Source organism: Mycobacterium shunyiense (assembly GCF_058270035.1).
Genome location: NZ_JBZDPT010000004.1, coordinates 169,217 through 226,887, shown reverse-complemented (window position 1 = coordinate 226,887; position 57,671 = coordinate 169,217). Strand labels below are relative to the sequence as shown.

Annotated in this window: 52 protein-coding genes (1 of these 52 cut by a window edge); 28 read left to right on the top strand and 24 right to left on the bottom strand. The window is 67.5% G+C overall.

Annotation, left to right across the window (positions count from 1 at the left end; genetic code table 11):
• From AC4ELS_RS05015 to AC4ELS_RS04990, 6 genes are all read right to left on the bottom strand, one after another.
• Positions 1–447, bottom strand: the 5' end (the start) of a protein-coding gene (locus AC4ELS_RS05015; RefSeq protein ID WP_499046194.1) for an ABC transporter ATP-binding protein. The gene continues 1,038 nt to the left of window position 1, outside the view; 447 of the gene's 1,485 nt are visible here — the first part of the coding sequence; its start codon is at positions 445–447; its stop codon lies beyond the left edge, outside the window.
• A complete protein-coding gene (locus AC4ELS_RS05010; protein ID WP_064883622.1) occupies positions 444–1,061 on the bottom strand; it encodes an ECF transporter S component in 618 nt (205 codons plus the stop codon). The genes AC4ELS_RS05015 and AC4ELS_RS05010 overlap by 4 nt, the downstream gene beginning before the upstream one ends.
• A gap of 105 nt (positions 1,062–1,166) precedes the next feature.
• Positions 1,167–1,709, bottom strand: a complete 543-nt coding sequence (locus AC4ELS_RS05005; protein ID WP_499046190.1) for a GNAT family N-acetyltransferase — start codon at positions 1,707–1,709, stop codon at positions 1,167–1,169.
• A gap of 132 nt (positions 1,710–1,841) precedes the next feature.
• Entirely contained in the window at positions 1,842–2,294 is a 453-nt protein-coding gene (locus AC4ELS_RS05000) for a VOC family protein (RefSeq protein ID WP_499046186.1), read from the bottom strand.
• Between the two features lie 141 nt (positions 2,295–2,435).
• Entirely contained in the window at positions 2,436–3,065 is a 630-nt protein-coding gene (locus tag AC4ELS_RS04995) for a maleylpyruvate isomerase N-terminal domain-containing protein (protein ID WP_499046183.1), read from the bottom strand.
• Complete coding sequence (locus tag AC4ELS_RS04990; protein ID WP_448448330.1) at positions 3,041–4,159, bottom strand: citrate synthase 2; 1,119 nt, start codon at positions 4,157–4,159, stop codon at positions 3,041–3,043. The genes AC4ELS_RS04995 and AC4ELS_RS04990 overlap by 25 nt, the downstream gene beginning before the upstream one ends.
• A 41-nt stretch (positions 4,160–4,200) precedes the next feature.
• On the opposite strand from AC4ELS_RS04990, the gene pdxH reads away from it, so the two are divergent.
• From pdxH to AC4ELS_RS04925, 13 genes are all read left to right on the top strand, one after another.
• Complete coding sequence (gene pdxH, locus AC4ELS_RS04985; protein ID WP_499046181.1) at positions 4,201–4,914, top strand: pyridoxamine 5'-phosphate oxidase; 714 nt, start codon at positions 4,201–4,203, stop codon at positions 4,912–4,914.
• Between the two features lie 63 nt (positions 4,915–4,977).
• The gene (locus tag AC4ELS_RS04980) at positions 4,978–6,294 is read left to right on the top strand and encodes an MFS transporter (RefSeq protein WP_448448332.1); all 1,317 of its coding nucleotides are present in this window, start codon (positions 4,978–4,980) and stop codon (positions 6,292–6,294) included.
• A gap of 81 nt (positions 6,295–6,375) precedes the next feature.
• Positions 6,376–7,014 (top strand): TetR/AcrR family transcriptional regulator, encoded by a 639-nt coding sequence (locus AC4ELS_RS04975; protein ID WP_110777385.1) that lies wholly within the window; start codon positions 6,376–6,378, stop codon positions 7,012–7,014.
• Positions 7,015–7,481: 467 nt separating this feature from the next.
• On the top strand, positions 7,482–8,066 hold the full coding sequence (locus AC4ELS_RS04970; RefSeq protein WP_448448333.1) for a hypothetical protein: 585 nt from the start codon (positions 7,482–7,484) through the stop codon (positions 8,064–8,066).
• A gap of 4 nt (positions 8,067–8,070) precedes the next feature.
• On the top strand, positions 8,071–10,914 hold the full coding sequence (locus AC4ELS_RS04965; protein ID WP_064878439.1) for a VWA domain-containing protein: 2,844 nt from the start codon (positions 8,071–8,073) through the stop codon (positions 10,912–10,914).
• Positions 10,914–14,462 (top strand): tubulin-like doman-containing protein, encoded by a 3,549-nt coding sequence (locus AC4ELS_RS04960; RefSeq protein ID WP_498888856.1) that lies wholly within the window; start codon positions 10,914–10,916, stop codon positions 14,460–14,462. The genes AC4ELS_RS04965 and AC4ELS_RS04960 overlap by 1 nt, the downstream gene beginning before the upstream one ends.
• Before the next feature lie 2 nt (positions 14,463–14,464).
• The gene (locus tag AC4ELS_RS04955) at positions 14,465–17,131 is read left to right on the top strand and encodes a hypothetical protein (protein WP_499046177.1); all 2,667 of its coding nucleotides are present in this window, start codon (positions 14,465–14,467) and stop codon (positions 17,129–17,131) included.
• A 2-nt stretch (positions 17,132–17,133) separates the two neighbouring features.
• Positions 17,134–19,236: a SaeA-related protein gene (locus AC4ELS_RS04950; protein ID WP_064958973.1), complete on the top strand. Its 2,103-nt coding sequence runs from the start codon at positions 17,134–17,136 to the stop codon at positions 19,234–19,236.
• A complete protein-coding gene (locus tag AC4ELS_RS04945; RefSeq protein ID WP_499046174.1) occupies positions 19,233–21,719 on the top strand; it encodes a GAP1-N2 domain-containing protein in 2,487 nt (828 codons plus the stop codon). Before AC4ELS_RS04950 ends, AC4ELS_RS04945 begins: the two co-directional genes overlap by 4 nt.
• Positions 21,719–22,645: a hypothetical protein gene (locus AC4ELS_RS04940; RefSeq protein WP_499046172.1), complete on the top strand. Its 927-nt coding sequence runs from the start codon at positions 21,719–21,721 to the stop codon at positions 22,643–22,645. Before AC4ELS_RS04945 ends, AC4ELS_RS04940 begins: the two co-directional genes overlap by 1 nt.
• Positions 22,642–23,796, top strand: coding sequence for a TRAFAC clade GTPase domain-containing protein (locus AC4ELS_RS04935; protein ID WP_499046170.1), 1,155 nt, complete (start codon positions 22,642–22,644; stop codon positions 23,794–23,796). The genes AC4ELS_RS04940 and AC4ELS_RS04935 overlap by 4 nt, the downstream gene beginning before the upstream one ends.
• Entirely contained in the window at positions 23,797–24,789 is a 993-nt protein-coding gene (locus AC4ELS_RS04930; RefSeq protein ID WP_498888863.1) for a sensor domain-containing protein, read from the top strand.
• A 1-nt stretch (position 24,790) separates the two neighbouring features.
• On the top strand, positions 24,791–25,870 hold the full coding sequence (locus tag AC4ELS_RS04925; protein WP_498888865.1) for a sensor domain-containing protein: 1,080 nt from the start codon (positions 24,791–24,793) through the stop codon (positions 25,868–25,870).
• 6 nt (positions 25,871–25,876) lie between these two features.
• Here the strand turns inward: AC4ELS_RS04925 and AC4ELS_RS04920 are convergent, their stop codons facing one another.
• Together AC4ELS_RS04920 and AC4ELS_RS04915 are read right to left on the bottom strand one after the other, a co-directional pair.
• Positions 25,877–26,857 (bottom strand): DUF8017 domain-containing protein, encoded by a 981-nt coding sequence (locus AC4ELS_RS04920; protein WP_498888867.1) that lies wholly within the window; start codon positions 26,855–26,857, stop codon positions 25,877–25,879.
• A gap of 27 nt (positions 26,858–26,884) precedes the next feature.
• A complete protein-coding gene (locus AC4ELS_RS04915; protein ID WP_499046168.1) occupies positions 26,885–28,000 on the bottom strand; it encodes a hypothetical protein in 1,116 nt (371 codons plus the stop codon).
• Between the two features lie 287 nt (positions 28,001–28,287).
• On the opposite strand from AC4ELS_RS04915, the gene AC4ELS_RS04910 reads away from it, so the two are divergent.
• A complete protein-coding gene (locus AC4ELS_RS04910) occupies positions 28,288–29,592 on the top strand; it encodes a citrate synthase (protein ID WP_064878460.1) in 1,305 nt (434 codons plus the stop codon).
• Between the two features lie 79 nt (positions 29,593–29,671).
• Here the strand turns inward: AC4ELS_RS04910 and AC4ELS_RS04905 are convergent, their stop codons facing one another.
• The gene (locus AC4ELS_RS04905) at positions 29,672–30,136 is read right to left on the bottom strand and encodes a YbaK/EbsC family protein (RefSeq protein WP_499046165.1); all 465 of its coding nucleotides are present in this window, start codon (positions 30,134–30,136) and stop codon (positions 29,672–29,674) included.
• A 170-nt stretch (positions 30,137–30,306) separates the two neighbouring features.
• Between AC4ELS_RS04905 and AC4ELS_RS04900 the strand changes: the two genes are divergently transcribed.
• Positions 30,307–31,761: an MFS transporter gene (locus AC4ELS_RS04900; RefSeq protein WP_498888873.1), complete on the top strand. Its 1,455-nt coding sequence runs from the start codon at positions 30,307–30,309 to the stop codon at positions 31,759–31,761.
• On the top strand, positions 31,751–32,179 hold the full coding sequence (locus tag AC4ELS_RS04895) for a MarR family winged helix-turn-helix transcriptional regulator (protein WP_498888875.1): 429 nt from the start codon (positions 31,751–31,753) through the stop codon (positions 32,177–32,179). Before AC4ELS_RS04900 ends, AC4ELS_RS04895 begins: the two co-directional genes overlap by 11 nt.
• Positions 32,180–32,191: 12 nt before the next feature.
• On the opposite strand, the gene AC4ELS_RS04890 is transcribed toward AC4ELS_RS04895, so the two are convergent.
• The gene (locus tag AC4ELS_RS04890) at positions 32,192–32,602 is read right to left on the bottom strand and encodes a hypothetical protein (protein ID WP_064878467.1); all 411 of its coding nucleotides are present in this window, start codon (positions 32,600–32,602) and stop codon (positions 32,192–32,194) included.
• A gap of 79 nt (positions 32,603–32,681) precedes the next feature.
• Between AC4ELS_RS04890 and AC4ELS_RS04885 the strand changes: the two genes are divergently transcribed.
• Positions 32,682–33,458 carry a TetR/AcrR family transcriptional regulator C-terminal domain-containing protein gene (locus AC4ELS_RS04885; protein WP_064878469.1) on the top strand — a complete coding sequence of 259 codons (777 nt, stop codon included), beginning with the start codon at positions 32,682–32,684 and terminating at the stop codon, positions 33,456–33,458.
• Between the two features lie 10 nt (positions 33,459–33,468).
• On the opposite strand, the gene AC4ELS_RS04880 is transcribed toward AC4ELS_RS04885, so the two are convergent.
• The gene (locus AC4ELS_RS04880; protein ID WP_499046162.1) at positions 33,469–35,025 is read right to left on the bottom strand and encodes a phytoene desaturase family protein; all 1,557 of its coding nucleotides are present in this window, start codon (positions 35,023–35,025) and stop codon (positions 33,469–33,471) included.
• Between the two features lie 15 nt (positions 35,026–35,040).
• Positions 35,041–35,289 (bottom strand): DUF2630 family protein, encoded by a 249-nt coding sequence (locus AC4ELS_RS04875; RefSeq protein ID WP_064936130.1) that lies wholly within the window; start codon positions 35,287–35,289, stop codon positions 35,041–35,043.
• Positions 35,290–35,320: 31 nt separating this feature from the next.
• On the opposite strand from AC4ELS_RS04875, the gene AC4ELS_RS04870 reads away from it, so the two are divergent.
• The 4 genes from AC4ELS_RS04870 (at position 35,321) to arfC (ending at position 37,630) form a co-directional block, all read left to right on the top strand.
• Complete coding sequence (locus AC4ELS_RS04870; protein ID WP_064878474.1) at positions 35,321–35,683, top strand: FKBP-type peptidyl-prolyl cis-trans isomerase; 363 nt, start codon at positions 35,321–35,323, stop codon at positions 35,681–35,683.
• Positions 35,684–35,799: 116 nt separating this feature from the next.
• A complete protein-coding gene (gene arfA, locus AC4ELS_RS04865; RefSeq protein ID WP_448441683.1) occupies positions 35,800–36,855 on the top strand; it encodes a channel-forming protein ArfA/OmpATb in 1,056 nt (351 codons plus the stop codon).
• An 11-nt stretch (positions 36,856–36,866) separates the two neighbouring features.
• Positions 36,867–37,016 (top strand): channel accessory protein ArfB, encoded by a 150-nt coding sequence (arfB, locus tag AC4ELS_RS04860; RefSeq protein ID WP_003884620.1) that lies wholly within the window; start codon positions 36,867–36,869, stop codon positions 37,014–37,016.
• Complete coding sequence (gene arfC / locus AC4ELS_RS04855) at positions 37,013–37,630, top strand: channel accessory protein ArfC, sunset domain variant (RefSeq protein ID WP_499046159.1); 618 nt, start codon at positions 37,013–37,015, stop codon at positions 37,628–37,630. Before arfB ends, arfC begins: the two co-directional genes overlap by 4 nt.
• Before the next feature lie 87 nt (positions 37,631–37,717).
• Here arfC and AC4ELS_RS04850 read toward each other — a convergent pair whose 3' ends face one another.
• Together AC4ELS_RS04850 and prrA are read right to left on the bottom strand one after the other, a co-directional pair.
• Positions 37,718–39,058 (bottom strand): sensor histidine kinase, encoded by a 1,341-nt coding sequence (locus AC4ELS_RS04850; protein WP_064958987.1) that lies wholly within the window; start codon positions 39,056–39,058, stop codon positions 37,718–37,720.
• 12 nt (positions 39,059–39,070) lie between these two features.
• Complete coding sequence (gene prrA, locus AC4ELS_RS04845; protein WP_448441688.1) at positions 39,071–39,790, bottom strand: two-component system response regulator PrrA; 720 nt, start codon at positions 39,788–39,790, stop codon at positions 39,071–39,073.
• 96 nt (positions 39,791–39,886) lie between these two features.
• Between prrA and AC4ELS_RS04840 the strand changes: the two genes are divergently transcribed.
• Genes AC4ELS_RS04840 through AC4ELS_RS04830 form a run of 3 tightly spaced genes read left to right on the top strand, consistent with a single transcriptional unit; the run spans position 39,887 to position 45,543 of the window.
• Positions 39,887–41,767, top strand: coding sequence for an ABC transporter ATP-binding protein (locus AC4ELS_RS04840; RefSeq protein ID WP_499046157.1), 1,881 nt, complete (start codon positions 39,887–39,889; stop codon positions 41,765–41,767).
• A gap of 36 nt (positions 41,768–41,803) precedes the next feature.
• The gene (locus AC4ELS_RS04835) at positions 41,804–43,702 is read left to right on the top strand and encodes an ABC transporter ATP-binding protein (protein WP_499046154.1); all 1,899 of its coding nucleotides are present in this window, start codon (positions 41,804–41,806) and stop codon (positions 43,700–43,702) included.
• Positions 43,699–45,543 carry an ABC transporter ATP-binding protein gene (locus AC4ELS_RS04830; RefSeq protein ID WP_064878487.1) on the top strand — a complete coding sequence of 615 codons (1,845 nt, stop codon included), beginning with the start codon at positions 43,699–43,701 and terminating at the stop codon, positions 45,541–45,543. Before AC4ELS_RS04835 ends, AC4ELS_RS04830 begins: the two co-directional genes overlap by 4 nt.
• An 89-nt stretch (positions 45,544–45,632) precedes the next feature.
• On the opposite strand, the gene AC4ELS_RS04825 is transcribed toward AC4ELS_RS04830, so the two are convergent.
• From AC4ELS_RS04825 to AC4ELS_RS04810, 4 genes are all read right to left on the bottom strand, one after another.
• Entirely contained in the window at positions 45,633–46,040 is a 408-nt protein-coding gene (locus AC4ELS_RS04825) for a FixH family protein (protein WP_499046151.1), read from the bottom strand.
• Positions 46,041–46,046: 6 nt separating this feature from the next.
• Positions 46,047–47,357, bottom strand: a complete 1,311-nt coding sequence (locus tag AC4ELS_RS04820; RefSeq protein WP_499046148.1) for a DUF1214 domain-containing protein — start codon at positions 47,355–47,357, stop codon at positions 46,047–46,049.
• A 17-nt stretch (positions 47,358–47,374) separates the two neighbouring features.
• Complete coding sequence (locus AC4ELS_RS04815) at positions 47,375–48,493, bottom strand: epoxide hydrolase family protein (protein ID WP_463795222.1); 1,119 nt, start codon at positions 48,491–48,493, stop codon at positions 47,375–47,377.
• Positions 48,494–48,605: 112 nt separating this feature from the next.
• Positions 48,606–49,445: a LuxR C-terminal-related transcriptional regulator gene (locus AC4ELS_RS04810; protein WP_499046146.1), complete on the bottom strand. Its 840-nt coding sequence runs from the start codon at positions 49,443–49,445 to the stop codon at positions 48,606–48,608.
• Positions 49,446–49,504: 59 nt separating this feature from the next.
• On the opposite strand from AC4ELS_RS04810, the gene AC4ELS_RS04805 reads away from it, so the two are divergent.
• Together AC4ELS_RS04805 and AC4ELS_RS04800 are read left to right on the top strand one after the other, a co-directional pair.
• Complete coding sequence (locus tag AC4ELS_RS04805) at positions 49,505–51,202, top strand: AMP-binding protein (protein ID WP_499046144.1); 1,698 nt, start codon at positions 49,505–49,507, stop codon at positions 51,200–51,202.
• Between the two features lie 8 nt (positions 51,203–51,210).
• Positions 51,211–52,836 (top strand): AMP-binding protein, encoded by a 1,626-nt coding sequence (locus AC4ELS_RS04800; RefSeq protein ID WP_499046142.1) that lies wholly within the window; start codon positions 51,211–51,213, stop codon positions 52,834–52,836.
• A gap of 1 nt (position 52,837) precedes the next feature.
• Here the strand turns inward: AC4ELS_RS04800 and AC4ELS_RS04795 are convergent, their stop codons facing one another.
• Positions 52,838–53,914 (bottom strand): asparaginase, encoded by a 1,077-nt coding sequence (locus AC4ELS_RS04795; protein WP_498888900.1) that lies wholly within the window; start codon positions 53,912–53,914, stop codon positions 52,838–52,840.
• A gap of 100 nt (positions 53,915–54,014) precedes the next feature.
• Here AC4ELS_RS04795 and AC4ELS_RS04790 point away from each other — a divergent pair, with 100 nt between their 5' ends.
• Entirely contained in the window at positions 54,015–54,413 is a 399-nt protein-coding gene (locus AC4ELS_RS04790; protein ID WP_448441707.1) for a hypothetical protein, read from the top strand.
• Here AC4ELS_RS04790 and AC4ELS_RS04785 read toward each other — a convergent pair.
• The 3 genes from AC4ELS_RS04785 to AC4ELS_RS04775 form a co-directional block, all read right to left on the bottom strand.
• Positions 54,394–54,621, bottom strand: coding sequence for a hypothetical protein (locus AC4ELS_RS04785; protein ID WP_064878499.1), 228 nt, complete (start codon positions 54,619–54,621; stop codon positions 54,394–54,396). The two genes, AC4ELS_RS04790 and AC4ELS_RS04785, sit on opposite strands and share 20 nt — an antisense overlap.
• A 34-nt stretch (positions 54,622–54,655) precedes the next feature.
• Positions 54,656–55,027, bottom strand: a complete 372-nt coding sequence (locus tag AC4ELS_RS04780; protein ID WP_064878500.1) for a J domain-containing protein — start codon at positions 55,025–55,027, stop codon at positions 54,656–54,658.
• Between the two features lie 694 nt (positions 55,028–55,721).
• A complete protein-coding gene (locus AC4ELS_RS04775) occupies positions 55,722–56,141 on the bottom strand; it encodes an Hsp20/alpha crystallin family protein (RefSeq protein ID WP_064887408.1) in 420 nt (139 codons plus the stop codon).
• A 133-nt stretch (positions 56,142–56,274) separates the two neighbouring features.
• On the opposite strand from AC4ELS_RS04775, the gene AC4ELS_RS04770 reads away from it, so the two are divergent.
• Complete coding sequence (locus tag AC4ELS_RS04770; protein WP_064887410.1) at positions 56,275–56,613, top strand: MerR family transcriptional regulator; 339 nt, start codon at positions 56,275–56,277, stop codon at positions 56,611–56,613.
• 87 nt (positions 56,614–56,700) lie between these two features.
• On the opposite strand, the gene AC4ELS_RS04765 is transcribed toward AC4ELS_RS04770, so the two are convergent.
• Both AC4ELS_RS04765 and AC4ELS_RS04760 read right to left on the bottom strand, forming a co-directional pair.
• On the bottom strand, positions 56,701–57,030 hold the full coding sequence (locus AC4ELS_RS04765; protein ID WP_448441710.1) for a hypothetical protein: 330 nt from the start codon (positions 57,028–57,030) through the stop codon (positions 56,701–56,703).
• A gap of 34 nt (positions 57,031–57,064) precedes the next feature.
• Positions 57,065–57,544, bottom strand: a complete 480-nt coding sequence (locus tag AC4ELS_RS04760) for a MerR family transcriptional regulator (protein WP_498888904.1) — start codon at positions 57,542–57,544, stop codon at positions 57,065–57,067.
• Positions 57,545–57,671: the final 127 nt, after the last annotated feature.

Genomic DNA, 57,671 nt, shown 5'->3' with positions numbered 1-57,671 from the left:
TCCGCCGGACAGTTCCGACGTGGATTGGGACAGAGCCAGTTTCAGGCCGACCGCGTCCAGGGCCGTTCGGACCCGGGGCCAGATCTGTTCGCGCGCGACGCCGAGGTTCTCCATGCCGAAGGCCACGTCGTCACCGACCCGGGACAGGATCACCTGGGCGTCGGGATCCTGCAGCACCATCCCGATCCGGTGACGTTGTTCGTTCGGCGCGGCACCGTCGACCCGCAGCGTGCCCGCCTGCCTGCCTTCCTCGGCACCGCCGAGCAATCCCGCAATGCCATGCAGCAGAGTCGATTTCCCGGCACCGGACGGCCCCAACAGCAACACCCGCTCGCCGGGCTCGATCCGCAGATCGAGATCCCGCACGGCCCAGGCGGCGCGTCCGGCGTGGCACCAACCCCAGGCGTGTGCCGTGACCGTGGCACCGGCGCCGTGCGGTGAGCTCATCGAGCCTCGGGGCCGATCCGTCCCGACGCGAACCGGCTCAGCGCTCCGGTCTTCGCCAGACCCCTGACCGCGAACCACGACAGCAGCCCGGCGACGAGCGCGCCGGACACGATCGCCGAAACCGTGTAGATCGCGGCGAACGTGTTGGCCGAACCGGGATACCAGAGGATGAGGTCGTTGATCGCCAGGGCCAGCCCGGCGACCGCCCCGGCGATCAGCGCGACCGGCAATCCCCAGCGGCGGTAGAGGAACACCGCGAAAACCAGTTCCGCGCCGAGCCCCTGCACCAGTCCGGATTCGAGCGTGAGCACGCCCCACTGGTTGCCGACCAACGCCGACACCGTGGCCGCGACGAGCTCGCCGTACAGGGCCGCGCCGGGCTTGCGGATCACCAGGGCGGTGAGCACGCCGGCGAACAACCATCCGCCGGCGAGCAACGCCTGCAGACCTGGAAGCGCCGCCGTCAACGGTGCACCGATCGGGTTGGACGCGATGTTCCACACGACGAACACCAGCCCGGCCGCCGTTGCGAGGACGCTGGCGACGACGATGTCCACGACCCGCCAGCGCAGGGCGCGGGCAGCCGGTGTGGTGTCGGTGGGCTGGGTGTTCATCGATCTCCTTCGTGCACGTCGCGATGTCATGCGCGGAAACCAGTATGAGCTGCGCCGGACCGCCCGAACGCCGCCCACTCCTGCGCGGGATCGATCCGTTGTCGCCTACCAGAGGTCGCCGATGCGCCAATCGCAGATCAAGGGCACCGACTTCGCGAAACCGCAGACCGGAGTGCGAATCGGGAGCAGGAAGATCCGGTCGGCTGCATCGTAGGTGTCGATCACCCCACTCGGGGTTTCAGCCTGGGTTGGGCCGTCCCAGGGATGCCAGCCGCGGCCGGCATAGAACGGAGCCGCGCTTTCGACGGCGTTGAGGGCCCCGATGTCGTACCGTTCGGCGAGGATGGCCTCCGTGTCCTCCATCAGCAAGCGGCCCAGGCCCCGGCCCTGTCGGTCGCTGCGTACGGCAACAGCCTCGACGTAGCCGGCCTGAAACACGTCACGGTCGTGGCGCAGCGTCCGGGTCACTACCGCCGCGTGAGCCAGCAACACGTCGTCCTCGGTGACCATGACGTGTACTCCGTCGACACCATGGAGCCAGTCATGCTCGCGGAAGCCGTCGCCGAAAGCGGAGCGGACCAATGTCTCGGCGGAGCGTAGGTCGCCCTCGCTCAGTTGCCCCGGCTCGGCGATCACCACGTCGATCACCGACTCAGAATGTCATGCTGGCACCGCTGTTCCTGGGCGCCGCGCCGTCCTTCCGGTCGCGCCTACCACCTCCCCGGAGCCTGCCTCACCGACACCAACGGTCGCGGTGGGCAGGGCCCGGTTGACGGTGGCCTACTGCCCGGACTGCATGGCCTGTGCGATCTCCTCGGGGCTGACCTCGCGCACCGGCTGTCCGAGTGACCACAGGTGGCCGAACGGGTCGCGTACGACGCCGTAGCGGTCGCCCCAGAACTGATCTTCCAGCGACATGACGACCTCTGCGCCGGCGTCGACGGCCTTGGCGAACTTGTCCTCGACATCGGTCACGGTGAGGTGGATGGTGACCGGGCTGCCGCCCAGCGCCTTGGGCGTCGACGGCTTGCCGTCGTTGTACTCGGGAAAGTCGTCGTTCAGCATGACCGTCGACCCGTTGATGTTGAGTGCGGCGTGGATGAGTTTGCCGTCGGGCCCGGGCACCCGGCCCAGCTCGGTGGCACCGAATGCCTTGACGTAGAAGTCAATTGCCGCGGCAGCGTCGTCGACAACCAGATGCGGAAGGACTGCGGGGGTTACTTCGATCGCCATGATTCTCTCCTGGTGTTGGTGAGCGGGTTCAATGCAGACCCGCGCGGCAGGCGGATCTCATCGGCGGACACATCCATGCAACCACCGCCCACCGACAAAAGCTCGGCCGCGAACCCGTCGTTTCGGCGCAAGGGCGAGAAGTCAGACGACCGAGAAACCGGGAGGCAGATCGGCCCGTCCGGTCAGGGTCATCAGCACCGCCTCACCCGTGCCCAGCTCGACCGCGATCCGCGCGGCCAGGACGGTGGCTGCCGTCATCACCTCGGCCGGCAGATCCGCCGAAACACCAGTGGCCCGCGCGATGTCCAGGCTGTGCACAGCGAGTTCGAAGATGCGGGTCGGCAGGTAGTCGCTCAATCGGATGCCGAACCCGCCGATCACGGTGATCAACGGATCGCCTGCCTTGTCGACATCGGCCAGGGCCTGGCTGACCAGCGCATCCACCGCGGCGGCCGGATCGGAGCCCAGGTCGCGGCCGGCCTGCCTACCGCGTTCGACGACGGCGTCGCCGTCGGACAGGAACGCACGAATCGCGGCGTAGTACTCGACCGGTCCTGCCAGGTCGGCCGCCGACGCCGGGTCCTGTAGGTACGTGCTGACGGTGATCAGCGAGCGCGACGCGTGACCCACAAGGGCGCGCAGATCCCACTCGCCCAGGCCGGGCCCGTCGAAGGAATCCGCCGGCAACGCCCGAACCAGCCGGGCGAAAGCGTGTGCCGCCGAGGCGAATTCGTCGCGAGGACCGCTCACGACGTGGCGATTTTGTCCCATCCGGCGACCGACTGCACGCTGCGCGGTTCGGGGCCGACGTAGATGGCGGCGGGGCGGACCAGCTTGCCCAGCCGTTTCTGTTCCATGATGTGCGCGCACCAGCCGGCGGTCCGGCCACAGGTGAACATCGCGGGCATCATCGAGGCGGGCACCTCGGCGAAGTCCAGGATCACCGCCGCCCAGAACTCGACATTGGTCTCGATGGCCCGGTCCGGGCGCCGTTCGCGAAGCTCGGCCAGCGCGGCTTGCTCCAGGGCCGCGGCCACCTCGTAGCGGGGCGCCTCAAGGCGTTTCGCCGTGGCCCGCAGCACCCGGGCCCGCGGATCCTCGGCCCGGTACACGCGATGGCCGAAGCCCATCAGCTTGTCGCCGCGATCCAGGATGGATTTCACCACCGCGCGGGCGTCACCGGACTTCTCGACCTCTTCGATCATCGGCAGCACCCGGGCCGGGGCACCGCCGTGCAGCGGCCCGCTCATCGCGCCCACCGCGCCCGACAGGGAGGCCGCGACGTCGGCGCCCGTGGAGGCGATCACCCGGGCCGTGAACGTCGAGGCATTCATCCCGTGTTCGGCGGCGGTGACCCAGTAGGCGTCGATCGCCTCGACGTGCCTGGGATCTGGGTCGCCCTGCCAACGCGTCATGAAACGTGCTGTGACCGTGTCACATTCGTCGATCCGGCGTTGCGGCACGGCGGGCTGATAGATGCCGCGGGCGGACTGGGCGACGTAGGACAGTGCCATCACCGAGGCCCGGGCCAACTGGTCACGGGCAGTGGTGTCGTCGATGTCCAACAGTGGCGCGTAGCCCCAGATCGGAGCCAGCATCGCCAGTCCGGCCTGGACGTCGACGCGGACATCGCCGCTGTGGATGGGCAGCGGGAAGGGCTCGGCCGGGGGCAGGCCCGTGCCGAAACTGCCGTCGACCAGAAGTCCCCACACGTCGCCGAAGGTGACCCGGCGTTCGACGAGTTCCTCGATGTCCACGCCCCGGTAGCGCAGCGCGCCGCCGTCCTTGTCCGGCTCGGCGATCTCGGTGGTGAAGGCGACGACGCCTTCGAGGCCGGCAACGAAGTCTTCCGGTACAGCTGGCATGGCCAGATTGTTGCACCACGTCCAGGCGTAGCGTTACCGCGGTGGCCATACCTTCCGGACCAGCCCCTGAACACGACCAACACGACCTGGCTGCCATGCGTGTGGACTACGTGGAGAAGGACGGCTGCGGCGACCTGGACGTCGACTGGCTCGGCGATGACCCGGCAACCGGTTGGCTGACGCTGTTGCGGACCTGGCTGGCCGATGCGTACCGCGCCGGAGTGGCGGAGGCCAATGCCATGGTCGTGGCCACCACCGACAGCGAGGGAAGACCCGTCAGCCGAACCGTGTTGTGCAAGAGCATGGACGAGGCAGGCATCACGTTCTACACCAACTATGACTCCGCCAAGGGGGCACAGCTGGCCGCGCATCCGTACGCGTCGGCGACCTTCCCCTGGTACCGGCTGGGGCGTCAGGTCCATGTGCGCGGTCCGGTCACCAAGGTGAGCCGTGAGGCCACCCGGGAGTACTGGTCCAAGCGGCCTCGCGGTTCGCAGCTGGGGGCGTGGGCGTCGCAGCAGTCGAGCCCGATCGCATCGCGCCCGGCGCTGCTCGGCCAGCTCGCCGAGGTGACGGCGCGGTTCGCCGACCTCGAAACGGTTCCGGTGCCGCCGAACTGGGGCGGCTACCTGATCGCACCCGAGAGCGTGGAGTTCTGGCAGGGCCGGGAGAACCGGGTACACAACCGAATTCGCGTGATCTTCGCCGCCGGGTCGGCATCGGGTGAGGCGCACGCCGAACGCCTCCAGCCATGAATTTCCCCCGTCGCTTCGCTCGCCACAGGGCGACATCCCCCGTCGCTTCGCTCGCCCGCCGTCGTGCGTAGGTTCTTCGCCGACACCACACCGCTGCGCACCCCGGACTTCCGGCGGCTGTGGGTGGCCGGGATCCCCACGGTCATCGGTGCCAACCTGACCATCTTTGCGGTGCCGGTGCAGTTGTACGTGCTCACCGAGAACTCCGCCTACGTCGGATTGTCCGGCCTGTTCGCGCTCGTCCCGCTGGTGGTCTTCGGCCTGTGGGGCGGAGCCTGGGCCGACGCGATGGACCGCAGGCTGCTGCTGATCATCGCCTCGATCGGCCTGGCCGTGTCGTCGGTGCTGTTGTGGCTGCAGGCCGCGCTGGCGCTGAACAACGTCTGGGTGGTGCTGTGCCTGCTGTCGGTGCAGCAGGCGTTCTTCGCGATCAACAGCCCGACCCGGTCAGCGGCGATTCCACGGATGCTGCCGGGCGAGCAGTTGCCCGCGGCGAACGCGCTGAACATGACGGTCTTCCAGTTCGGGGCGATCGTCGGACCCCTGTTGGCCGGGGTGATGTTGCACTGGGTGGATTTGTCGACGCTCTATCTCATCGACGCCATCTGCTGCCTGGTACCGATCTGGGCCACGTTCCGGCTGGCGCCGATGCCGCCGGCGACCACCGAGGAGGGCGGCTCGCGGTGGGGCCTCACGGCGGTGCTGGACGGTTTCCGCTACCTCGCCGGTAACCGGGTGGTGTTGATGTCGTTCGTCGTCGATCTGGTGGCGATGATCTTCGGGATGCCGCGGGCACTGTTCCCCCAGATGGCACATGAGAGCTTCGGCGGTCCGGTGGAGGGCGGCACGGCCATGGCGTTGCTGGCGGCGGCGATGTCGGTGGGTGCGGTGGCCGGTGGCGTCTTCTCTGGCTGGCTGCCGCGGATTCGTAGGCAGGGGCTGGCCGTGGTCGTGGCGATCGTGGTGTGGGGCGCGGCGATGGCCGGGTTCGGTATCGCCGGTGGTGCGGCAGGCGGCAGCGCCGGGGTGGTGCTGTGGATTGCGTTGGCGTTCTTGGCCGTTGGAGGTGCGGCCGACATGGTGTCGGCCGCGTTCCGGTCGACGATCCTGCAGCAGGCGGCCTCTGACGAGCTGCGCGGCCGGCTACAGGGCGTCTTCACCGTCGTGGTCGCCGGCGGCCCGCGGTTGGCGGACACATTGCACGGCGCGGCAGCGGCGGCGGTGGGCACCACGGTCGCCGCTGCGGGCGGCGGGGCGCTGGTGATCGTCGGTGTGCTGATCGCCGCGCTCGCGGTGCCGGCGTTCGTGCGCTACCGGGTGGGCGCGGCCGGCGCGCAGACGACCGTCCCGCAGGAACAGTCCGAGGCTGACAAAGTATGACGACCGGCGAATGGCACTGAGCGCCACATAGTTGCCGAAATGGACCGAAAAGCAGGCCTTTGAGGGCTAACATCCGATCTCGTGGTTGACGGGATGCGCCAGGCCGAGACCGGACTGCGCGAACGCAAGAAGCAGCGCACCCGGGCGATGCTGATCGAGGCCGCGATAGACCTGTGCGACCGCCAGGGATTCGAGAGCACCACCGTCGAGCAGATCGCGGCGGTCGCAGATGTCTCGCCACGCACCTTCAGCCGCTACTTCGCCACCAAAGATGCAGTGGTGCTGGCGTTCGTCGACGAGGTGATCGAGAGTGTGGCGGTCGAGTTGACGGCGCAACCGGCCGACATCGGCCATCTCGAGGCGGTATACCGCGCTCACGTGCAAGCCTTCCTCAAGACCAAGACCGCGCCGCCGACCCAGCTCACGGCCGATCGGCTGTTGGCCTCGGCGCGCATCGTCACCTCGTCGCCGGCGCTGATGCACACCGCGTCGCAGTTCCGGGCGGATGCGGTCAACGTCGCGTTGACCCGGCGGATGGGCGTGCCCGGTGACGATCGCCGGCTCAAGCTGACGGCCGTGGTGTGGGGCTCGATCATCATGACGGCCATCGCTGAGCTGGGATCTCGGGCCGACTGGGCTTCGGTGAGCGTGGACGACATCGTCGACAAGATCAAGGCGACGTACGCCGATTTCCTCGCGGTCGTCGAGGGCGCGGGATAGCTCGCGGGAGCAATACATCCGGGAATCTTGGCGCACAGCCGAGCCCGCAGATGCGGTTAGGCTCAATCGGCCGCGTACGAATGCGAAGTATCGGCAGTATTCGACGGTTCGGTGGCGCAGGTCAGCGAACGCCGCTGCGCACGGCGGCGCCGGGCCCGATTACCATCGAATCTTCGGATCGTCGACGGCTGGCGATCGCTGTTCGGCGGGGTCAACGAGCAATGGGTGGGGAAAAGCAGATGACAGACGGCTGGCACGGGGACGGCCCGGCTGATCCATTCGGCAACAACCCATTCGGCGGCCCACGACGGGCGATCGCTTCGCCCAACCATGGGGTCGCCGTACAGCCTGCTTCGATAGCATCACGTGGTGCGGTTCGGGGGTCTGGCTTCGCTTTCAGTGGTGGGCATCCCACGCTGCGCCGACCTGGCTCGACCGAGAACTGAAGACGGAAGGATTGGTGGCGTTTGAGCACCCCGAGTCCATTCGATTTCAGCGACTTCGGTCCCCCGGCCCGGCCCGGGCCCTCCGGCCCGCCCGCCGGCCCCGGCGGGCATCCCGCACCAGGTCCGGGTGGGCCCTCGTCGGGTTTCGACCCGTGGGCCGGCGCACCTGCGGCCCAGGCCCAGCCCCAGCGTGCGTCGCACGAGGTCTTCGGGGGGCCGCCTGCCGGCCAACCGATGGGGACGCAGGACGCATTCGGCCAACCCATCACGGTCGGGCCCGGAGCCGCCGCGCTGCGGACCACCGGACCACCGTTGATCTGGTTTGCGGTGGCGCTCGCACTGGCACTGGCCGGAGTGATCATCGCGGTGATCGGCGCGATCATGGGACCGATGATCGTCACGGCGGTCGCGGGTTGGCTGTTGGCCGGGCCGGTGGCCATCGGCGCGCTGGCGGTCTACACACGGGTGGACACCCGGCGCCGCACGGATGCCATCTACTCGGCGCCGAATTGGACGTCGACGCTGTACTGGGCGGTGTTGGCGGTCTGCCTGGTCGGTATCGCCGTCGGGGCCTGGCAGATCGCACTGTGGGCGGGCAGGCTCTAGAGCGATGACGAGGGGATTGCACAGGGGATTTGTGCGCGTCGTCGCCGCGATGGTGCTGGTCGCGCTGACCGGCCTGCTGGGCTTGAGCCTCCCGACGGCGTCGGCGCAGGAATCGGCCGGCGGGGCAAAGCGGTTTGGCGCGTGCCTGGCCGCACAGAAGACCGGTGACCTGCTGTTGCTGTTCGACGAGTCGAGCAGCCTGCAGCAAAGCGACCCACAGGGCGCTCGGGTGCAGGCAGCCCGCTACCTGCTGCAGACCCTGGGACGCTATGTCGGACGGGTGGATGCGGACCTTGAGGTGGCCTCGGCCGGCTTCTCCGACACCTACACCCCGGAACACGACTGGACCCGCCTCACCGACGCCAACGCCGGGGAACTGGCGCAGCAACTGGGCAGCCTGGAGTCCAAGAACACCGGCATCGACACCGACTACTGGACAGCTCTGGACGGGGCGCGTCAGGCGTTGGCGGCCCGCGCCAAGAACACCGAGGGCGGTCAACGCTGCCAGGCGATCGCGTGGTTCTCCGACGGCAAGATCGACTTCACCGCACGCGACGTGGCGAAGCCGTACGCCGAAGGCGTCGATCTGAGCAGCCAGGAAGGGGTCGACCAGGCGCGGCAGCGCGCGATCGAGTCGATCTGCCGGTCCGGCGGCGTGGCCGATCAGGTGCGGTCGTCGGGGATCGTGATGCTCGGCATCGGCCTGGGGGCCACCACGGCGCCTGCGGACTTCGACGTGATGAGTGCGATCAGCACCGGGAAGGGTCTCGCGGGGAAAACCTGTGGGGACAAGACCGATCCGGTGCCGGGTGACTTCTATTCGGTGGCCGACATCGACGACATGCTGTTCGCGTTCGACGCGCTCAACCCGGACCCGGGTATCGAGGGCCAGGGTGCAGTGTGTCAGCTGCAGGTGTGCCCGGAGGCCAAGCACAACTTCGTGCTGGACCGCTCGATCAAGTCGGTGACAATCCTCGGCTCCGGCGACGTGCCCGGCGTGGTGCCCTACCTGGTGTCACCATCGGGGCAGACGGTCGAGTTGCCGCGCAAAGACGGCTCGACCGACATCGACGTCGCGGGCGTCAAAGTGACTTACGAGTGGCTGTCCGAGACCGGGCAGAACATCGTCATGCAGAACACCGGCGGCGGCGAGTGGATCGGCCAGTGGGGCATCGTCTACGTCGACACTGCCGGTAAGCACCCCGACGCGGTGTCGAAGGTCAGCATCCACATCTCCACCGACATCTTCCCGGCACTGGTCAGCAGCGACGGGAAGAAGGGGCCTGACGTCACGTGGCACAGCGGTCAGACCCTGGACGGGGTGACCTTCGGCCTCGTCGACGGGCAGAACAAGCCGATGACGCCCACCGATCTCGTTGGTTCGGCCACGCTGTCGGCGCAGCTGGTGCCCGCCGGGGCCGCACCCATCGAACTGCTCGCCAATGTCCCGAAAGAGGACATCGGCAAACCCGTGAAGGTCGATCTGAGCCAGGTCGAACCCGGCCCGGCCACGTTGAAGATGTCCTTGGTGGTCACCACCGCACCAGCAGTGGACCTGACGGGTGTGCAGGTCGCGCCCGGTACCCAGTTGTCGCCGCAGAACGTCGACGTCAATCTGCAGATCCTGCCGAAGCTGGGCCTGCCGTCGCCGGGCGAGCGGATCGACTTCGGCAGCGTCCAGGCCACGGAGGGAGCAACGGCGTCGCTGAACATCACCGGCCCGGGCTGCGTGTGGATCGCCGATTCCGATGCCGTCACGGTGGAGGCCGGCCCGGAGGGTATCGGCACACCGAAGGTGACCTCGGCGGCGAACTCGCCGGGCAACTGTTTGAAGCTGCAGGAGGGGCAGACCGGGAAGCTGGAGGTCACCCTGCGCACCGAGCAGGACGGGCACGGCGGCCTCAACGGCACGGTCCCGCTGCACGTCGCGGCGCTGGAGAACCCGGACGACTCGCAGACGGTCCAGGTGCCGTTCACGGCATCGCTGATCAAGCCGTTGAGCACCGTCAACTTCGTGCTGGTGCTCATCGCCGCGCTCCTGCTCGGCCCGGGCATCCCGCTGGGGTTGCTGTACCTCTCGAAGTGGTGGGTGAGCAAGATCCCCGACATCCCGCTGTTGGCCGAACGGATCCGGGCCGAGGTGCGCTCGGACATCGCGCTGCGGGACGGTGAACCGTTCGCGATGGTCGACACCGATCTGGTCAACCCGGTACCCGGGCTGGCCGGCGGTACGCGTCGACTCTCGGTGCTGGGAACGACGCTGACCGTGGTGCTGGGCCGCAGCCCGTTCGGCGCGGGCCACGTCAGCGTCGACGCCGGCCACCTGGTCACGACCGGTTCCGAATTGCCGGCCACCGACGCAACGGGCCTGCACGCGGTGCTGCCTCTGGCGGTGCACAACACCTGGGTGGTGTTGCACGACCCCCGTGGGCCGTCCACCGAGGCCGAAGTGCTGTTGCTGGTCAGCGGCAACACGGATATCGCGGCGCGGGAAAAGCTCTACGAAGAGGTGGCGCGCCGGCTGCCCGAGGTCCTCAACGGCCTGCGGTTGCGGGCCGTCCAGGCCGGGCTGGCGTCACCGCACGACGATGCCGGTCCGGGCGCATCCCCGTTCGGTGACACCGCCGTGGGAGCGCCGGTCGGCTATGACCCGTTCGCCGACGGTGCACAACCGTCGGGACCGCCGTCGATGGGCCCGCCTCCGATGGGACCGCCCTCGGGTCCGCCGCCTTCGGGACCCCCGCCGATGGGCCCGCCGCCGTCCGGGCCCGGACCCGGTCGGCCTGGGCCGGCCCAGCCACAGCGGTATGACAGCGATCCGTTCAATCCGTTTGGAGAAGGAGCCTGATGCGACGATTCCTGGTAGTGGGATGCGGCGGTTCGGGTGGCGCCACGTTGGCGTTCATGATGGACCAGCTTCGCTCCGAGCTGCACGCCGCCGGCGTCGACAAGGTGCTGTCGGGTTGGCAGTTCGTGCACATCGACGTGCCCAGCGCCGCCGAATCGGGGCCTGAGGGTCTCGCCAACGTGCCCGCGCAGGGCGGCAGCTACATCGGTTGTGGTCCGCAGGGCAGCAGCTACGCGATCCTCGACGGCGCACTGTCGCAGCGGCTGGCCGCCGACGGTGCGCTGGACGCCATCGCCACCTGGGCGCCGCGCAATCCGCAAGAGGTGACCAACCCGATCTCGGCAGGCGCGGGGCAGTACCGCGCCATCGGCCGGATGATCACGCTGAGCAAGGCCAGTGAGATCCATGCCCGGCTGCAGGCGGCCTGGGACGCCTTGTTCCGGGTCGAGACCATCTCGGAGATGTCGACGGTCAGCGTGCCCGGCATGGGCCGGTTCGACCCCAACGAGCCGCCGCTGGTGCTCGTGGTGTCGTCGATGGCCGGCGGTGCGGGCGCGTCGATGGCGCTGGACATCTGCCGACTGCTGACCCTCGTCACCGGCCTGGACCCGAAGCTGATGGGCGTCTTCATGGTGACCCCCGACATCTTCGAGTCACTGCCGGAGAGCGCGCGGATCGGTGTCCGGGCCAACGCGTTGGCCATGCTGGGCGAGATCGTCGCCAGCCAGACCGGCGCGGCCCGTGAACACGACGTGCGCATCCTGCGGGCGTTGGGCCAGCATCACGGTGACGGCGAGCCGATCCCGTTCGCCCGCGTCTTCCCGGTGGGCCGCTACATCGGCGCCGACCGCACGCTGTTCGGCGACGGCTCCCAGTACGCGGTGTACCGCGGTCTGGCCCGCGGCTTGGCCGGCCTGATGATGAGCGGTAAGGCCAGCGACCAGTTCGTGTCCTACGACCTCGGCAACACCGCGTCCCCGACCGGGGACCGCGACGTGCTCGGTTGGGGTATCTCGTCGTGGGATGTGTTGCCGTGGGGCACCTACGGTTTCTCCAGCCTGAGCATGGGACGGGACCGCTACGCCGAGTACGCCGCGCAGCGACTCGCCCGCAGCTGTGCCGACAAGCTGTCGTTCGGGCACCTGCAGGCAGGCAATCCGGCGTCCAGCAACGAACAGCTGGACACGCTGCTGAGCAGCCAGTGGCAGGCGCACTGCAACGAGCTGCGGATGCCGGCCGCGGCCGGCGACGAGCAGGCACGCGTCGGCATCCTGGGCAACTGGATCGCCAACGGCGCCTTCCCGCCCGAGGCGGTGTCCTCCACCGTCAACGGGCTGATCGAGCGGCAACTGCGCGGCTACCTGCCCAACCCCCAGGGCATGTCCGCCGAGCAGTGGGTGCCGGTGTTCCGTCAGGCCGTGATGAACCGACGCGCCGACCTGGCCCGGGCCTGCTCCGAGACCGCGTACGCGATGGTGTTCTCCTGGCACCGGGAGTTCGCCGACCAGGTCGAGCAGATGGTCGGTACCGCGGCTGCCTCGCTCGGCCTGCCCTACGCTCGCGAGCTGATCGACCGGCTGCGCCTGCACCTCGACAGCGTGCTGGCGCCCGGCATCGCGCAACTCGGCGCCATGGGCCCGCCCGATATCGTCGCGATCCCTCCGCAGGTCGACGCGGCCCTGCGGTCGCTGCGCGGCGTGATGACCAACGCCGACCAGGTGCTGGGCATCGCACTGGACGGTTTCCGGTCGACGGTGCGCCGACAGCTCTACGCCGACGCCGCGGCCCGGATGGCCGACGTGCTGCGGGTGATGGGCGCCGAATTGCTGGCGCCGCTGCGCGATGCGCTGGGCGAGGCGATGATCCTGCTGGAGAAGGCCCGGTCCGAGCCGCCGTCAGACGTCGGCCTGGCCCGCCTGTCCACCGACCAGTACGTGGCGTGGCCGTCCGACGCCGATGAGCTCGTGCCCTCACGGTTCGCCGAAGCCAACAACGAGGTGCTGCTGATCAGCTCCTCGGCGTTCAAGCAGCGCTACGAAACCGATCTGCCCAAGGCGGTGGGCGGTTCGAACGCGATGATTCCGTTGCGCACCGCCGTCGACGACGCCACCACCCGGGTGATCCTCGGACTGTGGCAGACCACCGGCGGCACGGCAGCGCCGGGCGGGCTCATCGAACGCACCGCGACGTGGGTGACCCGGGCACTGGGGACCGATCCGGAGAACGGGCGGCCGCGGGTGCCGTCGATGGCGCAGTTCGACGTGCACACCCGGCCCGCCGAACTGCTCGCGCGGGCCCGGCTCTACGTGGGGCGGCCCGGCGAGTCGTTCGAGGAGTTCTGCAAGGTCTCGTTGCGTGACTACGTGCAGGGCGCGGGCGCCTCGGAATCGGAGCTGGTCAATCGGCGTCGCGACATCGACACCAAGTTCGCCGAGGCCCTGTCGCTGGCGCGGCCGCTGGCCAGTGTCAACGATCAGGCGTTGCAGCGGGTGCACCCCGGCCAGCAGGTCGAGTACCGGTACAAGTTCTCCGAGATCCCGTTCGCCGGCCAGCCTGTGGCCGAAACGTTGGCCGAGGTGCTGCGCGCCAACCCGCGCATCGACCAGGCCACCAAGGACAACTACGGCCGGTCCCTGTCCGACGAGGACAGCGTCACCCGTATCGACATCTTCGGGTCCTACCCGAACTACTCGCCGCTGGTGTTCGATTCGGTGCTCAAGCCGGCCGCGCAGCAATGGGCGCAGACCGCCGGTCCGGGCCGGGGGGCGTTCTGGCGGTACCGCCGTTCGCGGCCGTTGTCGGCGTCGCTGCCGATGACCGACGCCGAACGGCGCACCATGACCGCGGGGTGGTTCCTCGGGCAGATGCTCGGACGGATCCAGATCCCGGCGTCGCCGTTCACCGATCCGGTGCGCATCTACGACGGCGACGACAACCAGTGGCTCGGCTTCCCGAACCCGCTGCTGACTCCGCCGTCGGCGTTCACCGCGTCCTACGATTGGCTGCCCGCCGTGCTGGAGTCGAGCCTGCTGGCCATCGCCACTTCACATGAACCGCCGGTGATGCGATCGCTGCGGCCGTACACGGTGCTGCGTGCGCTCTATGACTCGCACAGCCAGGACCCGGCCAGCGGCATCGTCGAACTGTCGGCGGCGGCACTGGTGCGGGAGTTCCTCAAGTCCGGAACGTCCGGTCCGGGGATCACTTCCCGGGTCGGGCCGATCGCGGCCGCGCAGACCGCCGAGGATCGGCAGGCAGCCGCCGAAACGTGGTTGGGCAACGTCCGCGACGTCGCGGCCCAGTACCTGCCGGCCGACACCCCCGGGGCTACTCCCGATGGTGCGTTCACGACCGTCGCCACCCGGTCCAAGGCGGCCAAGACGCCGATCTTCCGTGACCTGGCGCCCGATGTCTTCTGGGCGACCGAGGCGCTGATCAAGCTGTTGCAGCGCGAGGGTGCGGCGTTGGCTCAGGGGGAGACGGCCGGTGCGGGCGCGTTCTTCGATGACGGCGGCTCGGTCGTCATCCCCGACGGGGGGACGTTCTGACGATGTCGCTGCCCGGGACAACTCCGACCGCCGCGCCGCAGCGGGCGTTGACGGTGCTGCTGGCACCCCGCCCACAGACCGAGGAGATCCTGTCCGTCCTGGTGGATTACTCCGCGGTCGGTCTGATCGGGCCGTTCGTGTGGGTCGACGCCGCCGAGGTCGGCGACAGCTCCACGCACGGAACGCTGGTTCGCGACGGACAGGGCGAGCCGGTGGTGTTGCAGCAGATGCTGACCGGTGAGCGCTATGACCGGATCCGGATCGCAGTGCTCGTCCCGGTCGACGTGCCGGCGACCGATCGGGTCCCGCTGGCGGTCGAGCAGGCGGTGGAGCAGACCGTCCGCAGCAGTTCGATGGGTGCCCCGATCAACCTGCTGCGGCTGTTGTTCACCCGCGGCGACGCGATCCCCACCACTCCCGATCTGGCATTGGTGCTCGAAGGCTGGCACAACCTGTTGATCGCGCCGGAAGATTCGGCGGCGCCCGGTCTGGGTGCGGTGGCCTGGGGCCGGCTCACCGATCCGTTGGATGTGGCGCAGTTCGCCGCTCCGGTGGTGGCCGGCGTGACGGGGTTGTGGGCCGGCGTGGACCAGGGTCCCTTCGACACGTTGGAGATCCTGCCCGGGCAGACGGTACGCGCGGTGCGGGCGTTCTATCGGTGGCTCGACACCGATGGCGTGGAGGAAGGCCTGCGGGCGCACCTGTTCGACCCGACGGGCCGGCTGCCGCTGCCCCGCGGCGGCCAGGTGCCGGTGGTCTACGTCGAGGATGTCCCGACCGCCGCCCAGTCGATGGCGCGCGCGTTGTGGACGAAACACCGTGACGTGCTGCGCGGTCCGAGGATCGCGGCGACCGCAGGCCCGGAGCAGGCCATCTCGATCTGGGCCGCGATGAAGATGTTCCTCAAGTTCATGGGTGCGGCCGTTCGCAGTGCGCCCGCGGCGTGGTGGTCGGCCGTGATGGGGACGGTCACCTCGGCGGTGGTCACCACGGTGCAGAGCACCGTCTTCGGCCGTACCGACTCTGCGTTCGCCGTGGTCGCCGACACCACCCAGTCAGACTGGCAGGACCTGGGGCGCAGCGCGGAAACCCTGAGCAACGCCCTGGGCGGGCAGCCGGAACATTTCGCCCAGCAGGACATGAGCGGGTTGTGGACCGACTTCGTCAACGGCGCACTGACTTTGGCCGATGGAGGCCGCCGCGCCGGCGGGCTGGAGCCTGTCCAGGTCGGTGCGGCCATCGGGGTGGTCTACAATGCCGCCGACGTGGTGCCGAGTGCGGCTGAGCGTTTCCAGGGCATTCCGACGTCGCTGGCGGCGGTGATCGGCGTCAGCTCGGTGGAGGGCGCCGACGTGCTCGGTGCGGCCAACCTTCGGGATCGGCTGCAGCGCGCGTACTCCGACCCGGCTGCCGGTGTGGAAGCCCGGAACACCGGCACCGAGCTCGATCGCTGGCAGGCGTCCGTCACGAAAAGCTATGCCTGGCAGGTCAGCTCGATCCTGGCCGATTTCATGCACCGGGGCCGTGCCGAAGTGGCGGATCTGGTGTCCCAGATTCAGACTCTGGCGAACCGCGGGGCGGTCGACGAGCGGCTGAAGGCGCGGCAGCAGGCCATCAGCACCATCCTCAAGACGTTCACCTGGGCGTTGCTGGCCGTGCTGGTGATCCTGATCGGTGTGGCCGCCATGGACTGGGTGCGTTGGAAGTTCGCCCTGGCCACCGGCGGAGCCCTGATCGGCCTGTACATCGTCGTGTCGATGGCGTTGTTCCTGCTCGGTCAGAGAGACCTGTTCGCCGAGATGAACATGCGCAAATCGCAGGCGGCCGAACTGGACGCCCTGCAGGCGAACCTACGTACCGCATTGCAGGACGTGGGCCGGTTGTCGACGGCTTACGGCCAGCTGCTGGCCTGGTGCAGGACCTTGGGCACGGTCCTGCGGGCGCCCTTCGGTGCGCCACCGCCGGCACGCCCGCCGGTCGGTCAACTCGCCGCGGGGCTGCCGCGGTCCACCCAGGTCGGGGTGGCGATGGCGTCAACGGAGCAGGCCGACAACGCCATTCACGGCATCCAGAGCCGGCTCTATGCGTTGGGCTGGCTGAGCAAACCGTGGGAGGACATGGTGGGCGAGGCGGCCGCGCGGCTGCGTGAGGAGCCGACGGCGTTGTTCAAGCAGCCAGGTGTCGGCTCGTCCTCGGGTCTCGACCAGTGGTCTCAGGCGGTGATCGGCGGCCGGGTGAAACCCACTGGCGCCGACGCGCTGTGGGCCCGGGTGGAGCACATGTTCAACGACAGCGGGACTGGGGTGAGCGACACGCTGACCCGAAACGTCCTGGTGCCCACCATCGGTCGGCAGGTGCCCGCCCAGCAGTTCAGCGCCGGCATCACCGATCACCGGCCCGGTCATGCGGCCCCGTTCGACGCGTCGCTGTTCACGCATGCCGCTGTGACGGCGGGCCGTTCGGCGGTCGCGGTGGACAAGGTGACCGTCAACCGGCGCGGGCTGGGCTACCGGGCGGTTGTGGTGCAGGCCAGCGACGGTCTGCCGCCGTATGACTTCGCGTTGTTCGAGACTCCGGTGGCGGTCATGCCCGGCGTCGAGGACGAGCCGACAACGATGATCAGCCGGGCCGACCTTGGTGTGCCGCCCGGGGAGGACATGGTGTTCTAGCGATGAATGATCCACGTCCCGCTCCCGACAACGACGACGATCCGCGGTTGGCGCCGCTGCTGGCCTGGCGTCAGCAGTTGCTCGACTCCGGGGTCGTGGCTGCCCGCAGCTTCAAGGAAGCCCATGTGCGCCTGGTGCTGCGGTCGGGTTGCACCGATGTCGAACGGATCCGGGCCATGCTGCCGGGGTCGGTGGCCGAGCACGCCGAGGACATGGCCCGGGTGCTGGCCGAGTTGGGTGATGCAGGCCGTGGGCCCGACGCCGCTTCGGGGCGGCACCGCTCCGGCGAATCCGTAACCGAGTCCGTGACCGAAACCGTCGAGACGCCGGCCCCGCCGGCTTCGTCGCCCGCCCCGCCGGTGTCTCCCGCGCCGGCTCCGTCGGCCGAAACCGTGCCACCGCCTCCTGCGCCGGTCGAAATGCCCTTGAGCGCAGCCGATTTCGCGCCGTTCGCGTTCGGTGCCCAGCAGCCGCCGAGTCACAACATCGCGTTGCGGCGACGCCCGGATGGCGCCGCGCTGGACCTGAGCTGGCCGCCGTACGAGTCGGCTGAACCGGTGGTGCTGTACCGCCTGGTCAGCGCCGAGGGTGACGCACCGTATGCGCCGGACCGGGCTGACCTGGTGGCCGCCACCGCAACCCCGTACGCCGAGGACGCCCGGCCCGCCACTTCTGCAGCCAGGCATTTCCAGGTGTGGGTCAATGTCGGGTCGTCGCGTGCCGATGCGCTCGCCGCCCAACCGGTGCTGTACGCCGCAGGGGTACTGGTCAGCCCGCTCACCGCCTTCGACATCCGGGAGGATTCCGGACGGGTCATCGGGCAGTGGGCGGTGCCGACCGGGGTGAGCGCGGTGTTCGTCTACCGCATCCCGGCCGAAGAAGCGGGCCGCGACGGCCCTCAGTACCGGATCCTGGCCGACAGCGCCAACCTCTCCGGGTTCATCGACACCGACACCGTTCGCGGGCAACGCTATCTGTACCGGGCCCGGTGCGCGGCCACCGTGGACGGCGTGCTGCGACTGTCCGAAGCGGTCGAGGTCGACGTCGCGGTCTCTGCGGTGTTGGAGCCCGTCACCGACCTGGCGGTGGTGGCCGGTGGCGACGGCTCGGTGTTCGACCTGACCTGGACGCCTCCGCCCGCCGGGCGTGTGGTGATCTACCGCAGCGAGAACGGGCCCAACGCCGGCGCCGATTCCGCCGAACTGTCCGAGGACGCCCTCGAACAGGTGGGGCTCACGCCCGAGCTGCAGCTGACGCAACCGGTGGTCACGCGGCACACCCCGGACGGCAGGCCGGAGTCGGTGTTGGTCGCGGTGTCGTGGCCGGCCGACTGGAGCCGTGCCTACCTGACCCCGGTGACGTTGCTCGGCGGGCGTGCACTGCTGGGCAAGACGCTGTCCTCGGTGCGCACCGGCACCATCACCGACATCGAGCTGGCCGAGTACTGCAACAAACAGGTGCTGACCTTCGACTGGCCTGACGGCGCCGCCGGCGTCGTGATGTACCTGGCTCCCAAGGGCCACGATCCGCGTGACGGGCTCACCGGCAAGTCGTTCGAGATCTCGCTACAGGAGTACGAGAAGTACGGCGGCATGCAGTTGACCGGGCAACTGCCTGTGGGCGGCTGCTCGCTGCACCTGGCACCGGTGGCGTTCTCCGGCGGCCGGCGTGTCACCGGCACGGTCACCAGCACCGAGTACGCCGGGCTGCTCCGGCTGCAGTACGCCGTGCAGGTTGTCCGTGACCCCAACGGTTTTCCGGTTTCCGCCACGATCGCGATGCGCTCCGAACATGACCTGCCGGGATCTCCGGCTTTCGTGTTGGTCAACAATCCGCAGCGGATTCCGCTCGGCGTACATGACGGCCAGGCCGTCGACGTGGCGCCGCTCACCGAGCAGGGCCAGATCGGCGACCGGCCCTCCAAGGAGTTGCGCTGGACAGCTCTCACGACGACCGGCACGGGCGAGCTGTGGGCCGCTGACGTGCGTGGCTTGCAAGGATGGATCAGGTTGTTCGTGAACACCCCCACGCCCGCGCGGCTCCGCGTCATCGCTCTGCTCGACCCGCCGGTGGAGACCCTGCGACTCACCCCGCCGGCGCGATGACCACTCGCTACGGCCAGTTGGCCTACACGTCGTTCGACAAGGTCGGGTCCGCCGGGGGCTGGCAGGTCAAGGAGTCCACCGGAGCGTTGACCGCCGACGAGACACAGCAGTTGATCGCCGGTGTGCGCACGGTGTTCCATCCGGTGGAGCCGTTACCCGCGTACCCGACACCCGAGCAGTTGGAGAGCGGTCCGCGCCGGCTGGCCTACCGCCCGCTAGACAGCGGCGCGGTCGGCTACTGGCATTCGATTCCGGCCGGGTCCGACAGCACCGGCCGGCCGGGCAACGTGTTCGCGCACGTGTTGCTGGACCGTCACCCCGATGCCGCGCGCCGGCCGATCGAATGGTGGCGGTCGGCCCAATGGCTGCGGCCGTACGGACCTGCGGCGGTTTCCCGCGCGGTCCTGCCGCCGCGCGCCCCGGAGCCGGGTGCGGTGGTGACGAAGGACAGCGTGATCGCGTTCGCGCTCGATCCGGCCACGTGGCGCCTGACCACCTTGTTCGGGCTGCTGGATGCCGTCGTCGCCGCGCTCGCCGGTGGTCCGGCGGTGGTGTTCGGGGCTGAGTCACCCGAATCGGCCGCGCAGTGGATCGGGTTGGTCAGCTTCCTGATGTCGTCGGGGACCGCAGCGGACTTGAGTTTCTCCACCTTCGACCGAGCCGATCAGCTGGCCCTGGCGCTGCAGAGCGGCCAGCATCTGACCGCGGTGCCGATCGGGGACCTGGGCGCGGTTCCGCCGGGAGTCGTCGGTATCGGGGAGACCGAGCTGATCTCGCTGGGTGAACTGGGCGGGGAGCCGCACCGCACCGCGGCCGGGCAGACCATCGAGGTCACCCCGTGGTCGGCCATGGCACAGGTTGTGTTGCTGGATCCGGCGTCGGCGCGGACCCTGCTCGACGACATCGACCGGTTCGCCGCGGAGGTGTCCGATGCCGGATTGCATCCGGCGTGGCCGATGGCGATGGCGGTGACGGCCAACGCGGAGTTCGCCGACGCGATCGACGAGGCACACGACGTCATCACCACGTATTCGCCGCCGGGGGTGCCCGCGGGATCTGCCGCGGCCCGGACCATCGCCGGGGTCCTGGGCGAGGTGGTGGGCACGACGACCGCCGAGGCCTGGCAGGCGGTGCAGAACCTCGCAGGTGGTGCCGCCGCAGACTTCGCCGACGTCAGCTATCTGTGCCGGGCGCTCGGTGACGACGCCTGGCTGGCGCAGCCCGGACCGATTCCGCTGGGGCCGAGGGTGTTTCACGGAAAGGTGACGCCGGTCGAGGTGCAGGGGGCGATCGGGCAGGCGCTGCAGCGGGCCCGCGACACCGGACCCGAGCGCGTGCTGAAAGTGGTGGACATGCTGCTGCGGGCCGGTGTGCGGGACGACCGGCTGGTGCCGGCGTTGCGTGGTGACGTGGTGGCGCAGCTCGATGATCCGTCGCGCGCCGCCGACCTGACCCGACGCCTCGGCGCCGAGGGCAAGCTGACATTGGCCGCCGCGCTGCTTCGCACCTCGGGCGGCGACGTGGCGGCCGGGGCCATCGGCGACGGCCTGCTGGACTGGCTGGTCGAGGGAGTCGATTTTCCCACCGCCGCAGAGCTTTCCCGGGCGCAGCCGTGGGATTTGGGCTGGACCCGCGCGGCGGTGCGCGGAGTGCGTGCGGTGCGGCGTGGCCCGTCCGCCCCGGGTGATCGTGTGGCCGAGCTCTGGTGGCTGGGTGTGTCGGGCTCGCCCCGGTTCGTCCAGGTGGCGGGCGACACCGTCTGGGATCCAGCAGATCTGCTGGCCGTCGTGGGCGACGGCGCACTGCCCGGCGCAGCGGCGGTCCGCACGCTGCTGGGTGCCCCCGACTCTCCCGAGCTGAACCAGTTGGCCGCCAAGGTGATCGACGGCAATGACGACAGTGCTGCCGTCGCGCATGCCGCGGTCCGGCACATCACCCCGCAGCAGTGGATGCAGCAGCGCTATGTGGACACCCATCAGCGGGCCTACCTCCCGTTCTGGGAGCAGACACTGACCACGGCCCGGCCGGGTGAGGTACACCGTGATTTCCTGGCTGGTCTGCTGACCTTCGCGGTGTTGGGAACCATTGCCGGCCAGCCCTTCCCGGACAGCTGCCACACGCTGGCTGCCGATCCGGACCTCGCCGCCGACGCGGTACGCCGAGTGCTCCCGCTGGTGGACGGATACGAGATCGCGCCGCACGTGGTGCTGGCCGTCAGCCTGCTGCACACCGTGGCTGCCGAGGACACCGAGATTCCGGTCAGCGGTGTCGAGGCGGTGCTGGCGCAACTGGCCGAGCAGGTGGCAGCACCGCTGCAGAATGACGACCACGAGGTCGAAGGGGTGGCGGCGCTGATGGCGCAGATGTCCGGAGACATGTCCGACGGCGCGCTGCGCCGATACCGAAAAATGGTGAGCAGGCTGTTGACGCGCCGCGCTGATGCACAACCGTCGCTGGCAGCCCGACTGCGGGGGAGCCGCTGATGCCGATCTATGTAGTGGGTGCACGCAACCAGCGTGTCCAGATTCCGAATCAGGCACTAACAGTGTCGATTACCGGCGCGGTCGGAGGTGCCGCGCTGGAAGTGCAGGGTGGGCCGGACCAGCCGGTGGTGCGTTCGACGGCTCACCAGGCGGTGCTGCCGAGCCTGACCGGGCCGGTCACGATCGTGGTGCGCCCGGTCGGCGCGGACCGATTCAATTCCGGCACGCTCATCCACCTGGCGATCGCACATGACAACCCCGGTGATGTCGACCCGGTGCAGGTGATGTTCGATCCTGTCGATGTCGGCGGCGACACGGTCGTCACCTTCGCTGCGCTCACCCCGAACGGCACCCAGATCGAGGTGGCCGTGAGCGCGGTGGCCGATACGCCGATGAGCCCGTTGGCATCCGCGGCCCGGACGTCTGCACGCAAGGTCACCGGCCGGGGCCCGGGGAACTCCGGCGGCTCGGTGGTGCTGGCTCTCGACACGTCGGCGTCGATGCGGCGATGGTTCGCCGACGGCAGTACGTTCGCGGCGGCCGACATCGTGGTCGGGGTGGCCGATGCGCTCGGGCTACGGGACGTATCGGCGGTGTTGGTCGGCGCCGAGGTGACCCCGGTACCGGCCGGCGATGCCGCCGCTTTGGTGGAGGCCCTGCGCGAGGCCGAACCTCGATGGTCGGCGGGTGCCCGGTGGTCGCGGTTGCCTGCCGGCTCGGCGCGCACCGTCATCTGTTCCGACTTCCCCACTCTTGCTGTGCGACAGCAGTTTCCGGTACTGGCGCTGTCCAACGACCGGCGCCTCGACGCGGACGGTGCGCGGCTGCCATCGCCCCGCTCGGGTAACGAGGCCGGGGCCGAGCTGCTGGCGCATCCGCCGGTGCTGGACCGGATCACAGCGGCGTTGGTGCGGGCGCTGAAGTGACGAAATGCCCGCGCTGCTTCTCGGTGCTGAATCCGAACCACTTCCTGTGGACGTTGATTCCGCAGCCGGGCGCGCCTCGCTACCGTGATGACGTGGCGTCGGCCTTTCTCGGCGCGCCCGCCGAGTGCGGTCCGCTCTACACCTGGACCAATCAGGGCCACGGCGGTCCGCCACCGACGACAGCGGACGCCAGCCGCGCATTGCAAGGGCCGGCGGTCGAGATCTGCACGGTGTGCCACTACACGCTGCCCGAGGGGTGGCGGCACGGGCATGCGATCTGCATCGCGATGGCGGGGGCTCGCGCCACCGGCAAGAGCCTCTACATAGCGGTTCTGGTCAAACAGCTGGAGCTGCTGTGCGAACGGCTCGGGGTGTCAATGGAACCCGTCAGCCGGGCCACAGCACAGGCCTACGAGGCGAATTACGAGACCCCGCTTTTCGTGCAGCGGGGGTTGATCCCTCCGACGCCGACGATGCACACCCAGGCATCGAGTCAGCGGGAGCCGCTGGTGTTCTCGATCGGCGGCTGGCACGGGATTCGGCGGTTCCTGGTGCTGCGCGATGTGGCCGGGGAGGACATGGAATCCGGCGACCTGCACACGCCGCCGTTCCGGTTCTTCGCCAACGCCGACGCGGTGTTCTTCATGTTCGATCCTCTGCGGGTCCAGACGATCCGTGATCAGTTGCGAGACCTGTTGCCGGCGCAGCAGTTCAGCGGCGGCGATCCCCGGTCGGTGCTGAACAACCTGTTGATGGCGGTGGGGCAGGGGCAGCCGAAGCTTGCGGTGATCCTGTCGAAGTTCGATGCGCTGCGGACATTGCGGAATGTCGAGGGCTCCGAGTGGAGCATGATCATGTCCAACACCGGCGCGGCGTATCTTCGCGATACCTCCGATTCACCGCGCTATGACGAGCTCGGCGGACAACTGTTGCATGAAGAGGTCCGGAGCCTGCTGACCCGGCTGCACGGCGGCGCGATCGTGGCCGCGGTGGAGAATCCGTCGACGGGAATAGTGTTGCCGCACCGCTATTTTGTGGTGTCTGCGCTCGGGCAGCCGCCCAGCGGCAACAAGCTGCATTCCCGGGGGATCGCGCCGTTCCGGTGCGCCGACCCGATCCGGTGGGTCACCTCGAGCTTCGGGGTGTTGTAGGTGACCACTCAAGATCCGTTCGGGGGCAACCCGTTCGGACAGAATCCGTTTGGCCAGTATCCGCCCCCGGGGCAGCCCCCGTACGGAGGTCCGCCGATGGTCCCGGCGGGTCCGCCGCCGAATGACGAGGCCAATACGTTGGCGACGTTGTCGGTGGTGTTCGCGTTCGTGTTCGCCCCGGCGGGCGCGGTGTTGGGTCATCTGGGACTGTCGCAGATCAAGCGCACCGGCCAGCGGGGTCGTGACCGCGCGCTGGTGGGGTTGAGCCTGTCATACGCGTTGATCGTGGTTGCCGTTGCGGCGCTGGTGATCTGGGCGGTGATGCCGAGTTCTTCGACTACCACGACAGCCGAGACGACAAAGAGGACCACGGCTCCCGTCACTACAACGACAACGACGACGACGACACCGGCGCCACCGCCGCTGGTCACCGAGGCTCAATTGGCGGGCTTACTCCCGAGCCCGGCCGAGATGCAGGAGATCACGAAGAACCCGGAGTTGGTCGCCGAGGAGAAGAACATGGATGTCGGCCTGCCTGCTACCCATACGTACAGTCCGGTCGAATGTGCCAGTTCGTTCAGCATGTTCACACCACTGCCGTTCGAGAACAGCGGTTACGTCAAGACCGCGGGAGTCGCACAGTTCGACGGCTTCGATATGGAGGCGTACGAAGGGGTGGCGATGTTCGCTGATGGCGCGACGGCGCAACGCGCGCTCGCCCACTACGTCGAACTGTGGCGTGGGTGCGCCGGCAAGGCGTTGAAGTGGACGGTCGAAGACGGCCGTTCCACGAACTTCGTGCTAGGTGGCCCGGAGGACAAGAAAGACGGAATCATCGCGTTGCGCAGCAGCAATCAGGGATCGGAAGTGTGGATGCTGCGTGCAATCGGCGTCAAGGCCAACGTTCTCGTGGATTTGCACATCATGGGGCTGGGACTGACCGATGAGGCGGTCACCGTGGTCAAACGAATCTTCGACAGAATTCCGGGTTGATATGACGCAGGGTGGTTTTGGGGGTCCGCAGGATCCGTTCGGCGGTTCGCCATTTGGTGACACCCCGTTTGGGCAGTATCCGTCGAGTCAGCAGTTCTCGTCGGGTCAGCCGCCGTATCTGGCGCCGCCGGTCGTCCCGGCAGGTTCGCCGCCGTCGCCGCCCAATGACGAGGCGAATACGTTGGCGACGCTGTCGGTGGTGTTCGCATTCCTGTTCGCGCCGGTGGGTGCGGTGCTGGGCCATCTGGGTCTGTCGCAGATCAAGCGCACCGGGCAGCGGGGTCGGGATCGTGCCCTGGTGGGGCTGAGCCTGTCGTACACCTTGATCGTGGTTGCCGTTGCGGCGCTGGTGATCTGGGCGGTGATTCCGAGTTCGTCGAGCACCACGACGACGGAGGCCAAGTCAACTGCGCCGACGGCGTCACCCAGTCCCGTGACCACGACAACGACCACGATGACGACGCCGGAGCCCCCGCCGCTGCCCCTGGTCACCGAAGCGCAGCTGCCCGGTCTGCTGCTCAATCTCGACGATTCCATCCGGCTCGTCGGTTTGAACGACGGATACAGCACGTTCGACTTGACCGCATTGAGAACTGCTGCCGAATCGATATCCGCACCACCGGAATGTTTCCCGGTCATAGCTTCCGGAAGCCCCGATATTTTCGCGAACAGTGGTTACACCGCGACACACGATCGATCTTTCGGCAGCGTGGATGTGAAGACGATGTTGGTACGGGGCATCCTCGATGAACGAGCGACGCTGTACGCCGATGCGTCTGCGGCGAATCGACAGGTCGACGCGATCGAGAAGGTGTGGCAGGGATGTCGCGGAACTGTCACGCACACAACGCCCGCCGGGCCGGTCGCCTACGACGTCGGTGCGGTGGCCCGTTCGGCGACCAACTCGTCGATCGTGCTGGTGAGCAGCGCGGTGATGGACGGGAAGTTGGTAGGTCAGCACGCTGCGCGTGCTGTGGTGGCCAAGTCGAACGTCGTAATCGACGTGGTCTTCATGAGCCCGGACCCGGGCGGCCGCGCGGAAGCGGTCGCCGCTGAGATCCTCTCGCGGATACCGGGATAACCGGTCCTAGTCGATCCGGCGCAGCGTTCCCACGATCTGGTCGATCACGCCCGGATCGACCGCGCCGTCAGCGCCCTGCTCCAGGTCGACGATGAAGTTCACGGTGCCGGACTGACCCGGCACGGTGGTGGACACCACCGAATAGAGTGCCGAGTTGCCGGCGCAGTTGTCTTGGATGCCGGTCACGGTCGCGACGACCTGGGCTGCGGGCGCTCCGGAGACGGTGAGGTTGCGTGGTGCTCCGAGTGAGACCGACGGCACCGCACCCTTGTCCGAGGTGAAGATCTTGGTCGCGAACTTTGCCTCCAGCGTCGCGGATTCAGTGACGTCCGTGAGATCCGTGACCACCGTGGTTCCGCTGAGGGCACTGCTGCTCTTCGGGCACGCCCTGCTGGGCATGGTGGCCGCGCCTTTCAGCACCCGCACCGGGCAGTAGCCGAACGGTCCATCGGGACAAGGTTTTTCCCAGCCGACAACGGTGGTACATCCCTCGACGGTCCAGTCTGGGGGCACGTCATAGGCGAGCCCCCGAGGAGTGGTCACCGTCGACCAGCCGGCCGGGGTCTGGGGGCCGGGAGCGGCGGTGCGGCCCTCACAGCTTGCGGGTGCCGCTTTCGGCGGGGCGGCCGGTGCCGTCGAGGTGGGAGCAGCCGTGGTGCTCGGCGGCGCCTTGGTCACCGACGAGGTCGTGGTGGTGGAATCGGCGGTGTTCTTGGTGTCGTTCTTGTCGCCGTAGTTCAGCTTCCACAGCAGACCACCGAGCAGGAGCGCGATGATGACCACTCCCGCGATCGTGCCGAGGATCCAACCGGTGTTGTTCCGATTGGGTGGCTTGAAGTCGGTAGGCGGGGCCTCTCCGTACCCCGAAAACGTCGGCGGCTGGCCGTAGTTCGGCCACTGCGGGGTCTGTCCGAACGGGTCGTTGGAGCCAAATGGACTGCCCGAGGGCTGGTTCCACTCCGGCGGTGGCTGTGGTGGGTATGTCATCGGTGTCCTCCGCGCTCGTGCAGGTCTTTAGTTCCAGGTCAGCTTGGGTGGGCTTGTCGACAGGTCCGCGGTCCCGGATACCAACACCGTCACGGTGTTCGTCGGGGTGAGGCCGTTGGTTTGCTGCGCCGTGATCGTCGCGGTGAGTGTGCCGACCAGAGAGGCCGTCATCGCGCTGGTCAGTGGAATGATCTTGAACGTCTCGGCGCCCTCGATCGGGCCCCATTGCGCTGTGCCGTCAACGTAATTCGGGGCGTTGACCCGAACTGGGCAGTTCGGTGGCCTGATCAGGTTGGAATTGGTGCATGCCGTGAACGACTCCGCTATCGCGGTGCGGATGGTTTGCTCCCCGGCGTCGCTGAGCTTGAAACTCATCGACATCACCGATGCTCCGGCGGCCAATTGCGGCAGCACCATCGGTTTCGACGTGACGCTGAGGTACGGGCTGCTGCTTCCCACGTCGACCCAACCGGGGAACACATAGCGCGGTTGATCGATGGGTTTGCCGAACACGGTGAGCGTTTCGGCGTCCTTCTGTCCGATCTGGGACTTGTCGATCTTGATGAAGGCGTTGGTGAGTTTCCAGCCGTCCTGGTTTTCCACCAGGAGTTTGGCCTCGGACACCTCGTCGCCGAACTTGGCCGTGACATGCACCTGGGACACGTAGTTGTTGTGGGTGGTGTCGAGCACGCGGATGCCGGTGATCGGCCACTTCGCGATCTGCCGGCCGAGGATGTCGTCGGTGAGCAGTTCGGTGGAGACCGGCTGGGACTTGCTGTATGACAGGGCGGTGGCCGCATCACCGCGGGCCAGTGCTTCCAGATATGCCACCACCGCGGCTTGTGCGCTTTCGCCGCCTGGGCCGCTGCCGCCCGAATCCGAGCGGGTGATCACGACGGCCAGCGCCGCCAGCAACGCGAGCACCGTCACCACCGCAGCCACCACCAGGCCGATGACCATGCCCTTGCGGCGCTTGGGCGGGGGCGCTCCTGCCGGCGCCCCGAAGACCGGTGGCGGTGTTGCCAGTGGATAGTCGGGGAAATGGGGTGACGGAGCGGGCGAAAAACCGGGATTCGTCGTTGGCCAACCTGGCGCGGGCGACTGCCCGCCGACGCCGAACTGGCCCCCGGACCAATCGGCCACGGCCCCCTCCTTGCCTGTGTGCGGCACCACGTCGGTATCGCGCACGGGGTTGCCGTGAGCAGTATAAGTGGGCGGCCACGGGCGTCGGTGCGTCAATTTGGAATGGTCGCTGAGCTGGGCTCTCTGGCAAATCGGGGCGCTGTAGACCGGGCCTGTGGCTAGGCGCCCGGCGGTCGGTGGTGACCCGTTGGTAACCCCCCGCGGGCAGCGCGGATCGATTGCGACTACCTTTTGTAGAGCAGTTAGTTGGTTCCCAACGACTTCCTAACGAGGATGAAGGGATTCCCGTGGCCGAAAACCCGTCGAGTGGGCAGGAGCTTGCCACTCTCAAGTACCCCGGTGGCGAGATTGATCTCGATATCGTCCATGCCACCGAGGGCAGTGACGGCATCGCGCTGGGCCCGTTGCTGGCCAAGACCGGCTACACCACGTTCGATGGTGGCTTCGTCAACACCGCGTCGACCAAGTCGGCGATCACCTACATCGACGGTGATGCCGGCATCCTGCGGTACCGGGGTATCCCGATCGAGCAGCTGGCCGAGAACTCCACGTTCATCGAGGTCAGCTACCTGCTGATCTACGGTGAGTTGCCGACGGCCGAGCAGCTGGAGTCGTTCACCACCCAGATCCAGCGGCACACCCTGCTGCACGAGGATCTGAAGCGGTTCTTCGACGGTTTCCCGCGCAATGCGCATCCGATGCCGGTGCTGTCGAGTGCGGTGAACGCGTTGAGCGCCTACTACCAGGATTCGCTGGATCCGCTGGACAAGAAGCAGGTCGAGCTGTCGACCATCCGCTTGCTGGCCAAGTTGCCGACCATCGCCGCCTACGCCTACAAGAAGTCCGAGGGGCAGCCGTTCCTGTACCCGGACAACTCGTTGACGCTGGTGGAGAACTTCCTGCGGATGACGTTCGGCTTCCCGGCCGAGCCGTATGAGGTCGATCCCGAGATCGTCCGCGCGCTGGACATGCTGTTGATCCTGCACGCCGATCACGAGCAGAACTGTTCGACCTCGACGGTGCGTCTGGTGGGCTCGTCGCAGGCCAACCTGTTCACCTCGATCTCCGGTGGTATCAACGCGCTGTGGGGGCCGCTGCACGGCGGCGCCAACCAGGCCGTGCTGGAGATGCTGGAGAAGATCCGCACCGGCGACGACGATGTGCAGACCTTCGTCAAGAAGGTCAAGAACCGCGAAGACGGCGTGAAGCTGATGGGCTTCGGTCACCGCGTGTACAAGAACTACGATCCGCGGGCGCGCATCGTCAAGGAGCAGGCCGACAAGATCCTGGGCAAGCTGGGCGGCGACGACGAGCTGCTCGACATCGCCAAGCAGCTCGAAGAGATCGCGTTGACCGATGACTTCTTCATCGAGCGCAAGCTGTACCCGAACGTCGATTACTACACCGGCGTGATCTACCGGGCCATGGGCTTCCCGACCCGCATGTTCACCGTGCTGTTCGCGCTGGGCCGGTTGCCGGGCTGGATCGCGCACTGGCGTGAGATGCACTCGGAGCCCAACAAGATCGGCCGTCCGCGCCAGATCTACACCGGCTACACCGAGCGCGGCTACGTAGACATCAACAAGCGCTGAGTTTCGTTCCGCGAGCAGACGCAAAACTGCCCCTTTTCACGCGAAAAGGGGCAGTTTTACGTCTGATCGGCAATCCTTATCAGCGCACCGGCAGCGCGAGGCCCCCGGTGAGCGCCAGTAGTTGCGCGTAGGTCAGCGGCATCACCGAATCGGCGGTGCCCGCCGCGGTCCAGATGACCGGGTAGGACGCCAGTGTCTGGTCGATGACGGTGCGCAGCGGTTCGGGGTGCCCGACTGGCGCGACCCCGCCGATGATCTGTCCGGTTGCACTGCGGACGAGTTTCGGGTCGGCCTTGCGGAGGTGTTTGGCCCCGAGATGACTCGCAACGACGCCGGTGTCGACGCGGGCGGCGCCGCTGGCCATCACCAGCAGCGGCTCACCGTCGCATTCGAAGACCAGGCTGTTGGCGATCGCCCCGACTTCGCATCCCAGCTGTTCGGCTGCCGCAGCGGCGGTCTTGGCGTCGGCGTCGAGGATTCTGATGGCCGGTTCGATTCCGGCAGCGACCACCGCGTCGGCGACGCGGGAGTTCCGTTCGTTCACAGTCCCATTGTCCTGGGCCGGGCAAGGCTATTTCTCGTGTCGGACAACACCGTTCATCATCGTCAGCTTGATGTTCGACTGGTGGGTCTCCGATGGTGGGATCGGCGGCCGTGACGCGGTGGAGCGATTTCGACTTGCCTGACAGATAGTTGTAGTTTCACAATGGTTGTGTGAATGCAACCGTTGGCATGCTGAGCGCGCGGCGCAAGGCGATCATCCTCGTCTCGTGCTGCCTGAGCCTGCTGATCGTGTCGATGGATGCCACCATCGTCAACGTCGCGCTCCCGAGCATCCGCGACGATCTGGGTGCGTCGCCGTCGCAGCTGCAGTGGATCGTCGACGTCTACACGCTGGTGCTGGCCTCGCTGCTGTTGCTGTCGGGCGCCACCGGGGACCGGTTCGGCCGCAGACGGACATTCCAGTCGGGCCTGACGATCTTCGCGGTGGCCTCGCTGCTGTGCAGCCTCGCGCCCAACATCGAAACCCTCATCGCGGCCCGCTTGCTCCAGGCCATCGGCGGTTCGATGCTCAACCCGGTGGCGATGTCGATCATCACCCAGGTGTTCACCGGCCGGGTCGAGCGCGCCCGGGCCATCGGGGTCTGGGGCGGTGTGGTCGGCATCTCGATGGCACTCGGCCCGATCGTGGGCGGGGCGCTGATCGAGTACGTCGACTGGCGCGCGGTGTTCTGGATCAACCTGCCGATCTGCGCCCTGGCCGTCCTGCTCACCGCGGTCTTCGTGCCCGAGTCGAAGTCGGCGACCATGCGGGATCTCGACCCGGTCGGCCAGGCGCTCGGGGTGGCGTTCCTGTTCGGCGTCGTGTTCGTGCTCATCGAAGGGCCCGGGTTCGGCTGGACCGACCCACGCACGTTGGCCGTCGCGGCGATCGCATTGCTGGCGCTGGTGGCGTTCCTGCGCTACGAGTCGCGCCGCCGGGACCCGTTCATCGATCTGCGCTTCTTCCGCAGCGTGCCGTTTGCCTCGGCCACGCTGATCGCGGTCTGTGCCTTCGCTGCCTACGGTGCGTTCCTGTTCATGATGTCGCTGTACCTGCAGACGGACCGGGGCTACTCCGCGATGCACACCGGCCTGATCTATCTGCCGGTCGCCATCGGCGCGCTGATCTTCTCGCCGCTGTCGGGCCGCCTGGTCGGCCGGTACGGCAGCCGGCCCTCGCTGCTGGTGGCGGGAGCCACGATCACCCTGGCCACCCTCCTGTTGACCCGGCTGACCGGTGAGACTCCGGTGTGGCAGCTGCTGGTCATGTTCGCGGTGTTCGGCATCGGCTTCTCGATGGTCAACGCGCCGATCACCACCACAGCGGTCAGCGGGATGCCGTTGGACCGCGCCGGTGCGGCCTCGGCGGTGGCCTCCACCAGCCGTCAGGTCGGTGTGAGTGTCGGTGTGGCGCTGTGTGGTTCGGTGGCCGGTGCGGCGCTGGCGGACACGGGGGTGGATTTCGCCGCGGCTGCGCGCCCGCTGTGGTTCGTCTGTGCCGCACTGGGATTAATGATCTTCGTGCTGGGTGTCATCTCCACCACGCCGTGGGCACTGCGGTCGGCGCAGAAGCTGGCGCCCCTGATCGGTCAGCACCATGCCCCGGAGGTGAGTCATGTCCGGTGATCGGCAGGCGGAGTTGGCCGACGAGGTATGGCGTGGTCTGACCGCGTTGGTGTTCGATCACCGCGACCGCTGGAGGCGGGCGGTGATCGAACAGACCGGATTGCCGTTCAGCCGGGTCCGCGTCCTGAAACGGCTGGCGCGCCAACCGTTGTCCGTCAAGCAGCTGGCCTACGCCGCTACTGTCGACGCCCCGGCCGCCACGGTCGCGGTCAACGACCTGGAGGAGCTCGGGCTCGTCGTGCGCGAGATCGACCCCGCCAACCGGCGATCCAAGCTGGTCTCGTTGACCGAGGCCGGGCGGGCGCTGCTGGCGCGCATCGACCGCGTCGAGGACCCGGCGCCGGACGCGCTGGCTGCGCTCGACGTCGAGGATCTCGAAGCCTTGCGGGCGATTCTGTGCAAGGTCAGCGCACCTTAGCTGCGATCCGGGTCAGCTCTCGCCCCACCCGCCCTGCACCATGGTCTGGAACTTCCAATCGCCGCCGCACTTGACCAGCAGATCGCCGTAGCGCACCTGCCGGCTGAACCCGTCGGCGGTGAATGTCGCGTCGGTGACGACGAACACCAGGTTCTCGTTGATGAAATGCGGCGTGCGGGTGGACTCCATGGCGAAATCGGTGCCGGTGCTCAACTGCTCGGTCATCTGGGCGATGAAGCCGGCGCGGTCCACGGACTCCGCGCTGCCGTCGGTGACTTCGTTGAGCGGAAACATCGCCTCGTCGGCCATTGCATCGATGTTCTTGGCCACGGCAAGGGCGTCGTAGCGGGCGAACCACGCCAGCACCGAGTCGACATCGGCGGCGCTGGGGCTGAACTCGGCGGCCTGCGGCATGGTGACCATGAATCTCCTCGCGTTGGATCATTAGGTTCGCTGCACTCTATACAAAGTACACTGTACATCGTACAGATAGGATGCTGGCATGAGAGAACGTGCAGGTAAGGACCGCAGCAGCGCCGGCGATCCGGTGCGTACCCTCGAGCTGCTGTGGCGGGAGCCTGGTCAGGGCGCCCGCAACCGCGGCCCGAAGCAACGCACCACGGTGGACGCTGTGGTCGCCGCTGCCATCCGGATTGCCGACGCCGACGGTCTCGAAGCGCTCACCATGCGGGCGGTCGCCGTGGAACTCGGGGTCACTCCGATGGCGACCTACACCTATGTACCGGGCAAAGCCGAACTGCTGGACCTCATGCTCGACACCGTCTACCGGCAGATGCCGCGCCGTGACTTCGATGAGAAACCCTGGCGGGAAAAGGTTTCCATGATCGCCGAGGAAAATCTCGCGATGTTCGACAGCCATCCGTGGATGGCCTATCTGCCCACGACGCGCCCGCCGCTGGGGCCCGGCATGATCGCGAAGTACGACCACGAGCTGGGGGCGTTCGACGGTCTCGGACTCAGCGATCTGGACATGGATTCCGCCCTGACGTACGTTCTCGGCTTCGTGAACTCGGTTGCCCGGATCGCCATCGATTCGGGCCGGGCCGCAGCCGACAGCGGCATGAGTGACGGGCAGTGGTGGGAGCGCGCGGGCCCGTTACTGGAGCGCGCGTTCGACGGTGACAGCTATCCGCTGGCCTCGCGGGTCGGCACGGTGGCGGGCCAGACGTTCGACGCCGCCTACAGCGCCACGCATGCCTACGAGTTCGGGTTGGCCCGCGTTCTGGACGGCTTGGCCGTTCTCATCGATGCGAAGTGAGTGGAATGCGTCAGCCTTCGAGGACCGCCATCGCGGCGTTGTGCCCGCCGATTCCCGAGACCGCGCCGCCGCGCACCGATCCCGAGCCGCACAACAGGATCCGCTCGTGAGCCGTGGCCACACCCCAGCGCTGCGCCGGCGTCTCCAACGTGGCCTCCTCCTCGACGAACGGCCAGCGCAGCGCTCCGTGGAAGATGTTGCCCGCGGTCATTCCCAGGGCTTGTTCCAGGTCGGCGGTCGTCTTGGCCTCGATGCACAGCCGGCCGGCGGCGTCCTCCATCAGGACGTCCTGGATCGGTTCGGCCAGAACCGAATTGAGCGAGTTGAGCACCGCCGAGGTCAGTCGGTCCCGCATCCGGTCGGGATCCCTCAGTGTCAGTGAATGCGGGGTGTGCAGACCGAAGACCGTCAGCGTGTGCGCACCCGAGGCCTGCAGGTCCTCGGACAGGATGCTGGGATCGGTCAGGGAGTGGCAGTAGATCTCGCACGGCAGGGGGTCGGGAACGCGCCCGGTGGCGGCGGTCGCATAGGCCCCGGCCAGTTGGCTGAACGTCTCGTTGATGTGGAACGTACCGCCGAATGCCTGCTCGGGCGTGACGCGTTCGTCGCGGAGTCGGGGGAGTCGGCGCAGCATCAGGTTGACCTTCACCTGCGCGCCTGGGGCGGTATCGGGTGCCGGCTCGCCGAGCAGCTCGGCCAGCACTGCCGGGGTGACATTGGCCAGTACCCGCTCGGCATGAACCCTTCGCGCTGATCCAGCGTGCCGGTAGCACACCTCGCCGTCCGGGGTGACCGCGTAAACGTCTGCGCCGGTGACGATTTCGGCACCATGGCCGGCCGCGGCGGCGGCCAGAGCCCCGGTGACCGCGCCCATCCCGCCGACCGGTACATCCCAGTCGCCGGTGCCGCCTCCGATCAGGTGGTAGAGGAAGCACACGTTCTGCATCAGCGACGGATCGTCGACGGCGGCGAAGGTGCCGATCAGGGCGTCGGTGGCCATCACGCCGCGCACCAGATCATGCGATACCGCGGCGCTGATCGCGTCGCCGATGGGCTGTTCGATCAGCGCCTGCCAGGCCGCGGCGCTTTCGGTGTCCTGTGCGCTGAGCACCTCCCCGCGCATCTGTGACCGGGTGCGCAGCGGCTGCAGCAGCGTCGGCCAGATGCGGGTGGTGACCAGCCTGCAGCGGCGGTAGAACGCATCGAACGCGGCTGCGTCGTCGGCTGCGCCGATCGCGTCGAACGTCGACTGCGGACCGATCAGCAGGCCGGTGGCCCCGCCCGTGACCGGATCTGGTGTGTAGGAGGAGTATCGGCGCCGTGACAACCGGATCCGGGCACCCAGATCGGTGATGATGCGCTGCGGCAGCAGGCTGACCAGATACGAGTACCGCGAGAGCCGCGCATCCACACCATCGAAGGCGTGCGCCGACACTGCCGCCCCACCGACGTGGTCGCTGCGTTCGAGTACCTGCACCCGGCGCCCGGCGCGGGCCAGATACGCAGCAGCCACCAAGCCGTTGTGCCCGCCGCCGACGATGACGGCGTCCAACGTGCCTTCGGTCACGTCATACCCGTCCGGTCAGCCCTTGTAACCTTCGACCTCGTCGGCCCCACGGGGGTGGGCCAGCCCGGGATCCTGCCCGGTCTCGCGGAGCGCGCGGCGCTGCCGCAGCAGGTCCCAACACTGGTCGAGGGCGACTTCCAGCGATCTCAGTCGTTGTTGCTCTTCGGATTCGTCTATTTCCCGGCGCTGCAGTTTCGACCGGAGCTCCTGCTCTTCGGCAACGAGCCGGTGAACTTCGGCGAGGATGTCCTGATCTTTGGCCACACAACCAGTCTGCCCGACTACCGTTGATCTGGTGAGTACAAAACCTGAGATCGAGTTTCCGGACGGACCTGCCCCTACCGAATTGGTGATCAAGGATCTGGTGGTGGGCGACGGCGCCGAGGCAGTGCCCGGTGGCACTGTCGAGGTGCACTATGTGGGCGTCGAATACGACTCCGGTGAGGAGTTCGACAGCTCATGGAATCGTGGAGAATCCATTGAGTTTCCGTTGCGGGGCCTAATTCAGGGCTGGCAGGACGGAATTCCCGGGATGCGGGTGGGTGGTCGCCGCCAGCTCGTCATTCCGCCGGCCCAGGCCTACGGTCCGGAGGGATCAGGGCATCGGCTTTCGGGAAAGACGCTGATCTTCGTCATCGATCTGCTCGCCACTCGCTGACGTCGCGGTGGGTTCGGTCAGTATTAGCCGAACCTAACCATCGAATTCGATTTGCTGCTAACGTCAACCTGTTTCGTTGCTATCGATAACTGTTCGTCGACTTCAGGAGTTCCCAAATGTCGGGTTCGGACGAATCTCGGACAATCACAGGCTGGCAAACAGCCTCCAAGTTATATCGGCGACCACCCGGGTTGGGTTGGTTGTTGGCGCTGGCGGCAGTTCCATTGTTGCTGGGGCTGATCGGATGGGGCGGGCTCGACCGCTCACACAAGAACTCCGATCTCAGTCTTCCCGATGTCAATCCCACGGCGACAATGACCGCTCCGGACGTCAATGCCCCGGACGTCAACGCGCCCAACGTCAATTTGCCCAACCTTTCGTTCGCACCGTTGTCGATCGCGCGTAACGGCAACGATTTCACCCTCACCGGTGATCTGCCCGATGCGAATGCCAAGGCCTCGCTACTGGACTGGCTGCGCGGAAAGTTCGGTGCGGACGTCAATCTGATCGACAACCTGAATCTGCGCGCGGGTGTGAGTACCCCCGATGTCGCGGCGCTGGGCAAGGTGTTCGACGCCGCAGCCGAGGGCATTCCGGATTTCAACTTCAGCGTCGACGGTGACACGTTGACCCTGACCGGTACCGCGCCATCGGCGCAGGTGCGCGACGCGGTGGAGGCTGCTGCCAAGTCGGCATGGCCGAACATCAAGCTCGTCAACAACATTCAGGTCGCCGCGGCCCCGGCTGCCCCTGCGCCTCCGGCGCCTGCAGCTCCGGGTGCACCGGGAACTCAGGGAGGTACGCCCGGACCCTGCGCAGTCCTGCAGGGCGATGTGAGTGCACTGTTGCGCACCCCGATCAACTTCAGCACCGATGGGTTCGTTCTGGCGCCGGCCTCGCAGCAGTTGTTGTCGCAGGTGGCCGACAAACTCAAGTCCTGTGCGGGCGCGCAGGTGGCTGTCACCGGCTACACCGACAGCTCGGGCAATGACGCCATCAACGTCCCGCTGAGCGGTAACCGCGCGAAAGCTGTTGCCGACTATCTGGTTTCGCAGGGTCTGGCAGCCGATCACGTGAGGTCGTCGGGCGCGGGTTCGGCGAATCCGATTGCCAGCAATGACACCCCCGAAGGCAAGGCGCAGAACCGCCGCGTCGAGATCACGGTCAACTAGGGAGATTCGACATGGACTTCGTAATCCAATGGTTGTGGTATCTGCTCGCGTTCGTGGTGGGGTCATTGGTGGCCTGGTTGATCTCGGTCGTGACCGTCAAGCCCACCAGTGAAGAAGAGGCGTTCGCCGAACTTCCCGGCTCACGCGAGATTGGAGCATGACGATGAGCGATGTGAACTGGTGGTTGATGGCTCTGGCCTTCGTGCTCGGGCTGGTATTGACGCTCGCGCTGACCTTGCGTCGGGTGAAGCGGGAGGTGCCGGTGTACGGCGCTCTCGGCCGACGTCCCGACGCCGGGGCGACCGGTGGGGGCACCGCTGCCAAGGCCGCGGCCACCGGCGGAACTGCCGCTGGTGCAACGGCTGTCGCCGATGACGCGACGACCAAGCTGCCCAAGGTCGGTTCGGGAGACGAGCCCACCACGAAGCTGCCCAGGGTCACCAGCGCCGGTGCCGCGGCGGCGGGTGCGGCGGCAGCCGGTGCGGCAGGGGCGGCCAAGTTCGCCTCCGGCGGAGGTGCCCACGAGGCGGCCGATGACGACGTCAAGGTCGTCGAGGAGACGCCGTACGGTGCCGGCTCGGTCCGGGTCTCGGGTGCGGGCACGCCGACGGGTTATCTGATCAAGGGCAACGAGGACTCGATGCTCTATCACTCGCCGGAGAGCCCGTCCTACTCGGTGACCATCGCCGAGATCTGGTTCGCCGACGTGGAATCCGCCGAGAAGGCGGGCTTCAACCGGTGGGACAGCGGTAAGTCCCAGCGCGAGAAGAAGTAACCCTCTCGCCGAGCAGACGCAAAACTGCCCCAAATCAACGGATTTGGGCAGTTTTGTGTCTGCTCGCGGGAAACTACTCGCGGGAAACTAGTGCGGGCCGGGCAGGCGTAACAACAGTCGCGCCCCGCCCAGTGGGCTCGATTCCAGAGTGGCGGTGCCGCCGTGTAATTCGGCCTGCTGCGCCACGAGGGCCAGTCCGAGACCGGAACCCAACCGCGATGCAGTCGACCCTCGGGAGAAGCGGTCGAACACCATTTCGCGTTCCTCCTCGGGCACCCCCACGCCGTCGTCGTCGACCGCGATCTCCACACCCTCGCGTGAGCTCACCGCCGACAGCTGCACGCGGGTGGCGCCGCCGTGCTTGACGGCGTTGGCGATCGCGTTGTCCACGGCCAGCCGCAGCCCGGTCGGCAGCCCGATGATGATGACGGTGGGCGACGGCGCCAGCGACACCTCGAGGTCGGGGTAGACCCGCATGGCGTCGTGGGCGGCACGGTCGAGCAGTTCGGTGATGTCGACGGTGACGTGATCGTCGGTGGTGGTCAGCTCGCCCTGCGCGAGCCGTTCCAGGGCGCCGAGGGTGGCCTCGATCCGTGACTGGGTGCGGATGACATCGCTGACCACTTCCTTGCGCTGGTCGTCGGCCAGGTCGAGGGTGGACAGGACCTCCAGGTTGGTGCGCATCGCGGTGAGCGGGGTGCGCAGCTCGTGGGCGGACACCGAGGCGAAGTCGCGGGCCGAGGTCAACGCGGCCTTGGTGCGGTCCTGCTCTTTCCAGATGCGTTGCAGCATCCCGTTGACGGCGTCGGCGATCTCGACTGCCTCGCTGGCGCCACGGACTTCGACGTCGGGAGCCTCGTCGCTGGCCTCGATCTCGCGGGTCTGCTCGGCCAGCCGTTTGAGCGGTCGGACCGCGAATGCGGCCAGCACCCAGCCCAGCACGGTGGCGGCGCCGACGGCGAACACGCAGATGATGAGCACCCGGCGATGCAGATTGTTGGTGTCGGCGATGGTGGCGTCGTAGGTCGCGCCGACGGCCACCCACATGGGGCCGGGGGCGGGGATCTGCACGGTGCGGACCCGCCAACGCACACCGTCGATGTAGGTGTCGGCGTAGCCGTCGGGCAGCTCGGGCAGGACCACGTTCGAGTTCGACGAGACGTTTCCGGCCTGGCGCACGGTGATGACCGCGTCCTGATCGCTGGGGGAGCGGGGGATCTCACCGAGCCCGCGGGGCAGGAAGGGGATGGCGAAGCCGGCGGCCTCGTCGAGACGCCGGTCCAGCCGTTCCTTGCGGTCGTTGGTGATGCCGACCCACACGATGGTGCCGACGATGACGACGACGATGGCCGCGCCGATGGCGGTGGCGAACGCGACCCGGGTCCGCAGCGAGGGGGTGCGGCGGAAGATCCGGGTCAGCGGTCTCATGATTACCCGGGGCTACTGGGTCCTGAGCACGAAGCCGACCCCGCGGACGGTGTGCAGCAGCCGGGGCGCGCCCCCGGCTTCGAGTTTGCGGCGTAGGTATCCGATGAACACGTCGACGACGTTGGTGTCGGCGGCGAAGTCGTATCCCCAGACCAGTTCCAGCAACTGGGCCCGGGACAGCACCGCGGTCTTGTGCTCGGCCAGGACGGCCAGAAGGTCGAACTCGCGTTTGGTCAGGTCCACGTCCACACCGTTGACCCGGGCGCGCCGGCCTGGGATGTCGACCTCGAGCGGGCCGACCTGGATGGTCTCGGACGAGAAGGTGGCCGAGGCGCCGCGCCGCCGCAGCAGGGCCTTGACCCGGGCGACCAGCTCTTGCAGCACGAACGGTTTGACCAGGTAGTCATCGGCGCCGGCTTCGAGGCCGGCGACGCGGTCATCGACGCTGCTGCGGGCCGAAAGGACGCAGACGGGGACGTCGTTGTCCATCGCGCGCAGTGCGGTCACCACGCTCACGCCGTCGAGCACGGGCATGTTGATGTCGAGCACGATCGCGTCGGGTCGGGTCTCGGTGGCGCTGCGCAGCGCCTCGGCCCCGTCCACGGCCGTCGATACGGTGAACCCGGACAGCCGCAGCCCGCGTTCCAGCGAGGCGAGCACGTCGGGGTCGTCGTCTACGACGAGGACCCGGGGCGAAGCTGAGCCACCGGTAGCGCTATCCATGCCCGCCATCTTGCCCGATGAGCAACGGTGAATCGCGTAGGCACCCAGGGAAGTCCTCGGGAAGTCTTTGACCTCAATAATTGTTCAGGTTTTACGGTGATGCCCATGAGTATGGAAACGGTGGCCAGACAGGCGCTGTATCGGCAGACGCATGCCCGCGACGGTGACCTGCGCGCACTGGCCGACCGGAGGTTGTTGTCCCGGATCTGGCGGTTCGCTGCACGCCACCACCGCAGGTTGGGCTGGTTTGTTGCGATCAGTGTGGTCAGTGCGCTGCTGACGGTGACGACGCCGGTCTTGGCCGGCCGCGTGGTGGACGTGATCACGCAAGGCGGCCCGGCGTCGACGGTGGTGCTGCTGGCCGGCGCCATCGCCGCGATCGCCGTCGCCGAGGCCGTGGTGGCCCTGTTGACCAGGTGGTTGTCGTCGAACATCGGTGAGGGCCTGATCCTGGACCTGCGCACGGCGGTGTTCGACCATGTGCAGCGGATGCCGGTGGCGTTCTTCACCCGCACCCGCACGGGAGCCCTGGTTAGCCGGTTGGGCAACGACGTGATCGGGGCGCAGCGCGCGTTCTCCGACACGCTCTCCGGCATCGTCGCGAACCTGGTGACACTGACGCTGACGCTGGTGGTGATGCTCAGCATCTCGTGGCAGATCACGCTGCTGTCATTGGCCCTACTGCCGTTGTTCGTGCTGCCCGCGCGTCGGATCGGCACCCGGATGGCCGGGCTGTCCCGTGAGGCGGCCACCCATAACGCCACGATGAACACCCAGATGACCGAGCGGTTCTCCGCCCCGGGTGCCACCCTGGTCAAGCTGTTCGGCAGCCCGGAACGTGAGTCCGACGAGTTCGCGGTGCGCGCCGACCGGGTGCGTGACATCGGGGTGCGCACGGCGATGCTGCAGTCGACGTTCATGAACTCGCTGACCCTGATGTCGGCGCTGGCCCTCGCCCTGGTCTACGGGCTGGGCGGGGTGCTCGCGATCGGCGGGCAGCTGCAGGCCGGTGCGGTCGTGTCGCTGGCGCTGCTGCTGACCCGGCTGTATGCGCCGCTCACCGCGCTGGCCAATGCACGGGTCGAGATCGCCAGTGCGCTGGTGTCGTTCGAGCGGGTCTTCGAGGTGCTCGATCTGGTGCCGTTGATCGCCGAGGAACCCGATGCCATTGGAGTGCCGGCCGGGCCTGTCGCTATCGAATTCGACCAGGTCCGGTTCTCCTATCCGTCGGCGGACAAGGTGTCGCTGGCCTCGCTGGAGGAGGTGGCTGCCCTGGACGAGCGCGGTGGGGACGAGGTGCTGCACGGCATTTCGTTCACCGCGGAGCCCGGGCAGATGGTGGCGCTGGTCGGTTCGTCGGGCGCGGGCAAGTCGACCATCGCGTCGCTGCTGGCCCGGCTCTACGACGTCGACTCCGGATCCATCACGCTGAACGGCACCGATGTGCGCGACGTGACGTTCGCGTCGCTCAAGGACACCGTGGGCATGGTGACCCAGGACGGGCACCTGTTCCACGAGTCGATCCGGTCGAATCTGCTGCTGGCCGCGCCATCGGCCGGCGAGGACGAATTGTGGGACGCGCTGCGCCGGGCCCGGCTCGACGACGTGGTCGCGGCGATGCCCGACGGCTTGGACACGGTTGTCGGTGAGCGCGGATACCGTCTGTCCGGAGGGCAGCGGCAGCGGTTGACCATCGCTCGGCTGCTGTTGGGACGATCCCGGGTGGTGGTGCTCGATGAGGCGACGGCGTCGCTGGACTCGGCCTCGGAGGCCGCCGTGCAACAGGCCCTGGCCGAGGCACTGGACGGCCGCACCTCGATCGTCATCGCCCACCGGTTGTCCACGGTCCGGGCCGCCGATCTCATCCTGGTCATCGAGGACGGGCGCATCGTCGAACGCGGCACCCACCGCGATCTGCTGGCCCGCGCCGGCCGGTACGCCGAGCTCTACGACACGCAGTTCTCCGAGGAGGTTCCCGCTGCGTGAGGTTATTCACTTGCCCGTGATGGGAAGATTGATTCAGTGAGCCAACCCGCGATCGCCCCATCTCCGAAGCGGATCCGGACCAGTTCAGATCTGTGGCGGCTGTTGCCTTACCTGTTGCCATACCGGGCCCGTTGGATCGTCATGGTCGTGGTCGCGGTGGTCAGCCTGGCTGCCACGGTGGCGATTCCGCTGATGACCAAGGCCGTGATCGACGGCCCGGTCCGTCACCAGGATCAACACGGGCTGTGGGTACTCGGTTCGGCCGCCGTCGCGGTCGGAATCTCCGAGGCCGTGCTGTGGTTCATCCGGCGCTGGATGGTCGCCCGCGCGACCATGGGCGTCGAGGCCGACATCCGCAAGGATCTCTACGCCCGTCTGCAGATCCTGCCGATGAGTTTCCACAGTCGCTGGCAGTCGGGGCAACTGCTGTCGCGGGTGATGAACGATCTGTCCACGATCCGCCGGTTCCTGTCCTTCGGGCTGGTGTTCCTGATCCTCAACGCTCTGCAGATCGTGGTGGTGACGTCGATCCTGCTGGCCATGTACTGGCCGCTCGGTGTGGTGGTGTTGGTGTCCATCGTGCCGATCACGCTGACGGTGCTGCATTTCGAGCGGGAGTACACCCGGTTGTCGCGGCTCGCGCAGGACCAGACCGGCCACGTGGCAACCCATGTCGAGGAGGCCGCCCTCGGGCTGCGGGTGGTCAAGGCGTTCGGCCGTGAGGATTATGTGTTCGACCGGTTCGACGAGCAGGCCACGCAGCTCTATGACACCCAGTTCGCGCGGGTGACCGTCTCGGCGAAGTTCTGGACGCTGCTTGAGGTCATCCCCAACCTCACGCTGATCGTGGTGCTGGGTTTCGGTGCGTACGCGGCGGGCCACGGCCACGTCACGATGGGCACCCTGGTCGCGTTCATCACGATGATGCTGTCGCTGGTGTGGCCCATCGCGTCGTTGGGCTTTCTGCTGTCGATGACGCAGGAGTCGTTCACCGCGGCCAATCGGATCGCCGAGATCTTCGACGCCCCGGTCGATATCGCCGACGGCCCGGTGTCGCAGCCGCCGCGCGGTGGCCGGCTGGAGCTGCGTGATGTGGGCTTCAAGTTTCCCGACGGGGATCATGAATGGGCACTGCGCCATGTCGATGCGGTGGTGGAACCGGGGCAGACACTGGCGCTCGTCGGCGCGACCGGATCGGGCAAATCGGTACTGGCCGCGTTGTTCTCGCGTCTCTATGACGTCACCGAAGGTCAGATCCTGATCGACGGCCGCGATATCCGCGAGCTGAGCCTGCAGGCGCTGCGGCAGACCGTGGCCACGGCGTTCGAGGATCCGACGCTGTTCTCGATGTCGGTGGCGGAGAACCTACGGCTCGGCCGAGCAGATGCCACCGACGAGCAGCTGGCGCAGGCCGTCGAGATCGCGGCGGCGCAGTTTGTCTATGACCTGCCGTTCGGCCTGGACACCCGGATCGGCGAGCAGGGCATGAGCTTGTCGGGTGGTCAGCGCCAACGTCTTTCGCTGGCCCGGGCCATCCTGGCCGCACCCAAGATCCTCGTGCTCGACGACACGTTGTCGGCCCTGGACGTGCACACCGAAGCCGTCGTGACCGAAGCGCTGGGCCGGGTGCTGCGCGGGGTGACGGGCATCATCGTCGCGCACCGCGCATCGACCGTGCTGCTGGCCGACACGGTGGCGCTGCTGCAGGAGGGCACCATCACGCACATCGGTACCCACGCCCAATTGCTCGCGCAGGTACCGCAATACCGTTACCTGCTGGCCGCCGATGACCAACTCGACGACGCGTGTGAGCGCGCCTGCGAATGGGAGGACGAAGAGGAGTTGGGCCGGCTGCAGCGCGGGCACGATGAACGCACGGTCATCGACGAAGTGGGCGAGCCGCCGCGTTTCGGTGCGGAGGTGCAGCGCCGATGACGACTACCGAGTGGCGCGGACAGGTCACCGATGACGACGATCAAGCCGGCAGCTCCGGCACGTCCAACCTCCCGATCGACGAAAGCGTGCCCCGGCGCCGTGAGGCACGTGAGCTCCTCATGTCACTGCTGCGGCCCTACCGTTGGACGGTCGCGGCGCTGGCTCTGGTGGTCATCGTGGAAAACGCTGCCCGGCTGTCGGTTCCGATCCTGGTGCAGCGCGGCATCGACCACGGCATCCCGCCGATTCTCGAGGGCGGCCCGGCCCGTGAGCTGATGCTCGTCGTCGGCACTCTGTGCGTGGTGGTGATCGTGCAGGCGGTCAGCCGGATGTTCTTCCTGCGCCGTTCCGGCCGCATCGGCCAGCGGGTGCTGCTGGAGTTACGCCGCCGGGTGTTCCGCCATTTCGGCAGGCTCGATGTGGCGTTCCACGATCGCTACACGTCGGGCCGGGTCGTCAGCCGGTCCACCAACGACGTCGAAGCCATCCAGGACATGCTGGAAACGGGCTTCGACAGCCTGATCACCGCGGTGCTGACGTTGTTCGGCACGGCGGTTCTGCTGGTGGCGCTCGATTGGCGGCTGGGCCTGATGTGCCTGGCGGCGTTCCCGATCCTGGTTGCCCTGGTGTGGTGGTTCCGCAACGAGTCGGGTAAGACCTACCGGCTCGTGCGTGAGAGCGCGGCCCTGGTGATCGTGCAGTTCGTCGAGACCATGACGGGTATCAAGGCCGTGCAGGCCTATCGGCGCGAGCCGCGTAACCAGGAGATCTTCGACGACGTCGCCGACGAGTACCGTGCCATCAACGAGAAGACCTTCAAGCTGCTGGCCGTCTTCATGCCCGGGGTCAAGCTGGTCGGCAACCTGACGACCGGTGTGGTGCTGCTCTACGGCGGCTACCGCGTGCTGCACGGTGAGATGACCATCGGCACGCTGACCGCGTTCCTGCTGTACCTGCGGATGTTCTTCGAGCCGATGCAGGAGATCTCGCAGTTCTTCAACACCTTCCAGTCGGCGTCCTCGGCGTTGGAGAAGCTGGCAGGCGTGCTGGCGCAACAGCCCGCGATCGCGGATCCGGCGCAGCCGGTCTCCCCGTCGGAGCCCAAGGGTGACATCGGGTTTCACGATGTGCAGTTCGAGTACGCATCCGGCCGGCCGGTGTTGCCCGGGCTTGAGCTCGCGGTGCCTGCTGGGCAGACCGTGGCGCTGGTGGGCACCACCGGCGCGGGCAAGACCACCATCGCCAAGTTGATCGCCCGGTTCTACGACCCGACAGCCGGTTCGGTGACGCTCGACGGTGTGGACCTGCGTGAGCTGGCCCAGTCCGAACTGCGCCGGCATGTCGTGATGGTCACCCAGGAGAACTTCATGTTCTCCGGGACCGTCGCCGACAACATCCGCTTCGGGCGTCCCGAGGCCACCGACGCGCAGGTTCGGGAGGCGGCCGCGGCGGTCGGTGCGGACCGCTTCATCGACGCGCTGCCCGACGGATATGACACCGACGTGGCGAAGCGCGGTGGCCGGCTCTCGGCGGGCCAGCGTCAGCTGGTGGCCTTCGCCCGGGCGTTCCTGGCCGACCCAGCGGTGCTGATCCTGGACGAGGCGACGTCCTCCCTGGACATCCCGAGCGAGCGAATGGTGCAGCGCGCGTTGGAAACCGTCCTGGCCGATCGCACCGCCCTGGTGATCGCGCACCGGCTCTCCACGGTGCAGATCGCCGACCGGGTGCTGGTGCTCGAGCATGGCCGCATCATCGAGGACGGGGCACCGGCGGAGCTGATCGGCCGGGCCGACGGGGCGTATGCGGCGCTGCATCGGGCCTGGGTGGATTCCCTGGCTTGAGCGTCCGGCCTACTTTCCTTCCGCGAGCAGACGCAAAAGTACCCTAAATCATTGGTAATAGGGTACTTTCACGTCTGCTCGTACAGGCGCTATCGCGTGGCGGTGACGCGCAGGACGGCGTCGTAGCTCTGCGGGCCCGAGCCGATGCGCACCGTGATGTCCCACCGTCCCGGCGTGGACAGGTCGATGACGCCGCGGTAGTCGTCTCTACCGATGGGCGTGGCCTCGACGGCCGGCGCGCTCAGGCCGATTTGCGGCATGCGTGGTTCGAACCGCACTGAATCCGGGGTCGGGGTTTCGCCTGCGCTACCCAGGACCTCGACGGTGAGTGGGCTGACTCCCACCTTGGGCGGCTCGTCTTTCAACCGCACCAGGTACGGACTTGCGGTGGCTTCGGCGACGATCGGGGGTCGCGGTTGCGGCCACAACAGCCACAGCATGCCGGCCCCCACCGCCGCGACGATCACGATGATGCCCACCCACTGCAGGCGTTTCATGATCCGCTACAGCTTTTCGATGTCGGGCAGTGCCCAGGACTTTTCGAACAGGGCTGGTTTCGGCCCGTACAGCCGGAACAACACCTCGAACTGGCCGTCCGGGTTTGTCGGGATCCAGTTGGACTCTCGGCCTTCTGGGGCGACCGGGCCGAAATACACGTCGACGGAACCGTCGGGGTTCACGCCGAGATCGGGCCGGTGTGACGACCGGCTACCGTACGGCTGATCCCGGATCAAGGCATGGGTGGCGCGGTCGTACGCCGTCGCCGACCAGTACAGCGAGACCGGTGGATCGGCAGGCACCCGTAACCGGTAGGTGGCTGCGCCGTCGAAGGCCTCACCATCGGCGTCGGCAATGGTCATCACATAGAACTGGCCCTGGCCAAGGTGTTTGGCGCTGAAGTAGATGAACGAGTACAGCAGACCGCGATCGTCGACGGGATAGCTGGTCGGGTCGGCGAAACCGTTCTGCATGCCCTGCACCACCTCGGGTGAGGCGGGCACGGCCCAGTGGGTCCCGTCGAAGTACGGCGGGGTGAAGAAGCGCGGATAGTTGGCGTCGAACCACTCGTGTGCCTCGGCGGCGGCCGCCTCGAGCACTTCCTTCAACTCGTCGTCCGGTTCGAACAGCTTGCCCTGCTCGATGCCGATCGAGGCCAGCACCGAAATCATCACCCGGTCCCGCTGCAGCCACGGCTCGCGTTGCACGAACTGATCGAGCAGTTCGAAGAATCGCAGATTGTAGGGAATTGTGCTGTCGTACAAGGTTTCCGACGCGTCGACGAACGTGGCACCCTGGCCGGGTTGCGTCAGCGGATAGCACTTGATGCGCTTGCCGTACTCGGCAGCCGCGGCGACGTCGGCGTCGGCGCTGGACGCGATGTTCGCCCGCAGCGCCCCGAACCCCGTATACGTCGCCGACGGCAGCACGATGTAGCCGTCGGGAATCGCGCCGTCGAATCCGGGCGGCAGGATCAGGTACCTGGCGCCGTCACCCTTGTCGGCCCCCGCCGGTCCGACGTCTTCGAGCGCTTCCTGCCAGCTGTTGTCGACTGAACCGGTGATCGAACCGCCTTCTGCCGGTGGGATTTCCAGCACGACGGGCCCGTCCTGGGTGTTGTAGAACGGGAAGAAGTACAGGGTGTCGGGGTTGGGGGTCAGGGTCTGGTTCTTCCAGTCCAGCAATTTCGACCAGAACACCACCTGGTTGTCGGTGGCGCCGAGGCCCGCCGCCGCCTCACGCAGCAGTTCGAAGTTGACGGCGGGCATCCCCCAGATCACGGCTTGCACGGCACGGGCATGTACCAATGGGTCCATGCCCTGACGCTAGTGCCTCAGCGCACGGTGTCGAAGAAGGTCTTCACATCCTCGACGAACAACTCCGGCTGCTCGAACGCCGCGAAATGTCCGCCGCGCGGCATCGTGGTGAAGTGCGTGACGTTGTAGCCCGTCTCGCACCAGCTACGTGGGGCGCGCAGGATCTCCAGCGGGAACGATGCGATCCCGGTGGGCAGGTTGACATATTCGCCGCCGGCGAAGGTGTTGTGGCTCTCCCAGTACAGCCGGGCCGACGATGCCGCCGATGCGGTGAGCCAGTAGAGCATCACATTGTCGAGCATCTCGTCTCTGGACACCACATTCTCGGGGTTGCCGTCGCAGTCCATCCAGGACCAGAACTTCTCCACGATCCAAGCGAGCTGACCGACGGGGGAGTCCACCAGCCCGTACCCGACGGTCTGCGGCCGGGTGGACTGCTGCTTCATGTAACCCGAATCCCATTTGCGGTAATAGTCGATGCGGGCCAGTGCTTTCTGCAGGTCCTCGGTCATCTCGCCGATGCCCTCGGCCGGCGGCTGGGCGATCGGCATGTTGACGTGAATGCCTACGCACGAGCCGACGTTGCGGCCGATCTGCGTCGTCACCGCCGCACCCCAGTCACCGCCCTGGGCGCCATAGCGGTCGTAGCCCAGCCGCGTCATCAGGGTGTCCCAGGCCTGCGCGATCTTCTCGATGCCCCACCCCGCCGCGCTGGGCTTGGCGGAGAACCCGTAACCGGGCAGCGACGGACACACCACGTCGAATCCGGCCTCGGTCAGCGGCTCGATCACCTTGTGGAATTCCACGATGGATCCCGGCCAGCCGTGGGTGATCAGCAGCGGGAACGCGTCCTCGCGTCCGGATCGCTGATGGATGAAATGGATGTCCAGCCCGTCGATCTCGGTGGTGAAGTGGTCGAACCGGTTCAGTGCGGCCTCGCGGGCACGCCAGTCGTACTCGTTGGCCCAGTAGGCCGCCAGTTCCTTCGTGTACTCCAGCGGAATGCCCTGGGTCCAGTCCTCGACGCACTCGGCCTCAGGCCAGCGGGTCCGGTTCAGTCGCTGTTTGAGGTCTTCGAGGTCGGCGTCGGGGATGGCGATGCGGAACGGCTTGATCAACGGGTCACTCAGGGTCATGTAGGCCATCCTCTCAGCGTGGGGTGGCGCGCCGTGGTGAGTATTGCGCTGAAGATCGTGGCTACCTGGTGACCGCAATCTTCAACGCAGGTGTTTCCGACGATCCGGCGGGTCAGGGAATCTGCCGTAGCCGCCGGGCCTTGGACACCGCCTCGTGGCGGTTACGCGCCCCGAGTTTGGCCGCCGCGCTGCGCAGATAGCTCTTCACCGTCTCCGGCTTGAGTGAAAGGCGCTGGGCAGCTTCGGCATTGGTGCAACCGAGGGCGACCTGCGCCAGCACGTCGATCTCGCGGACCGTCAGGGGAGCGCTGGCAGGCGGGTCGCCGCGCAGTGCCACTGCCAGCCGGTCGGCGAGCTCGCGCAGCGGCCCGGCCAGGTCGGGGGTGTCGCCGGCGAGCCGGCGCAGGTCGGCGTGCACCTCGCGGATCTGCTCGGTGTCGGCCGGCCGGTCGGCGAAGGTGGTCAGGGCCGCCTCGCGCATCCGCATCCGCCGGTCCACCTCGTCGCGCACCCGTAGTTCTTCGCTCAATCGCTGCGCCGAGGCCACCATCGCGGCGGCGGTGCGGCCGCCGATCGGGGCGCTGGTGCGATGCGCGCCGTAGAGCACGGCCCGAGCCTGGCCGTCGACGACCACGGGCACCGCCAGGATCGAGCGGATGCCCTCCGACAACACCGGCGCGTCGTAGTCGTGGGTGATGGTCGAGGCGCGCCGGTAGTCGGGCACCGAGATGGGGCGACGGGACACCACGCTGGCCCCGCCCAACCCGGCGCGGGGCAGGACCGCAAGCCCGCGCATCGCCCCGGTGCGGGTACCGAAGAACTCGCTGAGCAGCAGGGTGTCCTCATGTACCTGCCCGCCGAAGGCCAGCGGCAGGCCGGTGTCGCCGGCCATTCGGCGCAGCTCGGCGCGCACCGCGTCGGCGTCACGAGGCCGCAGCAGCGAGGGGCGCATTGCAGGTACCCACTTTCGGGGGTAGCGGTGGGGTGAGTGTGACGTAGAGCATAACTGTCATGAATGTCGCTGCGAGCAACACCGGTCGCTACCGCGATGCCCGTGACCAGCTGGTTGCCACCCTCGGGGACTACGGGCGGGCCGTCGAGGAATTCGCCTGGCCGCAGATCACCGGCACTTTCAACTGGGCGATCGACTGGTTCGACGCCATCGCCAGGGACAACGACCGCACAGCGCTGTGGATCGTCGAGGAGGACGGTTCCGAGCAGCAGGTCACGTTTGCCGAGATGGCGCAGCGGTCCGACAGTGTCGCCGGCTGGTTGCACGGGCTCGGGGTGGGCAAGGGTGACCGGGTCCTGTTGATGCTCGGCAATCAGGTCGAGTTGTGGGAGGCCATGCTGGCCATCGCCAAGCTGGGCGCGGTCATCATGCCGACCACCGGGGCGCTGGGCCCAGCGGATCTGGCCGACCGCATCGCCCGCGGCGGCGCGCGGTTCGTCATCGCCAATCCCGCCGACACCGCCAAGTTCGCCGACGTGCCCGGTGACTATGTGAGGATCGCGGTGGGCGCCCCGGTGCCCGGCTGGCACCGCTATGCCGACGCATACGCGGAGGAACCACGCCGGTTCGACGCGTGCACCACGGTCGACGACCCGATGCTCATCTACTTCACGTCCGGAACCACGAGCAAGCCGAAGCTGGTCGAGCATTCCCAGGTGAGCTACCCCGTCGGACATCTGACGACGATGGCCTGGATCGGGGTCAGGCCCGGCGATGTGCACCTGGCAATCAGCTCGCCGGGCTGGGCCAAGCACGCCTGGAGTTGTTTCTTCGCACCGTGGATCGCCGAGGCGACGATCTTCGTCTACAACTACGCGCGCTTCGATGCTGTGGCGCTGCTGGACCAGTTGCGCCGGGCCGGGGTCAACACGTTCTGTGCCCCGCCGACGGTGTGGCGCATGTTGATCCAGGCTGACCTGGGGGAGCGTCCCGAGGGGCTACGCGAGATCCTCGGCGCCGGTGAGCCGTTGAACCCGGACGTGATCACCCAGGTCGAGAAGGCGTGGGGGCTGACGATCCGCGACGGGTTCGGCCAGACCGAGACCACTCTGCAGGTCGGCAACACCCCGGGTCAGCCGGTGAAACCCGGCTCGATGGGCCGTCCGATGCCGGGCGTTCCGGTGGTGCTGGTGGACCCGATCACCGGTACGCCTGCCGACGAGGGGGAGATCTGTCTGGACCTGGCACAGCATCCGCGCAACCTGATGACGGGGTATCTCGGTGACCCGCAACGCAATGAGGCCGTGATGGCCGGCGGTTACTACCACACGGGCGATGTGGCCAGCCGCGACGAGGACGGCTACATCACCTACATCGGCCGTACCGACGATGTGTTCAAGTCCAGCGACTACAAGGTGTCCCCGTTCGAGCTGGAAAGCGTGCTGATCGAGCATCCGGCGGTGGTCGAGGCCGCGGTGGTGCCACAACCCGACGACACCCGGCTCGCGGTGCCCAAGGCCTACGTCGCGCTGGCAGAGGGCTGGGAAGCCAACGCGCAGACGGCAAAAGATGTGATGGCTTACGCTCGTGATCACCTCGCGCCATATCTCAAGGTGCGCCGGGTCGAGTTCTTCGACCTGCCCAAGACCGTTTCGGGCAAGATCCGCCGCGTCGAGTTGCGCAAGCGCGAGGATGCGGCTCACGAAGCGGGCCAACCGATTTCCACCGAATACCGATACGAGGATCTTGTGGAATGAATACAGCGATGAAGTCCTATGATCACGGCCCTACCGATGTGCCCGTGCTCGAAGAGACCATCGGGGCGAACTTCGAGCGCATGGTGGCGGCCGGGCCGGACGCCGAAGCGCTGGTCGAGGTGGTCACCGGACGGCGCTGGACCTATGCCGAACTCGACGCCGAGGCCGACGCGGTGGCCCGGGGGTTGATGGCGCTGGGTGTGGCCAAGGGCGATCGCGTCGGAATCTGGGCACCCAACTGCGCCGAGTGGGTGATGCTACAGCTCGCGACGGCCAAGATCGGGGCGATCCTGGTCAACATCAACCCGGCCTACCGCACCCACGAACTGGCTTACGTACTCAAGCAATCCGGCATTCGGACCCTGGTGTCGGCCACCGCGTTCAAGTCCTCCGACTATGTGACCATGGTCGCCGAGGTGCAGGACGACTGCCCGGCGCTCAAGGACATCATCTTTCTGGGCACTCTGGATTGGGACCAGCTGCATACCGAGCAGGTGAGCGAGGAGCAGTTCCGCGCGCGGATCGCCCAGCTGTCCAACACGGATCCGATCAATATCCAATACACCTCGGGGACAACGGGTTTCCCCAAGGGAGCGACGCTGAGCCATCGCAACATCCTCAACAACGGGTTCTTCGTCGGCGGGCTGATCAACTTCGACCGCGGTGACCGGGTGTGCATCCCGGTGCCGTTCTATCACTGCTTCGGCATGGTGATGGGCAATCTCGGGGCGTTGACCCATGGTGCGGCGATCGTGATCCCCGCTCCCGGATTCGATCCTGGAATCACCCTGGCCACCGTCGAATCCGAGCAGTGCACGGCGCTGTACGGCGTGCCGACGATGTTCATCGCGATGCTCGGTCATCCCGACTTCGCCGGTTTCGACCTGTCCTCGCTGCGCACCGGGATCATGGCGGGTTCGGTGTGCCCGGTCGAGGTGATGAAACGGGTGGTGGCCGACATGCACATGGCCGAGGTGGCCATCTGTTACGGCATGACCGAGACGTCGCCGGTGTCGTGTCAGACCCTGGTCGACGACGATCTGGAGCGTCGCACCGCGACCATCGGCCGGGTCCATCCGCACCTCGAGGTCAAGATCGTCGACCCCGATACCGGTGAGACCGTCGAGCGCGGGCAGTCCGGAGAGTTCTGCACCCGCGGGTATTCGGTGATGCTGGGCTACTGGAATGAGGAGGCCAAGACCGCCGAAGCCATTGACTCCGAGGGGTGGATGCACACCGGGGATCTGGCGGTGATGCGTGCGGACGGCTACTGCACGGTGGTCGGCCGGATCAAGGACATGGTGATCCGCGGCGGGGAGAACGTGTACCCGCGCGAGATCGAGGAGTTCCTCTACACCCACCCTGACATCGACGATGCGCAGGTGATCGGGGTTCCCGATGCGAAGTACGGGGAGGAGATCTGTGCGTGGATCCGGATGAAGCCGGGCCGCGCGCCGGTGGATGCCGAGGCGGTGCGGGCATTCGCGTCGGGCAAGCTGGCGCACTACAAGATCCCGCGTTATGTGCATGTGGTGGAAGAGTTCCCGATGACGGTCACCGGCAAGATCCGCAAGGTCGACATGCGCGACGAGAGTGTCAAGCTGCTCGGGCTCGACCCGGGACAACCGGGATAACTCAGCCCCACCGCTTGATCACCTCGGCCACCGGCTTGCCGGTGGCCAGTGCCGCCATGATCAGCACCCGCGCCTGGCTCGGCCGAAGATGGGGGACCATGACCGCGCCGGCCTTCACCATGTCGTCGCCGGGGCCGTATTCGGCGATGACGTCCCCGGTCGGGACACGGCTGGAGATTCCGAAGGACACCCCAGCCGGTGCGTGGCGGCGTACGGCGTCGACCACGCCGTCGCCCGCGTTGCCGGATCCCAGTGCCTCCACGACGATTCCGCGCGCTCCCGCGGCCACCGCGGCATCGATGGGGCCGGGGCCGTCACCGGGGTAGGCCGCGACGACGTTGACGCGCGGGGCGCTGATAGCAGGCACCTCACCGAGGAACGGCCGCTGCGCGGGGTGGTCCAGTGTGAAGGTGTTGTCGGCGACGGACCCGATCGGTGGGGTGCCGCCGAACGCGTGGAGATCCTGGGTGTTCACCTTGTGGGTCCCCAAGGCCTGGAAGACGTCCCCGGCGAACATGATCATCACGCCCTGATCGCGGGCGGTGGGACTGGAGGCGACGGTGAGTGCGTCTCGCAGGTTGGTCGGCCCGTCGGCATCCGGGGCGTCGGAGCTGCGCTGCGCCCCGGTCAGCACGATGGGCGCCGGCCCGTTGTACGTGACGTCCAGCCACATCGCGGTGTCTTCCATCGTGTCGGTGCCGTGGGTGATGACCACGCCGGACGCCCCGTCGGCCACCGCCTTCTTGGCCGCCGCCCCGATCACGTCCCAATCGGCCGGGGTGAGCTGTGAACTGTCCTTCTTCATCACATCCATGACCTCGACGTCGAGGCCTGCCGCCAGGTCGGATCCACTGACCGTCGGACGGCGCACGCCGTTGGCATCGGTGCTTGTCGCGATGGTCCCGCCGGTGGTGATCACCACGACCCGCCCCGGTGCCGATTCGCCCTTGGCGCTGTCCGGGTTTGTCGTTGCTTCGGTCGAGTTGGTGTTCGTCGAACATGCTGTCAGCGCGACGGCGAGAAAAAATGTGCCGATCGCCAGTCGCGACCGGGCGGGACGGGCTGCGAAGTTCGTCATACGGCAGACGCTACGGCGAGAGGCGAATACGCACCGGTGTTTTGGCAGCTCACCCGGGTTTCGGCAGCGGTCGCCCGCGATTGCTGCGACGATGGTGGTCATGTCGGCTGCACAAGCCTGCGGTGTTCTCGGGCGGCGCACGTGTGCGCTTCTGGCCGTGAGTTCGGCCGGGCTGCATGTGGCGATGTTCGGCGCCACTGCCAATCCGGTGGCCGCTGCGGTGCTCGCGGCGATGATCGTCGGTTGCCTGTACTGCGCCGGTCATCTGTGGCGGCGTGGCACCTCGGGCGTCTGGTGCACGATCGCGCTGATGAGCCTCGCGATGATCGCGCTGCACACCCCGATGCCCATGCATCACCATGGCGTCACGGCCCCCGCCCAGGCCTCGGCGATGATGTCGACCGCGACACTGCTGGCGCTGGCGGAAGTCGTCATCGCAGCGGCGGTGCTGACCATGCGCACCCGGCACCGTTCGGTGATCAGCCCGGCGGCGGGATGAATTGGCTCAGGACCAACGGCGCGCCTTGCGGATCCTTGATCAGGGCGGTGTTCGTCCACTCTGTATCCGCGCTGGAAACCACAGCGGCGCCGAGCGTTTCGGCCAGTTTCGCCGATTCGTCACCGTTCGCCACCGCGAATACCCTGCCAGTGGGGTTGTCGTCGGTCCCGCAGCGCTGCTGCAGGTGGTGATCGTGAAGGCTCCCCACTGCCTGTGGGTGGGTATTCGGTTGGCGCAATGGGTTAGCGGTGATAGCGCACAGGCCCGGCCTGCAATGGGGGCACCGGGTTGTTTGCAGCAGCGGGAGTGTGCCGGTGGGTCACCGGAATCCCCACAGGGCCTGTGGTGGAGCGGTCGCCGGGGGTGGATTGCGCTGGTGTGGTGGTACGGGCGGTGGCGCGGTCGTAGTCGGCGCGTCGAGCGGGGTCGCGCAGCAGAGCATAGGCAGCCAGTAGCGCTTGCAGCTGTTGATCGGCGGTGTGTGGGGAGGATGCCGGGCGCGTGTCGGGATGCTGGGCGCGTAGCCGGGTGCGGTAGGCGTGGGTGATCTCGGCTTGGGTGGCCGCCGGCGACACGCCCAACACCCGGTAGGGATCGGTCTGGGCGCACCCCATCGATGCTCCCTCACAGGTGTGGGGCGGTGACCCCCGGGCTTTCGGGCGAATCCGGGAGCCACCGCGGGAAATGGACTTGAGCCACCCCGACCGGTGCGGGGCGGGGTTGGTTCCCGCACTGGTCGGGGATGAGGGTGCCACGACGCCGTGTGTACGCGCCACGGTCGGGTGTGCCACGTGCGGTAGCGGTGCGTGCGCGAACCGGACATCCGGCGTCGATGTCGGTTCGCGGTGACGCCGCACTCTCTTCACAGGTGTGGGCGACACCGGCGTCGATGGCGTAGCCGAGACATCGGCCGGATATCACCGCCGTTGCCCGTCAACGCGTTTCAGTACCAGACCGCGGGGTTGTGGGAGGTGAGCGTTGGGTCGCCCACACTGGCACAGGAAGCCGCGGTCGGGTGATCAACCGGCGGGGACCGTCGGGGATTGGCGGGCCGCGGCGCCGGCGCGTGCAGGTAAGCGCGCCGACGCGAGGCGGGCGGGCCCGGGGCGCAGTCCCCTCGACGGGTGGGGTGGCCGGCTCGCATTCCCACGGGGCCTCGTCCTGTCGCAGGCGTATCTCTTCGGCCTCCACGATCGCCGCCGCCTCCTCGAGCAGGCTGCTGTCCCACTGGATGTCGAGCGTCATCTCACTCACCCCCTCTAACCCGGATGCTGCGCCCCGGGCCCGGCGGCCGGCCGGGCCGGAGCCTCACGCGTTGATGGCGGTCTTGTCCGTGTTGCTTGTGATCGCGATGCGCCGCGGCTTGGCCTTTTCGGCCACCGGGATGGTCAACCGCAACACCCCACCGGCATAGTTGGCTTCGATCGCGTCGGTGTCCAGGGTCTCGCCCAAAAACAGTTGCCGGCTGAACACCCCGCGCGCACGCTCGGCCGAGACCATCTCCCGGTCGGGATCGTGTTCGGGGCGCTGAGCGTGCACGGTGAGCACGTTGCGCTCGACATCGAGATTGAGCGAATCCACATCCACCCCAGGCAGATCGAACTCGACGATGAACTTGTCGTCTTCTCGCCAGGCGTCCATCGGCATCACCGCCGGGCGGGCCGTGGTGCCCAGCACCTGCTGGGCCAGGCGATCGAAGTCGCGGAACGGATCGGTACGCATCAACATGATCTTTGCCTCCTAACCCACCGTGTCGACTGCAGATGATCTATGTCATCTGCCATAAATTTCTTATAGCACTGGTATCAGCCTTGTGCAAGGATGAATCCGGACCGATTCGAGGAGAAGGGGTCGTTGAACTGTGGTGGGCGAGGCGTCGGCGGGATCGGCGCGCGGTGTGTACGGCATTTCGGTTGCCGCCGAGCTCAGTGGGATGGATCCACAGACGCTGCGGCTCTATGAGCGACGCGGGCTGCTCACCCCGGCGCGCACCGAGGGTGGTACCCGCCGCTACAGCGACGACGACCTCGATCGGCTGCAGCGGATTGCCGAGCTAGTCGCCGACGGTGTCAACATCGCCGGCATTGCCCAGATTCTGCCGTTGCAGGATCACAACGCCGAGCTGGCATCGACCAATGGTGAGCTCGCCTCGGAGAATGCACGGCTGCGGTCCCGGGAACCGCGCACCGCACGCCGATGACACCCGGCGTCACCGTCAGGGGAACCTGGGGCACAAGGATATCTATTGTTGTCCAAAAGGTTTCGGCACCAGCTCGCGGTGCCGACGCTAGAGGAGGTGAATGTGAATGGATTTCGCCGCCCGGTCAACCGATCCCGCCGGGACTGCGTGCGGATCCTCGACACCGCCGAAGGGGCGCTGGTCGCGTGGCGCGGCTGCAGCCTCGATGCGGCGTTCGTCGAGATCGTGCACACCGCCAATCGCCACAACGTGGGCGCGATGACCATGGCCGACGACCTCGCTCAAATTGCCCGGACCCCCTGGGGCGGTGAAGCAGACCGTGGGCGCGGCATCCGGGGCGCGGGCTTTGCTGCGGCGGCCCACGACCGGGGTGTCGTGGGTCGTACGGAAGTCGGTGTCCAGTGCGGCGCGCGCCACCAACGCAGCGCTGGTGAGAACCCCGGCGCGTCGTTCAGGTTCGCCGATCCTCGTCAACGGTGCTGTCGTCGATGCGCTGCTGCAGTGCGGCATTGAGGGCGTGGGCCTCGGCGAGTTGGTCCTCGAGAATGATGATGCGGCAGGCTGCTTCCAATGCCATGCCCTGATCGACGAGCTCGCGGGCGCGCGCCGCGATCCGCAGCTGGTAGCGCGAATAGCGGCGATGTCCGCCTTCAGAACGTTGCGGGGTCAGTAATCTGGCCTCATCAAGGCTTCGCAAAAATGCCGCAGTGGTGTCGAGTATTCGCGCTGCACTGCCCATGCTGTAGGCCGGGTAGTCCTCGTCGTCGAACTTGTCATTCGGATTCGGTTCACTCGAACCGTTCTGTGGTTGTACGACTAAACCTTTCGAATCATCAACGGCCGTGTCCAGTAGGCGAGCCGCCCACCGAACATCGCGCCCACGCAGCCCATGATCGCTGACGTGAAACGTATTCGCGATGAACGCGAACACGCCCGGGGAGGCCGGGCGACGTTGATATAGGGAGGATCGGTGCCCCCCTGGGGTCACAACACCACCACCCCGAGGGGGCACCGATCCGCGGGAGCGCACGACATCTCCCGGCATTACTAGGAATACT

Coding starts and splice junctions, on each gene's coding strand:
- AC4ELS_RS04890 (WP_064878467.1), bottom strand. CDS start 32,602: ATGGTCACCATGCCGCAGGCCGCCGAGTTCAGCCCCAGCGCCGCCGAT.
- AC4ELS_RS04955 (WP_499046177.1), top strand. CDS start 14,465: ATGTCGCTGCCCGGGACAACTCCGACCGCCGCGCCGCAGCGGGCGTTG.
- AC4ELS_RS04950 (WP_064958973.1), top strand. CDS start 17,134: ATGAATGATCCACGTCCCGCTCCCGACAACGACGACGATCCGCGGTTG.
- AC4ELS_RS04775 (WP_064887408.1), bottom strand. CDS start 56,141: ATGTTGATGCGTACCGATCCGTTCCGCGACTTCGATCGCCTGGCCCAG.
- arfA (WP_448441683.1), top strand. CDS start 35,800: ATGTCGGGTTCGGACGAATCTCGGACAATCACAGGCTGGCAAACAGCC.
- AC4ELS_RS04795 (WP_498888900.1), bottom strand. CDS start 53,914: ATGACGAACTTCGCAGCCCGTCCCGCCCGGTCGCGACTGGCGATCGGC.
- AC4ELS_RS04840 (WP_499046157.1), top strand. CDS start 39,887: ATGAGTATGGAAACGGTGGCCAGACAGGCGCTGTATCGGCAGACGCAT.
- AC4ELS_RS04805 (WP_499046144.1), top strand. CDS start 49,505: ATGAATGTCGCTGCGAGCAACACCGGTCGCTACCGCGATGCCCGTGAC.
- prrA (WP_448441688.1), bottom strand. CDS start 39,790: ATGGCGGGCATGGATAGCGCTACCGGTGGCTCAGCTTCGCCCCGGGTC.
- AC4ELS_RS04810 (WP_499046146.1), bottom strand. CDS start 49,445: ATGCGCCCCTCGCTGCTGCGGCCTCGTGACGCCGACGCGGTGCGCGCC.
- AC4ELS_RS04820 (WP_499046148.1), bottom strand. CDS start 47,357: ATGGACCCATTGGTACATGCCCGTGCCGTGCAAGCCGTGATCTGGGGG.
- AC4ELS_RS04895 (WP_498888875.1), top strand. CDS start 31,751: ATGTCCGGTGATCGGCAGGCGGAGTTGGCCGACGAGGTATGGCGTGGT.
- AC4ELS_RS04780 (WP_064878500.1), bottom strand. CDS start 55,027: ATGGGGTGCGCCCAGACCGATCCCTACCGGGTGTTGGGCGTGTCGCCG.
- AC4ELS_RS04990 (WP_448448330.1), bottom strand. CDS start 4,159: ATGCCAGCTGTACCGGAAGACTTCGTTGCCGGCCTCGAAGGCGTCGTC.
- AC4ELS_RS04925 (WP_498888865.1), top strand. CDS start 24,791: ATGACGCAGGGTGGTTTTGGGGGTCCGCAGGATCCGTTCGGCGGTTCG.
- AC4ELS_RS04825 (WP_499046151.1), bottom strand. CDS start 46,040: ATGAAACGCCTGCAGTGGGTGGGCATCATCGTGATCGTCGCGGCGGTG.
- arfC (WP_499046159.1), top strand. CDS start 37,013: ATGACGATGAGCGATGTGAACTGGTGGTTGATGGCTCTGGCCTTCGTG.
- AC4ELS_RS04790 (WP_448441707.1), top strand. CDS start 54,015: ATGTCGGCTGCACAAGCCTGCGGTGTTCTCGGGCGGCGCACGTGTGCG.
- AC4ELS_RS04850 (WP_064958987.1), bottom strand. CDS start 39,058: ATGAGACCGCTGACCCGGATCTTCCGCCGCACCCCCTCGCTGCGGACC.
- AC4ELS_RS05010 (WP_064883622.1), bottom strand. CDS start 1,061: ATGAACACCCAGCCCACCGACACCACACCGGCTGCCCGCGCCCTGCGC.
- AC4ELS_RS04800 (WP_499046142.1), top strand. CDS start 51,211: ATGAAGTCCTATGATCACGGCCCTACCGATGTGCCCGTGCTCGAAGAG.
- AC4ELS_RS04945 (WP_499046174.1), top strand. CDS start 19,233: ATGACCACTCGCTACGGCCAGTTGGCCTACACGTCGTTCGACAAGGTC.
- AC4ELS_RS04940 (WP_499046172.1), top strand. CDS start 21,719: ATGCCGATCTATGTAGTGGGTGCACGCAACCAGCGTGTCCAGATTCCG.
- arfB (WP_003884620.1), top strand. CDS start 36,867: ATGGACTTCGTAATCCAATGGTTGTGGTATCTGCTCGCGTTCGTGGTG.
- AC4ELS_RS04885 (WP_064878469.1), top strand. CDS start 32,682: ATGAGAGAACGTGCAGGTAAGGACCGCAGCAGCGCCGGCGATCCGGTG.
- AC4ELS_RS04920 (WP_498888867.1), bottom strand. CDS start 26,857: ATGACATACCCACCACAGCCACCGCCGGAGTGGAACCAGCCCTCGGGC.
- AC4ELS_RS04995 (WP_499046183.1), bottom strand. CDS start 3,065: ATGGGACAAAATCGCCACGTCGTGAGCGGTCCTCGCGACGAATTCGCC.
- AC4ELS_RS04960 (WP_498888856.1), top strand. CDS start 10,914: ATGCGACGATTCCTGGTAGTGGGATGCGGCGGTTCGGGTGGCGCCACG.
- AC4ELS_RS04830 (WP_064878487.1), top strand. CDS start 43,699: ATGACGACTACCGAGTGGCGCGGACAGGTCACCGATGACGACGATCAA.
- AC4ELS_RS05000 (WP_499046186.1), bottom strand. CDS start 2,294: ATGGCGATCGAAGTAACCCCCGCAGTCCTTCCGCATCTGGTTGTCGAC.
- AC4ELS_RS04815 (WP_463795222.1), bottom strand. CDS start 48,493: ATGACCCTGAGTGACCCGTTGATCAAGCCGTTCCGCATCGCCATCCCC.
- AC4ELS_RS04965 (WP_064878439.1), top strand. CDS start 8,071: ATGACGAGGGGATTGCACAGGGGATTTGTGCGCGTCGTCGCCGCGATG.